Below are 51036 nucleotides of genomic sequence, written 5' to 3'. Positions count from 1 at the left end.
GGATATCCATAAAAGTTTAAGGGGGTCAATAAGGGAATTTATAAGGGAATAATCACAGCAGTAGCTGATTAAAGTACTCTTTGACGATTCCGATAAAAATGATGCAATGATAACCAGTTACGAACAGGATATACACAGCTTTATGAATAAGATCAGAGACACTGACAGCGCTATGCGTTGTGATGCCATCAGGATGATCACTGGGATGAAGGATGCAAGGGTACTTTACCCGCTCATAAAATCACTTCAGGATGATGACCGTGGTGTGCAACAGGCAGCTATGGACGCTCTTATCGGCTATGATGATGAGGCAGCAGTTTATAATCTTATCCCACTTCTGTATGACAGGAGGGTAGCAGTAAAAAACCTTGCACAGGAGATACTGGAAAAGACAGGCCGCAGCGGCCTCGGACTTTTGCATTCACACATACATGATATGGATGAGGACGTTCGAAAGATGATAGCGGACATCATTGGCCGGTTGGAAATTCCAGAAGCCGTTCCTGTTTTAATCGAGATGTTAAAAGATCAAAATGACAATGTGCGAAGTTCAGCAATAGAAGGGCTTGGAAGGATTACAGACCAGTCAATAGTAGATCACCTGATTAATCTTCTTGAACAAGAGGACTGGATTATTTTGTTTGCAGTTGAATCACTTGGCAGGCTCGGCGACGCCAGGGCGGTTAAACCTATCGTAAAACTCCTCATGTCTTCACAAAACATTGATATTCAGTGTATGGCAATAGATGCCTTATCTCAGATCGGAGGAAAAGAGTCTATAGATGGACTGCTTGAGATCATTGATGCCGTTAAACCGGAGATCATGGATATTGCTGTTATGGGTATAGTTACTTTGACTCAGGGAGACATCAGCTCCATAGTTGACATGTTTGGCAGGGATAAATTTGTTATGCACCTGGTTCGGTTCGCAGAAAATACAGATAATACAGAAGAAGGTAATATTAAGAACATTCTTCAGGCCTTTATGACGATTGGCGGTAGTGGGTGTGCGAAAGAAGTACTTAGGCTTATTGAGAAAATTGACGGTGATAATCCTGATCTGGTAAACAAGGCAGTAGAAGTGGTGAAGGTGGTTAGTAATGAAGAAACACTCATAGCCTCACTGAAATACAAGAATCAGAATATAAGGTTGATCTCGATACGGGCGCTAGGACTCACAGGATCTGAAAAGGCCATATCAACTCTTTCCTTATTATTTGACGAAGTTGAAAGAGACCTCAAATATGAGATTCTTAATGCCATAGGAAACATCGGCGGAGAAAAAGCTCTGAGTTTCATATCAGCCCGACTGTCAGATGACGAAGGACATATCAGGGGGGCAGCAGCTGATGCTCTTGGATCATTTGAATCAATTGAAATAATAAAGCCCCTGTTAAACCGGCTTCAAACTGAGGAGTATCACAATGTAATAGGCAAGGTCGTGGGTGCATTAATTGAAACAGGACAGAGATACATGAACGAGGAGCTGGCTGAAGGTCTTTTGTCCAGTTTAAACAGTAAGAACCCTTCTGTAAGAGAAATGGTCGTCAGGGGGTTGGGAAAATTAAAATGGATTGATTCCGCAGAACTTATTTCAGGGTTGTTAAACGATGAAAACTGGAGAGTAAGAAGGGCGAGCCTGGAGGCTCTCAACTCCGGCATGAATAAGAATTTGATTGAAAATCTGATAATTGCAGCTCATGATGAAATAGATGAAGTTAGGATGATAGTCGCCCAATTGTTGAGTGATTATACTGAAGACATGGCAAAAGATGAACTTATTGAACTGCTTGAAGACAATAATTACCGGATACAATTACAGGCCATTGAAGGCCTCGTGAAACAGAATGCAGTTCATGCTGTTCCAATTATCATGAAACTTGCCGGCAGTAATAATAATGCAATGCGAAAAACTGCATTATGGGCCCTGGGGGAGCTTGGAGCTCAAGAGTCTGAAGACATCCTCCGCGGAGCTGTTTCAGATGAAGACCTGGAAATCCAGGAGATGGCTAAATCGGCATATCATAAGCTGGTGTCACTAAAATATGCTGACAAATAAAATTAATAAAATGAGTGAAAATGCATTTCATTTGCTGAGTGAAATGATATATGCCAGAAGTGGAATGCATTTTCCTGATAATAAAAAATATATACTGGAAAACAGGCTTTCAAGACGCATTGAGGATGCCGGATTTGATAATTATGAGAAATATATAGAGTTTCTTAAGTATGATGCCGGGAAAGAAAGAGAATTCGCTAATCTGTTTAATATTATAACCACTAACGAAACTTTCTTCTTCAGGGATAACAATCAGTTGCAGGCTTTTGAAACCAATATCTTGCCCGAGGTCGTTAAGAATCTTAAGTCTAGGGGCAGCAAAAAGCTGAGGATATGGAGCGCCGCCTGTTCAACGGGTGAGGAGCCCTATACCCTGGCAATGATAGTTTCTGATGCACTCTCAGCTTCCGAGTACAGCGATTGGGATATAGAGATACATGGAAGTGATATAAGCGAGGCGGTTTTAAGCTCTGCAAGGAGGGGAGAGTACAATGATTACTCAGTCCGAAATGTTATGCCGCAACAGCTCAGTAAATATTTTACAAAAAATGGCAGCGGTAAATATATTATTAAACAAGAAATAAAACAAATGGTACGATTCAGCAATATCAATCTTTCAGATGAATCCGCCCTGCGGATGTACCGGGGAATGGATATTATATTCTGCAGGAATGTATTGATATATTTTAATGAAGCTTCCAAAAAAAAAGTAATTTCCGGCTTGTACAATAGCCTGATATCAAGCGGGTATATGTTTATAGGTCATTCAGAATCGCTGTTTAATATAACGAGGGCATTTAAAATAGTAAGTGTTAATGGCATTCTGATCTATCAGAAATAGGATGAATACGTAATGAACTTAAATATCAGGGTAAGGACTTAACATGGTGAAATACATCTTGGTAGTAGATGACTGCATGACAACGAGAAAGATAGTATCTCTATACCTGAGCAACGCCGGATACAAAACAATTACTGCATGCAATGGGGTTGAGGCGATTGAGAAGCTTGTTTCATCAGCGGTGGATATGATTGTCTCCGACCTTAATATGCCACAGATGGATGGTGCCGCTCTGATAGAATGGGTACGCAGCAATTCATCGTACAGAAATCTGCCGCTCGTGATATTAACCACTGAGAATGATATTTTACGGAAGACTGAACTTATTCAGAAGGGTGCCAATGCATTCCTTCCAAAACCAATATCTAAAGATAAACTCGTCGGGGAAATAACAAGAATATTAGAGGAGTGCAATTATGTTAGATCTTAAAATAAAAGTTTTGGTAGTAGATGACTTTTCTACAATGCGCAGGATCTTAAAGAATATTCTGAAACAGATTGGCTATTCAGAGATTGAAGAGGCAGAGGATGGCAACAGTGCGCTTATGAGATTAAAGCAGGGTGGGTATGGTCTTGTTGTATCTGACTGGAATATGCCGAATATGACTGGTCTTGACCTCCTTAAGGCTATAAGGGCAGATAATGCATTAAGCAATATGCCGGTGCTTATGGTAACTGCCGAGGCTAAAAAAGAGAATGTACTTGATGCTATCAAGGCGGGAGTGAACAATTATGTGGTCAAGCCATTTACAGCTGATGTACTCAAGGAGAAGATTGAAAAGATCTTTGACAGTAAATAAGCCGGAGCGAAACAGATCTCAGTTATTTATATGATTAAGGAGCCATATAATGCAGGCACAAAGACAATCTGAGCATGTATTGCAATTAGTAGGATTTTCAGTGGGTGGAGAGAAGTATGCAGTTGACATCTCTGATATACATGAGATCAACAGGTATGAGCATATCAGCCGGATGCCGGAATTACCTGGTAATGTCCTTGGGGTGATTGACCTGCGTGGCGTTGTGATACCGGTAATTGATCTTGGAGGAAAACTGGGTTTTGCCGGAGGAGAAATAACAAAAGACACAAGAATCATTATAGTAGGATTTAATGATGATAAAATAGGTATCCTGGTGGATGCTGTGTCAGAGGTGCTCAGAGTTCCTGATGACTGTCTTGAACCCCCGCCTGCTATTACTAAAAGTTTAAGTTCAGAGTATATCAGAGGGATCATCAGAAATAACGGATATATTACGGTTGTACTTGACCTGGCCAGGTTATTTAAAGATTATTGTCGGGACAGTTTTATTGCTGACACTGTAAATGAAACCTATGAGTCCATTAGTAATAATTATTCACAGGATAATTCTTTCAATAATATTGATGAGATAGTAGATGCAGCCAGGGCAATGTCTCAGGGTGACTTCAAACACGAAATTAAAGAAGAATTATATGGACAGCTCGGAGATATTGCCAGATACATTAATACCACAATTAAAAGAATGCAGTCTGTTGAACCTAACATTGCTCAAGCCTCTGATAAGATACCGCAGGCATCTGTTCAGTTGTCGGAAATATCCAGGGCAACAGAGGCGGCCACACATGATGTTATGAGTCAGGTGGAAAAAGTGCTTGACAATCATGACTTGCTTCTTTATCACGCTGATTCTGCCGAACGGGGGAATGATCTGCCTGATTCATTGAATGAAATGAAAAATGTAGTGTCTGAGAACAGGGAAATACTCCTGGATATAATTACCGGCCTGTCGTTTCAGGATTTGACGGGGCAGAAGATTAAAGTAATTGTCGGTCTTATAGAAGATGTTGAAAAACGCCTTTTGCAGTTGATTGTAACTTTCGGGCTTAAGTCTAAAAATGCAATGGATGATGACAACTCATTAAAGGAGTTTTCCGATAATCCTACTCTTAAGCAGGATGTTGTGGATAATATATTAAAAGAATTTGGCTTCGATTAGTTAGTTGTCGCTGAAAAACGTCCATCCGCGGCGTCAGGAATTAAGATCTGGACATTTTTGAGCGACAACTCAGGGAGGATGAGATGGCGGATGAGATGCTGGATGAGATGCAGGAGCTGATCCGGGATTTTGTTTTAGAAACAGATGAGGTATTGGAAGGACTCGATCAATGTTTTGTAAAACTTGAAGAGGACCCTGGTGATTTAGGTCTAATTAATGAAATATTCAGGGCTGTTCACAGTATAAAGGGGTCAGCTGGCTTTCTTGGTCTTACAAGACTGGTAGATGTGGCTCATCAGTCTGAAAATGTATTGAACAAGCTTCGTCAGCAGGAGATGCAGGCATCATCTGAGACTATTGATATAATTCTCGAATCAGTTGATGTGCTTAAAGTCCTGATGACGGAAGTCAAGGATAAGACAGGTGAGCTGGCAGATATTAATAGCATCAATAGAAAACTAACATTATTGATGGAGTATTCTTCACAAATTGAATCGTCTTATGGAGAAACTGCAGCTTCAGGTGAAGACAACACGAGAAATGATCTCAAAAAAAGTAAAGATAATGCGCTATGTCACACTGAACTTGATCGAGAGACTGGAATTGCTCCTGATCAGGTGATCATGAAGCAAAGTCTGCCTGACAGGACGGATCCTCTTTTAAGTGAAATGACAGAGAACTCAGGCAGTGATAATACCAGAATATCCCGGGATAAGGAGTCATGTAAGCAGGCTGCAGCTGCTGGTGACGATAAGGAGCAGACCCTGAGGATTGAGACGGACCGGCTTGATAATGTTATGGACCTGGTAGGAGAATTAGTGCTCAGCAGGAACCGTTTAAGCAAGATACTTTCTGATATTGATGGGTCATACGATGGGGATGAGAAGATAAAGACACTGCTGGAGACGTCATCAAATCTAAGTCTTATCACAACGGAGCTGCAGCTATCGGTCATGAAGATGAGAATGGTGCCTATTAGAAAGGTATTCAATAAATTCCCGAGAATGGTGCGAGATATATCCAGAAAGGCAAACAAAAAGATTAATCTTGAGATGCTTGGTGAGGCCACAGAGATAGATAAATCTGTTATAGAGGAACTCAATGACCCACTTGTTCATATTATCAGAAATTCGATTGATCATGGCATTGAAACACCTGAGGAGAGGCTTAAAAAAGGGAAGCCTGAGGCAGGGACAATAAAACTCAGTGCCTATCAGGAGGGTAACTCTATAGTTATTCGCATTGAAGATGACGGTAAGGGTATTGATCCTGTTGTTATCGAAAGGAAGGCGCGGGAACGGGGCATGATAAAGAGCGATAACATCAAGCTTTCTCAAAAAGAACTTCTGAATTATATTTTTGAGCCTGGCTTCAGCACTGCTGAAAAGATTACTGATATATCGGGCAGAGGTGTTGGCATGGATGTCGTTAAGACTAACATAGGGCGCATTAATGGAATTATTGATATTAATTCCATTAATGGTAAGGGAACGCAGGTATTTCTGAAAATACCGCTAACCCTCGCAATTATCCAGGTACTTATGGTCAAGGTCAACGGTGAGATGTATGCACTTCCTTTGGCTTCCATATTGGAAACGTTCAGAGTTACCAAGAGCAGCTTGAAATATATAGATGGTCAGCAGGTACTTAATGTCAGAAACAGTCTGATACCACTTATAAAGCTTAGTGATGCCCTGGAGTTAAGTTGTGCAGATCTGGCCAAGGACTGGGTTTATGTTGTTCTTATGGCAATTGCAGAGAAAAAGGTCGGGGTCATAGTTGACGAGTTATGTCATCAGGAAGAGGTCGTGATTAAACCTGTCGGGACATACTTCTCGGATATTAAAGAAGTATCAGGTGCAACGATTACCGGTGACGGTAAAGTTGGACTTATACTGGATCCGGGATCATTGATTTACAGATAGAGTAATTTAAATGCGGCTTAGAGGATAAATAATGCTCGGTCCTGTAAAGGTACTGGTAGTAGATGATTCTGCCTTCATGAGAAAGGCTATTTCCGGGATGCTGAATTCTGATCCTGATATAAGAGTCATTGGTGAGGCTGTGGACGGGGAGGACGCAGTACTTAAAGTGAAGTCCCTCGTCCCGGATGTAGTTACAATGGATATTGAGATGCCTAAGCTCAATGGGCTTGATGCATTAAGGCATTTAATGAAAAATATGCCAGTGCCTGTGATAATGGTAAGTTCCCTGACAGAACAGGGGGCTAAACAGACTATGATGGCCCTTGAGATTGGGGCGGTTGATTATGTTCCTAAACACTTGTCTGGAAACATAATTAATATTAACAACATTAAGGCTGATATTTGCAGCAAGGTGAAACTGGTAGGGAGATCTGGATATAAAATGAAAAAACTTGCAGATACCTGGCCAGCCACAGTCCTGACACCTGATTGTGGTCTGCGAAAACATGTGAACAGGTTTAAAGTTGTCATTATTGGTTCGTCAACAGGAGGCCCTAAGTCATTACATGATGTGATACCAAGACTGCCGAAAAACTTTCCCGCAGGAGTCCTGATTGTTCAGCACATGTTGCCGCTATTTACTGCACAATTTGCCGAGAGGATGGGTGAGTTAAGTCAAATGGAGGTTAAGGAGGCTCAAGATAATGATATCATAAGGCCTGGTCTGGCACTCATTGCCAAGGGCGGAGCTCATCTTATAGTCGAGAGAGGCAGGACCGGAGAAGTCCATGTTAAATTAAAAAATGAACCTAAAACAGTTCATATGCCATCAGTAGATATTGCTATGGAATCAGTAGCGCGTACATTTGCCGAACATGCACTGGGTGTTATTATGACCGGAATGGGGCAGGATGGTTGTGAGGGTCTGAAGATGATAAAACAAATGAAAGGTATGGCAATGGCTCAGGATGAGGAGACATCCGTTATATTTGGTATGCCCAAGGCGGCAATAGATAGTGGTGTTGTTGATAAAATAGTCCCTCTTGAAAGTATTGCGGATGAGATTATTAAAATGATGTGATTCCAACAGAGGCAGGTGAATACAGATGAAATCCATTGACATTGAAGAACAGGCATTACAGATTGTAACCTTTATGGTAGGTAATGAGCAATTTGGAATACACATTATGAAAGTGCAGGAGATCATAAGGGTCATTGGAGCGGTAAGGGTCCCTAAGTCACCGGCTTATGTTGGAGGTGTAATAAATTTAAGAGGTAAAATTGTCCCTGTAATAGATCTCAGGAACAGAATGGGAAAAAATATAACAGAATATACTGATACGTCAAGGATAATAGTAGTTGATTCAGGGAGCAGGTTGGCAGGGTTAGTTGTTGATGCAGTTATAGATGTTATTAATCTCAGCTCTGATGAAATTGAGCCATGTCCGGCAATTGATGACAAATGCAGCTCAAAGTATATTAAAGGCATTGGAAAAAAAGATGAGAGATTAATTACATTGTTAAATTTAGAAGACCTCCTGATAGTAAGTCAGTAGTGAGTTTAGAAAACAGATGTATGGAGGGTATAGCTGTTGTTGCCAATGAGGCAGCGGGAAGAGTGAAAGATAAAAGCTATTCGTCTGCCGAACTTGCCAAGATTGCCTCTGAATTTCAGGCTATGACCTCACAGTTTAAGTTATAATGAAAAATGTCCAGTATATCCAACATACAGCAGATAATATCGAATATTGCAGGCATTGACAGGGTTCAGCATACTCAACAGCAGCATGTGCATTCTGAACAGGCCAGATACGCATCTGAAGGACAAAAGAGCGCAGAAGTCAAAGGTAAAAAGATTGAAGAAAACGAGCCGGCTGACAGTGTTGAAATAAGTGTAAGAGATGACCAAAAGGGAAGTAGGGAAGATTCAGGTAATGATAACAGTGAGTCTGATAAGGAAGATAATCCGGAAGAGTCTTCAGAGGACAGGAAACATGTTGATCTTATAGTTTAAATTTTATTTTAACCAGGTACCTCTTGATTCGATTAATGATGCTGAATTATTCGATTTTAAGGTTAGCAAACGGGTTGGGGAATTGTTCTTCTGCTGTTGTTTGCTTATCATTTAAGACAAGAATGTCTACTCTACGGTTCTTGCTTCGCCCTTCTGCTGTGTCATTATCAGCAATGGGGCGGTACTCACCGTACCCTATAGCTGTTAATCTTGATGGTTCCAGACCCATATTTACAAATCTCCGAACTATACTTGTTGCCCTTGCAGAGGAGAGTTCCCAGTTAGACGGATACTTTGGACTGTTTATGGGAATATTGTCTGTGTGGCCTTCTATCTGAATATCCTTCCTGATAGAAGTTAGAACGCCTGCGAGGTTGTCAATTGTCTCAACAGCCTCATTTTTAATCTCAGAATTACCTGAATCGAAGAGGGCGGTATCTGTGATTCTGATAACGATACCCTTGCTGTTTTGAAAGATTACCAGTTTCCTGCTTTGTTCAAATTCCTTCATTACGCTCTTTATTGTGGCTATGTATTCAACTTTACCTTTATTTATGTTTCCAGATGACATTTTTGGTCCGACCTCAATATGTTTTGCAGTCAGGCTGGAAGGGTTGAAGGCAGCCTGTGCAGATTCGCTTACAGCCCTGTATTTACCTTCCTGTATAGATGAGGTGGAGTACATTACGACGAAAAATGCGAAAAGTAGCGTAATAAAATCAGCATATGATACGAGCCACCGTTCATGATTTTCATGTTCTTCATGTTTCTTCTTAGGCATAAGGCACCACAATTAACTATTTATTAGGTTGTTTATTATTTGTTTTTTCGATGAAACCTTCTAATTTTTCCCTTAGCAGCCTCGGGTTCTCTCCTGTTGCTATACCAACCAGTCCTTCTATTGTAAGTTCTTTAATGAGTGTCTTGCTTTTTATCTTTATCTTTATATTTCCGGCCAGAGGTAAGAAGAGCAGGTTAGCTGAGCCAACGCCATAGACTGTTGCGACGAATGCTGTTGCTATGCCTGATCCCAGTTTGCTAGGGTCAGCAAGATTCTCCATAACATGTATTAATCCAAGCACAGCCCCGAGGATGCCTACCGTAGGTGCAAAGCCGCCGGCTGTTTCAAAAACCTTTGCTGATAAAAGTTCCCGTTCTTCCTGATATGACATTTCAATCTCTAAAATCTTTTTAAGGGTTTCCGGCTCAGTACCATCAATGACATATTGGAGACCCTTGCTCAGGAAAGGGTCTTTTAAATCTTTTATTCTTGATTCGAGTGCAAGGATCCCTTCTTTTCTGGCGACATGCGCAAAGTTCTCAAGCTGAGAGATGAAGCCTTCATAATCTATTTTCCCAGGAAATACAGCCTCGATTGCGAGCTTGAATGCCATTAGAAATGGTTTCATCGGATAATTGACCATAACGGCCCCTATGGTACCTCCCATCACTATCAGAAAGGCAGTGAACTGCATGATGGATCCTGCATGTCCGCCTTCCAATGCCTGGCCAATAAGGATGGCAGCTAAACTTAAAACAATACCCAAAGGGATAAGAATGTCCATTAGCTACTTTAAATACTCCGATTCTATAAAGATTGACGGCATCAGGCATGGATTATTTCTTGCCGAGTCATATACTCTGCATGTGTGGCATTTCCTGTTATTAGCTACACAGCATAACGGCAGTTTTTCCAATGACCAGCAGGCAGATTTCATCCCCAGATAAACCTCGCAAATATTTCTCTCATCCGGATGACATCGAAGTACTTTCCAGCACGGAGTCGTCAAAAGAAGTCTCCTGATTCCTTCGTAATTAAGTCCTTCTTTGTGTATAAGGTGCCAGACACGAGTGATCCATTTTATGTCCATCTGCGTAAAGAGACGATGATTGTTTTTAGAGTCTCTATGGGTTTTCAGAAGACCTTGACGTTCATATTCGCGTATGGTTCCTGATGAAACACCTGTAAGTGATGATGCAACCCGGATAGTGTATACAGGATCTATGTCAATATTGAATGACATCATGGCGCTACCATTATCGGATTTGTCAAGAGAGACTTTAGATGAGTGTGGGAAGGTATTCTGCAAATATTGTTGACAGATAACTTGTGATGATTGCCACAGGTGCTTAGATGACGCAGACAGGATTATTTCAGGATCTTATACGATGCATGCTTGGTGATTCTGAGACACGTTCGGAATGACAGGGAGAGTGAACCAGCCAGGCAAATATGATCATGCCGCCCGGCAATATCTTCCGCTAATTCAGTATTCGGGGCCATGGAGCTGAGATACTATTAATGTGTAACCATTTGATATTACAGGAATATAGTAAGTAATAAATCTTAATTTACGATTGGTACACGGATTGCTAACTATCACATCAGAACTGCGGGTCATTGCAATGGAGGATTCATGAACAAGGGAATATATCCTGCACTTTCAGGCGGAGTTGCTTACGAAAAGCTACTTACTATGATTGCAAACAACGTTGCCAATATTAACACGACTGGTTATAAAGCGGACAGACCTGTCTTTAAGGTAGATGTTCCTGACACATTTAACGGAACTGATTTACCATCTCCTGTAAATGATAAGTTTTTTACAGAGATAGACAGAGTCTTTACTGATTTTAATACAGGTGTCATCAGGCAGACAGGAAATGTTTTAGACATGGCGATAGAGGGAGATGGTTTTTTTGTCATTGATACACCGGATGGTCCCCGTTATACAAGGAGCGGCAATTTCATTCTTAATGCATCCAATGCGCTGACTACGGTTGATGGGAATATGGTCATGGGTGAAGGAGGCCCAATTATTCTGGAAGAAGGAAAGATCGCTGTGGATTCTGACGGCAGGGTGTCGGTAAATGGTAGTGAGATAACCAAGTTCAAAATTGTGGATTTCGAAAAGCCTTACTTGCTGCAAAAGGACCAAAACAATTTGTTTTCAGGTTCCGGGGAGCATGCAGCTGAGGGGTATAAGGTCCTGCAGGGTGCCGTTGAACTCTCAAATGTCAATTCAGTTAAAGAGATGGCGGCAATGATAAGTGTATTACGTGGCTATGAATCGTATCAGAAGGTGATGACCACCCTGGATGAGACATCGGCCAAGGCTAATGAGATGGGAAGAGTATGAGTCAGGCGGTGAGCATGGTTACTGTTTTATTGTTCAAGGGAGGGAATAGATTATGATGCGAGCTTTATATATCTCAGCAACCGGGATGGAGGCACAACAGCTTAATATTGATGTAATCTCCAACAACCTTGCAAATGTTAATACTGCAGGTTTTAAAAAAAGCAGGGGAGATTTTCAGGATCTATTGTATCAGACCGTGAGGATGGCAGGCGCTCCGTCAGGCTCGGGGACTCAGGTGCCGGCAGGCATTCAGGTTGGATCCGGCGTTCGTCCTGCAACTGTTCAAAAGATATTTTCTCAGGGTGATTTTCAGAATACTTCGAATGCACTTGATCTTGCCATTGAAGGGGAAGGTTTTTTTCAGGTTCTAATGCCTGATGGTGCGATAGGATATACAAGGGGTGGTTCATTCAAGAAAGACAGCAGCGGAAGGATGGTGACTTCAGACGGGTATACCGCGGAGCCGTCCATTACTATACCTTCAGATGCCATAAATATCTCTGTCAGTGCGAATGGGACAATATCCGTACTGCAGGCAGGAAATCCAACACCGGTTGAGGTGGGAACTATACAGCTTGCCAGGTTTTCAAATCCCTCAGGGCTTAATTCTCTTGGAAGGAATTTATTCATCCCGACTGCCGCATCTGGTGAGGCACAAACGGGTGGGCCTGGAGATGCTGGATTTGGCACAATTGCTCAGGGTTTTCTTGAAGCGTCAAATGTGAACATTGCTGAAGAGCTCGTTAATATGATAATTGGACAGCGTGCATATGAGATAAACTCTAAAGCGATCCAGACAGCAGATGAGATGATGCGCACGGCGAATGACGTGAAGAGATAAACAGGAATTAGCTTGTAACCGGCTTTTGAAAAAAACAGCCACGGTCACCATGAACTTGATTCAGTGTCTCAAAAGAGGAGATTCCGAAACAGGTTCGGGATGACTGGCAGGATGTCAGAGGGGATGATCGGGGGAATGACAGGGATGCTGAATTCTAAAATTACGCAAAAATGCCTCTCAATTTTAACAGTATTATTATTGGTAATTATAGTGACTGGTTATGATAATACTTATGGGGCAGATGCAGTTAAAATTATGTCATCTGATGACGTTGAGAATATTATTAAAGAGTATGTAATTCAGAATTCTCCATGGACTGAGGATCAGATAAATGTAAAAAATGTCAATATTTCAAATAAATTAGCTCTACCGGCAGGCTGGAGTTATAACATTAAAGTAGCCCCGTCATCTTCGATGATAGGAAGGTCATCATTCCTGCTGGACATAGCTGGTTCAGACAATTCATTTCAGTCATCATGGGTAACTGCAGAGATTGAGGTATTGGTAGAAGTTGTCCTTGCATCCAAACCTCTGAAGGAAAGACAGATGGTTGGAGCTGATGATATTTATATTGGGAGAAAGGACCTGTCAAGATTACCGGCAGGTTACATTAGTGATATCAACCAGATTCCTGGAAAGCGGGTTAAACGATTTGTCGGGACCAATTCAATACTGACTGAAAATATATTAGAGGAGCCGCCATTATTTAAAAAAGGAGAAAAGGTATTTATTGTTGCCGAGTCAGCGTCGCTTAAGGTTATTGCTGTTGGCGTGGCAGATGAAGACGGGTACAGGGGCCGGCCTGTAAGGATTACCAACACGCAATCCCGAAAAGAGGTGATTGGCGAGGTTGATGGTGATGGTTCAGTGAGTGTTAAATGGTGATAAGGGGGTAGTATGAAATATTTGATAATGGTGATTGGACTTGTACTTACTTTATCTCCGGTATTTACAACGGCAGAAGATAAAAAACAGATTCTCTCAGAAGGCTCGGCTGAACGGGTTACAAAGGCTGGTAGTGACGGTTCACTCTGGTCTGAAGACAGGCAGGATGGCTTTCTATTTGGAGATCTGAAAGCGCATAATGTCGGTGATGTAGTTACTGTGCGGATAGTTGAAAGCTCGAGGGGGAACAAGAACGCTTCAACTAAAACGGAAAAAGACTCAAGCCTGTCAACGTCAATATCGGCATTTTTCGGAATGTCGCCTGATAAATTATCTCAGGGTGGGGTAGGCGCGGAGACCAGTGAAAAACATGATGGTTCAGGCTCGACATCAAGGAGCAGTGACCTTACTGCCATGCTCACAGCAAAGGTCATTGACAGACTTCCTAATGGTAACCTGGTTATAGACGGCAGGCGGGAGGTAATAGTAAACAATGAGACGCAGCATATCTCTCTCAGTGGAATTATCAGGCCTGAGGATATAGGCCCGAGTAATATGGTATTGTCTACTTATATATCAGACGCAAAGATAATTTATACAGGAGAAGGCGTTATAGGAGATAAACAGAAGGTTGGGTGGTTTATACGGATAATGGATGCGGTATGGCCGTTCTAGTAAAACCCTGTAATGAAGTTGGGGATATGGGAATGAATATATCAAATAAGAAAATAACTGCAATTATAACAATATTAACATTATTTCTGGTTGCAGCTCCTCTTCATGCAGCCCGTATAAAAGATATCGCCAATATCGGAGGGGTCCGGGACAATCAATTAATTGGATATGGATTGATAATTGGTCTTAATGGAACAGGTGATAAGAAGGGGACGGAGTTTACAATTCGAAGTGTTACGTCTATGTTGACAAAGTTGGGTATTACAATTGATCCGGCAGATGTAAGTGTTAAGAATGTAGCAGCAGTTATGGTTACTGCAAAACTACCACCCTTTGCAAAAAAAGGGAGCAGGATAGATGTGATAGTTTCATCCATTGGTGATTCAACCAGTCTTCAGGGTGGAACCTTGCTGTTTACACCTCTTAAAGGGGCAAACCAGTTGGTATATGCAATTGCCCAGGGACCAGTCTCTCTCGGCGGATATATCGGAGGCAGCGGAGGTGATAGTGTCCAGAAAAACCATTCAACAGTCGGGAGAATTGCAGATGGCGCTATCATAGAACGGGAAGTAGAGATGGATCTTAACAGCAGGAAGGATCTTACTATTACCCTGCGAAACCATGACTTCAGTACTGCTGTGAGACTTGCTGATATAGTCAATCAGAATCTTGGACAGGGGGTTGCTCGTCCTCAGGATGCAAGTACAGTTCTCATTTCAATTCCTCCGGAATATGAGAACAAGGCGGTTGAGCTAATTGCTGACATTGAAAATCTTGATGTCAGAGTAGATTCCCGTGCCAGGATTATCCTGAATGAACGTACAGGTACAGTTGTCATGGGTGAGAACGTGCGTATTTCAACAGTGGCAATTTCTCATGGAAGCCTTACAATCCAGGTTAAAACACAGTTGGACGTATCACAACCAGGGGCTTTTTCAAAGGGGCAGACTGTTGTTGTACCGCAGAAAGATGTTTCTGTGGATGAACAGGAGGCCAGACTGATGGTATTGCAGTCCGGTGTTACTGTTGATGAGGTAGTAAGGGCATTAAATTCTGTAGGGGTTACACCCAGAGATCTAATAGCTATTTTGCAGGCTATCAAGGCTGGAGGAGCGCTGCAGGCAGATCTCGAGATTATTTAGCTGATGTTGATTAATAGGTGCATTTTTGAACACAACTGATTGGAGTCGAAGAAGCAAGGGTGGGATTATATAATGAAAATAGATCAGTTACAGCTCAACCAGAACCAGTTAACGGATTTAAAAGGAAAGAAAGATGTGAAGGGGTTTGAGAAGGCTGCAAAGGAATTTGAGGCATATTTTGTTGCATACCTTCTCAAGAAGATGAGGGATACAGTACCTAAAGGTGGTCTCCTTGACCCCGGCACTGGCGGAGATGTTTATACATCTCTGATGGATGATAACGTTGCTCAGGGAATTGCAGGTAGCGGAGGTCTGGGGCTCTCACAACTCCTCATCAGACAATGGACATCAGGCGCAAATGAAAAGGACGGGAAACTATAATAAACATTGCATGCACGCTCGCCGATACAATGTTTAAGAACATTTATCATGAGAGGTCCTTATATGAAGATTACTGAAAAGATAACAGAAAACAATATCCTTAATGGTATAGAGGCAGGAAGATCATCTGTAATAAGAGAAACGCTGTCCAGGACGAAAAAAAGTGAAGGGATAAATAAGTCATTAACAAGTAATGATGTAAATATCTCGGACCGGGCTTTAATCTTCAGCAAGATAAGGGATGTCATCAATCGCTTGCCTGAAGTCAGAGATGATAAAATTAAGTCTATCGGAAATGACTTGCAACTGGGCAAATATAAAGTAAATCCGGAGAATGTGGCATCAAAATTATTAGGTGAACTTATGTATAAAGGGATGACAGAGGAATAATCAATGGACGATAAATATTCAGATCTTCTGGAAATTCTGGAAAAGGAAGTGGGGATTTTCAGGGACTTCCTTACTATTCTCCAGAAAGAAAGACAATATATGATTGATCTATCCCTGGAAAAACTGCATGAATGTCACAATCAGAAGGAGACTATAATATTCAATCTAAAAGTGCTGGAAGATGCAAGGGTTGAACTTATCGCTGAGATACAGGGCCATAATGAGACGGACATTACAACGACGTTATCAATCATAATAAATAAAGCGCCTATGAGATACAAAAAAGTGATGGAATCATGTCAGTCTAATCTTAAATCACTGATTGACAGCATACGAGAGATTAATCAGATAAACGGGATACTTGCAGACAGGGCGATCAATTATACAAGAAACTCTTTATCCTTTCTTAATCGTCTCGTCAATCAATTGCCAGTGTATCATCAGTCAGGCAGGATAGCTCATCAGGAAAGCATGGTCGGTACAATGGTCTGCAAGAAAGGGTAGATATGAGCAGTATTTATGACATTTTTAATATAGGTAAACACGGGATGATGGCACAGCAGAAGGCCATCCAGGTGACTGCACATAATCTTGCCAATGTAAACACAAAGGGATTTTCAAGGCAGGAAGTAATATTAGAAGAGGGTATGCCTCTTAATAGTCAGCCGGGGCAGTCAGGGACTGGGGTAAATGCGGTTAATATACAAAGAAAATACGATAGCTTCTTAGAAGGACAACTTACAGACAACCGTGAGACCCTTGGAAATCTGGATGTTCAAAAAAACGCTATTTCTAAGATTGAGGACCTGTTTTACGACTCTTCGGGAACCGGTATTAATGAAATGTTGACCCAGTTTTTTAATTCCATGCATGATTTATCAGCAAATCCTGCAGGCACGGCAGAAAGGAGCTCAGTCTTATCCAGTGCTGATGCACTTTCAGATACAATAAATAGCGTCTACACAAGTCTGGAACAGTTGCAGAAGGATACGAATTCGCAGGTCAGACAGGCTGTCAACGATATTAACAATATTTCAAAGCAGATATCGTCACTTAATGTTGAAATAAACAGGGCTGAGGTCAGCGGTCAGAATGCAAATGATTTCAGGGACATGCGCGGAAGACTACTTAATGATCTTGCTGAGAAAATAGATGTTCAATATTTTGAGGATAACTCAGGACAGATCACCGTTATTGGCGGAGGGATGGCCACTCTGGTTGAAAAGGGAAATTCATGGGCACTGGATATTAAAAGTAATCCTGACAACAATGGCTACTATGATGTTGTATTTTCTCCGGATAACAACAATATACTTAATCTGACAGACAGCATTTCCAATGGCAGGCTTAAGGGATTTCTTACTATAAGAGACACAGAGACAAAGAATGCCATGGATGAACTGGACAGAGTTGCTTCCTCAATTGCAACCCAGATAAATCAGGTCCACAGGGAAGGGTACGGACTTGATGGTTCCACAGGGACGAATTTATTTTCTCCCGCATTTGAAGCGGGAGATGTGCTGTCTCAGGATGTTGGGTCCATAAAGGCATTGAGCACAAATACTGGTACAGGGAATTTGAATATCACGATAGATGATCCAGCCGCCTTGAAATTTAATAATTATGGACTCACATTTTCAGGCGGAAACTATACACTAATTAATAAAAGTACTAATACCTCAATCACCGCAGCTTATTCTGATCCTGCAAGCTTTACTTTTGAAGGGCTTGCTGTGACGTTATCAGGAAGTTTTTCCGCTGGGGACAAATTTGATATAAGCGCACACAAAAATACGGCAAAGGATATTAAAGTAGCTTTAGGTATGAATGATACTGCTAAAATAGCAGCAGCTACTTCTGCAAACGACAACAGGGGTGATAACAGGAATTCACTTGCGCTCGTAAATCTTCAGGATGCCTTGACGATAGACGGGAACTCCAGCTTCAGCAGTTATTACAGTTCGATAGTGAGTACTATTGGCGTCAAATCTCAATCTATTAACAATCAGTATGCGGCACAGGAGTTCTCTTCAGAGCAGTTGACTAATATGAGGGAGTCTGTCTCAGGGGTATCAATTGATGAAGAGATGACAAACCTAATGAAGTATCAGCATGCGTATGAGGCATCTGCAAGACTTCTGAGAATAGGTGATGAGTTGATGCAGACCCTGCTGGATATAGTGAGATAGGGTTAATTAAGGGAAATAGAGATGCGCGTTTCAAATAATTTAATGTTTAATACTGTTATGGGGAACATGCAGCGGAATTTAGATAAGCTGATGGAGCTCCAAAACAGCGCCTCGTCCGGTAAAAAGATAACCAGACCCTCCGATGACCCTGCAGGAGCAGCCAGGATAATCAATTATAATTCGGCAATATCGAAAGCAGATCAATACCAGCGGAACATTAATAATGGTACTGCCTTTTTGAATGCAACGGAAACTGCTGCGTCATCTACACTGGATGTCCTTCAACGGGCAAGAGAACTTGCAGTATCAGCCCTCAACGGGACTAATAGTGCGTCTGACAAGATGACTATGGCTAAGGAGGTTGAGCAGTTATATGAACAGGTAAAGCAGATTGCAAATTCGAAGTATGATAACAGATACATCTTTGCTGGTTTCAGGACGGATGTTGCGCCTTATGATAATACCGGCAGTTATACAGGTACAGCTTCTCCTGATGGATATATGGATGTGGAGATAGATGCCGGGAACACCATGTCAATGAATATGCCCGGTTATGCTGTATTTGGTTCCTCTGCAGATGGTACAGACATACTTGCATCGCTGGCCGATCTGAAGTCAGCCATGGAAAGTAACGATAGTGCAGCGATTCAGGGAGCAATGACTAAAATAGATGCAGGTATGGATCAGGTGAATGATGCACGATCATATATTGGCGCAAGATTAAACAGGCTTGATATTGCAAAAAGTCATTTTGACAAATTACTGAATGATCTGGCAAAATACAAAAGTGATACTGAAGATGCAGATATTACTAATATTATATCTCAACTTGCCTTACAGCAATCCATGCTTGAAGTATCCAGGGCAACAGCAGCCAAGGTGCTTCAGCAATCTATTTTAGATTTTATGAGGTAATATGATATGATACCGATGCTTTTATGTCATTGCCGAACTGATTAATCGGGGAGATGGATACAGCATAAACCTAATGCCACGGAGGGCTGCGATGTTAATTCTGACAAGGAAGTCAGATGAAGGGATAAGAATTGGAGAAGATATAAGGGTTGTAATCCTGGAGATTCATGGGAATCAGGTCAGGATTGGGATTGAGGCCCCAAAGGATACACAGGTTCATCGCGACGAGGTTTATGAAAAGATTAAAGCAGAAAACATAAAGGCAGCATCTTTAACTGCTGAGAATCTGCAAAGACTCTTCAAACTTTGGACAGAGGATAAAAAAGGACATGAATAACTTCTCACTTCTAACCCTTTCACCTGAGAGTGAGGGTGTATGGTGAGAGAGGGGGCCAATGAAACTCTATACATCCAGATTTGGCGAAATTGAGATAGACGAAGACAAGGTTATCATATTTCACAGTGGTCTGCTTGGCTTTGCTGATGTAAAACACTACGTTTTATTAGACAATATGAATAACCCTGATATACCATTCAAATGGCTTCAGGCTGTTAATGAACCTGATCTGGTATTTGTGGTAATAGATCCGTTGCTCTTATGTCCTGATTATAATAGTGAAATAGATGAGCACGTCTTGCGGGAACTTAATATGAACGGCCTCGCCGACTGCTGCATATTTGTAATTGTAACTATACCCCATGAGATGCCAGAGATGATGACAGCAAATCTCCAGGGACCGCTTATTGTAAATCTGAAGACGGGAGAGGCAAAACAGTTTGTCCTCTTAGATGATAAATATCCACTTCGCTATCCATTATTACAAGATATTCCTGTCTCCAATCCATAGAAGAAAGTGCTTATTATACTCTCATAATATCACGTCGTTGATTAAGGAGTTTACAGGTGATTATTTTGTCTATCTATGTCTCTTTGGATCCCTGTAAGGCCTATTTTGATAGTGAGTATGGGATAAAAGATGGTTTCTTAAGTTTACTGAGAAGATTCCGAAAATGAATCCAATGGATAATTTAACAAATATAAATAATAAGAGAAAAAGGAGGTGAAAAAAAGAGTGACTAACATGGGCAAGGATGCCCAATACCGGCATGGCTGCCGGTATCAATAAATAACAAGGAGGATTATAACATGTCATTAGTAATCAACACCAACTTCGCATCTCTGACGGCTCAAAAAACACTTTCTAAGAACAACGAAGCTTTGACCCAATCCATACAGAGACTGTCTTCAGGATTGAGGATTAATACAGCAAAGGATGATGCCGCAGGTCTGGCAATATCTGAGAAGTTAAGGGCCCACGTCCGCAGCATCGGCCAGGCCATTAGAAACTCTCAGGATGGGATGAGTCTTACTCAGGTGGCAGAAGGCGCTATGGGAGAGGTAAGCAACATCCTGATAAGGATGAGGGAGCTCGCACAACAGTCTGCCAATGGAAGCCTTGGCGATACTGAAAGGGCAAAACTGGATCAGGAATATCAGTCCCTGACTGCTGAGATAAACAGGATCGCCGATGTTACCGAATTTAACGGCACGAAACTGCTGGATGGTTCACTCAGCGGAACAGGCATATCATTGCAGGTTGGATTCCAGAATGGATCCGGCAATACAGTCAATGTTCTTTCGGGACTCAGCGGGGCGGCATCACTGCACGCCCAGAGCGCCCTTGGACTTACAGGCGCTGCTACGACTATCTCTGTCGTCGCAAGTGCAGCAGCTGCGCTGTCCATGATTGACAGTGCAATCTCAAACGTTGCTGGTAAGAGAGGTGATATTGGTGCTTCTCAGAATAGACTTGAGATAACCATCTCCAATTTGAGTGTAGCTTCTGAGAATTTCACGGCTGCAGAGTCACGTATCAGAGATGCTGATTTTGCCTACGAGACAGCTGTATTTACCAAGAATCAGATATTGATGCAGGCCTCAACGGCAGTCTTAGCCCAGGCTAATACGCTTCCACAGATTGCGCTTCAGCTCTTGAAGTAGGGTGTTAATCTGAAATTAATAAGGATATGGGGGCGGCCTGCCAACAGTGCCGTCCCCATATTTACATGGAGTCAGCTATGATGAGCGATAATAGCAGCATGAATGTAGCAGTGGTGGGAATACATGACACTACTGTCCCGTTAAGAACAGAAAACAATCGTGGAGATGCGGTTAAACAGAACTCAGGGAAGCCTCCGTCGAAAGATGTAGAAGTCAAAAAGAACAGAAAGGAACAGCTGTCAGATGCCATTACCAATCTTGAAAACTCTTTCAACAAGGAAATTAGATTTGAGATTGATAATGAGTTGGATGCCGTGATAGTCAAGGTTGTAGATAAAGAGAGCGGGGACGTCATCAGACAGATACCTTCGGAGGAGCTTATTGAGCTTTCCAAGAAGATCAAGGGACATAAATGGCATATGTTAGATGTATTTGCCTAGATTGTTTTTCAGGATGAAGGGGTGTAATGGATGTCTACTTTTTCTGTTTCCGGTCTTAGTTCCGGCATTAACGCAAATGATATAATAACCAAGCTGATGGAGTTGGAGCGTCGTCCGGTGACCCTGCTTCAAAGCAAACAGACGGCCTACAACGATAAAATAACGGCTTATAGTGACTTTCAATCAAAGATCTTGTCATTAAAGACTGCTGCTGATGAATTGAGGACAACATCCAACTTTTTTGCAAAAAAGGCATCAGTCAGTGATAGCACTATCCTTGATGCATCGGCTACGAACTCTGCACCTGCCGGGAGCTATACGATAGCATCTCATTCCACCGCAGGTAAGATACAGCTCGCCCAGTCAGAGCAGAAATCGCATACTGCTGGGACTGCTGCCATCAATACAAGCGTTAACAGCAGCGGCTCTGATAAAATATTTCAATATACCTATGCAGGCTCCCAGAGTTCCATCACCGTCGCAGACGGAACTACTCTTGAGGGACTTAGGGACCTTATCAATAGCGACTCTGGTAATCCCGGGGTTAATGCTACAATAATATATGATGGTTCTGTTTACAAGCTGGCGCTAACCGGTAATGATAGCGGCAGCACAAAGACTATCAGTATCGATTCCGGAACAACCCTGGATGGCACAGGCAGTACAGTAGATTTAACCGGCAGCGCCTTTACCACTAATCAGACCGCCCAGGATGCCAAACTCAGGATTAACGGCATTGACATTACAAGCAGTTCAAATAACGTATCAGGTGTAATATCAGGTTTAACCCTTACCCTTAAAAAGGAATCTACAAGCTCTGCTACTGTTGCGGTTACAAATGATACAGACTCGATAAAGAAAAAGATCGAGGACTTTGTAACGGCATATAACAATGCTATAAATTATGCCGCTTCGAAGTCTTCATGGGACAGCACTACCAAGACTGGAGGTCCCTTACTCGGTGATGCGACGGCAAGGGATGTGGTTAGAAGCATGAAGGCAATGGTAATAGGCACGGTTTCAGCTGCTTCATCTGATGTAGATTCACTCGCAGGGATAGGCATAACTACTAACTCAAAGGATGGGACACTAACGATTAACAGCACGACATTGAGCGACAAGCTTTCAGCTAGGATTGACGATGTGTCCAAACTATTTGCAACTGCCACTACCGGCATAGCCAATCAGATATGGAGTTACGCTGACACTATCACAAAATCAACCGACGGAGCTCTGACCATAAGGAAAAGCGGTCTTCAATCTGTTGTCAATAATATTGCAAGTAATATAACTTCTCTTGAAACAAGATTGGTGAAAGTAGAAGATGATCTGCGGAGACGATTTTCGGCATTGGAATCACTGCTAAATGGACTGACTTCTCAGGGGACATTTCTGAATAATCAGATTACAAAATGGAATTCACAGTAAAATAATCGGGAGGTATATAACATGCAACAAGTGTCAGATTACAGGAAGGCAGAAGTGAATACTTCCGATAGTGTAAAAGTCATTTCCCTGATGTATGATGGGGCCATCAATTTTATCAAGGTTGCAAGGAAGAGAATAGAGCTTGGTGACATCGCAGGTAAGGGGCTTTATATAGGAAAGGCTTCCTCAGTGGTTGGGGAGCTATTAAGCTCGATCAACATGGAGGCAGGCGGGGAGATCGCTAAAAATCTGAGCAGGCTCTATGATTTTGTCTTAGACAGATTAATAACAGCCAATATGAAGAACGACGAAAAAGCGCTTGACGATGCTGTTAAGGTCCTCGAGGTATTACGATCTGCATGGAAAGATATTGGCAAGAATAACATTGTTAATATTCCAAAAGAGGCAGTTTCTGCAGGGATGGAGTTGAGGGTATGAGTAGTGAAAGAGTCTTAAGTCTGTACAAAAAACTGCTTGGACTGGCAGAGGATCAGTTAAATGCACTTCGGGATGAAAGGTTTGATGAGGCGTTAGAAATACTCGAAAAACGTCAGAGAATTATTGATGACATCCAAAATATTGACAGAGAAGTAATGAATACACAGTTACTCCCATTGAATGAGGAGGCCCATAATCACCGTAATAATGGTTCAAGGGAGATGGTTATAAACATCGAGAAAATTCTGACCCGTAACAATGAGATGAAGAATACACTTCAGTTAGAAATGGCTTCTTTATTGGACCAGATAAGTGTTCTTGAGAACTTTAAATTATTTTCCCGTCATAATAAATGTAATCAGAATGGCTCCACTATAAGCATAAGCATCTGATTTATTTCCAGACTTATCCTTTTAATTCTACTTATATTACCTCTTATAATACATGGCAAGGTATTTGCTTTATTACCATGTCAGTCACTCCTCTGCGTCTAAACTGCGGCGGGAGTCAAGAAGATACCATTTGGAGTCGTTTACTCATGTTAGACAACAGTCATAGGGCAGGTCTTAATATCAATTCAGAGGATTTTACCTTGATGGAACAAGCCATGGGGAAATATGGATCAGGATTATTTGATGAGGCAGAAAGGATATTTGGGTATTTGACAGAGAGGTATCCGGATAATCCGGAGATAAGAAATAATTACGGGGCGTGTTTATTTATTAAAGGAAAGTCTATAGATGCAATATTTCAGTTCACAAAGGCGCTGGATTTGGCCCCTGCATATTCGGAGGCTACAATTAATCTCCGTGAAATATGCAAGAAAATTTACAAGGATTTTGAAATTGAGGAGAATGTTCACAGACATCTTGATTTGCCGGAATTGCTCCAACCTCTTCAGGGTATCAAGCGCTTTGAAGGATGGGCGATATCCATTACAGGCATTGGATCTATCGAAGTATATGTTGATGGCAGGCACTTGTTGCGGGCAGAATATGGGTTGCAGAGGGATGATGTCGCATTGATCTATCCCGACATAAATAACTCAAGCTGCAGCGGATTTAGGTTTTACATAAATACGCTGGTTCTGATAGATGGTATCCATGAAGTAAGCATTGCATATAAGACGAAAGATGACAGGCAAGTTGAAGACAGATATTTTATCAAAACTGATAATTCAAAGATCAGACTAACTCAGGACGAGGCAGATACTTTCAATAAGTGTACTAATTCGGAGGATTGTGCGGATATTCTGGATAAATCTATTTTGCTGCCCACATATTTTTCTCTCGAAACAGCTATTGGATGTCCCTCGAGTTGTTTGATGTGTCCCAGGAAAATGGTTTTAAAAAAACGAAAAAACAAATTGATGCCAGAGAGGCTGGTTGATAAAATCTTTGATGAAGTTGACTGGAAGTGTAAAATAAACTGGGAGTGGATTAATGATCCATTGTATGACGACAGGATATACAGGTTTATGAAGAGAGCAAAAAAACTTGGATTTGAAAACTGGATAGCGACGCCTGGATATTTATTGGATACGTATAAGGCAAATCAGTTATTGGATGGAAATGTTGATATTGTCGTATTTTCTATAGATACATTGAATAAAGATTTATACAAAAGGATAAGACGGGGTCTGGATCTTGATGTAGTTTTAACTAATATTAAAAACTTCCTCTCCATAAGAGAACGACTTAACTCAAAAACTGATGTATGGGTGACAAAGATTCAACTCCCTCTAACCATGTCTGAAAGTAGAAAGGAATTTACAGATTATTTTGAAAAATTGGGCATTAATAAGGTTCAGTTCCCGGCATACAGGATAAGAGGAGGGGAAATGGATGCTGAAGTCTCACAAGAGGTGCCAAATTTCAATCTGTGCTATTTCATAGAAAATGAGATGGCGATAACAACGGATGGTGACGTGGTGCTTTGCCCATGCGAAGCCGGTGCCTGGGATAAGCCAGAAGCAAATATAACAGAGATGTCTGTCAGGGATGCATGGCTGACACCTAAAAGAATAGAGACAATAAAACTCATCAGGGGAAGCGGATTAAGGTCATTTAAAGAGTGCAGGGAGCATTCCGGTCAATTGGAATGAAAATATTCAATTACTTCTTTAATGGAGGCTTCAAATGGCAAAGGTCTTACTGGTTAATCCATCAATAGCATATAGCACATGGAATGCGGACATAAGCAAACCATCACCAGATACAACATTCATTCGCCTTGGTCTTGCATATCTGGCAGGGTCGTTAAAGGCAAGGGGGCACGATGTTCATCTTGCTGACTTAAGGACATTGTCAGGTTGGAGTGAATATGAACAGGTTGTAAAGGCTATCTCTCCGGAGTTCATAGGAATATCCATACATTCTGTAGAATATTCTATAGCTCTGGAAGCTGCCAAAAGAGCCAAAGAGGTCTTACCAGGGGTAATTGTGGTCGCTGGCGGAGTTCACCCAACCATGTTCCCGCAGGAGTGCATTGATAGCGGCAATTTCGATTATGTTATCCAGGGTGAAGGAGAAATCAGCTTCGTGGAATTGGTAGAAGATCCGTCTATGTTCCCTAAATGCTTTTGGGGTGAAACTCCGGATCTTGATACGATCCCATTCCCGGAAAGGGAAATTTGGCCGGACTTTAAAAGGAGAATGTTTTCCGAACCATTTGGATTAACTGGTTTCAGGTTTCCCTTACCTATGGCTGAGATGATCAACGTAAGGGGATGTCCTTATACATGCAAGTTCTGTTGTGGGCCTGGAGAGCATCAGCTCTATACGAAATTAAGAGAAAACGGGACTCGAAAAACTTATATTCGGGGGAGAAGCGTGTCAAATGTCATAGCTGAACTGAAGATGCTGATAGACAGGTATGGCATTAAATCCGTTATGTTCCATGATGATCAGTTCATAGTATCTCCAAAATGGGTTGAAGAGTTCATAACTGCCCTTCATTCCAGCGGAATCGTGAAATATGGTCTTAAATGGGTCACATCAAGCAGGGCTGATAACATATGTAAAAATGATAAACTCATAGGGGATATGGCAGCTGCAGGTCTTCTCTTATTGATAGTAGGATTTGAGTCATTCAGCCCGAGGGTATTGAAGTGGTTCAATAAAGGGGTTACGGTAGATCAAAACTTCAAGGCAGCGGAGATTTGTCATAAACATGGTGTAAAGGTCTGGGCAAACTATATCCTTGGTATACCAACAGATACCGGATGGCACAAAGAAGATGATCTGATGACTGTTGAAGGTGTTTTACGGGTCAAACCTGTCCATTTTTCCCCTGCCTTTTATACCCCGGTCCCTGGAAGCGCATTATATGACTTTTATAAAACCAATAACCTCATTGTTGGAGATGACAATACAGAGTCTTTGAGTGATAGAGGTGCGATGGCTCCAAAGGTTAGAAATGTGGATTATGACTTTTTAGAATCCATAATGATCAATGATACCTTTCTGGCGTAAGGGGAGAAATAATGCAAAATGATATGGTGATAAAAGACAAAGTGCGGGAGATGGAATGGGCCCTGGAATGTGCCAGTCGCATATTCAAGGAAAAACATGAAGCAGCCACAAGATATCTAAAGAAAGTAATGGCTGCAGAACGTACGATATCCGATTTGAGCAATAAACTGGTCGAAAAAGATGATTCCCTGCGGAATGCATTGAGTCTGCTCTTTGAGATAACGCCAATTGATGTAAGAACAAGGCCGTCTGCCATAGCGGATAAAGTCTCAGTTATTATACCGGTCAATAATGGCGGAGAGAAATTAAAGGGTTTACTCGGTATGATAAGGTCTCAGAGAAAGGTAAATGATATAGAAATTATTGTGATCGATTCTGGATCTTCAGACAATTCAAAAGAGATAGCTGCCGGGTTCGGAGCGGTAATTATAGATATCCCTCAGAAGGAATTCAATCATGGTATGACCCGAAATACAGGGGCTGCAAAAGCGACAGGTGATTACCTCGTCTTTACAGTGCAAGACGCTCTTCCTATCAATAATTATTGGCTTTACAACATGGTATGCCCATTAATCGAATACCCGCGATTAGCTGCCCTTTCGTCAAAGCAGTTTGTTAAACCTGAAGCTGACCTCTTCAGTTTATGGAAGAATGAATTGCTGGGTACAATACTGGGGTTTGAGCAGGACTCCATGTACACCCTCTTGATGGACATTGGGGGAATAGGCCTGAGGGCATTTGATGGGGCTACGAAAAGGAGGCTGACATTCTTTGACAACGTTTCATCATGTGTGAGAAGGGATATATTTGGAGAGGTCAAATTCACCCCCATGATGAATGCAGAGGATATTGACTTTGGTGTAAAACTCCTGCACAAACGTAAGGTTATCGGCTACTTAAATTCAACGGGCGTTTATCATTGGCATGAAAGGGGTGCGGTTGACGTATTAAAACGGCATAGTATAGGTTCAAAGGCCAATGTTCATACTTTGCAAAACGAACTGCCCTATTTATTTTCAAGATATAACATTACCTGGGACCAGTTAGTAGCTGTGATTATTGGTACCTATAACCTTATTAACCTCTCAATTTCTGAGTCTAACCCCGTGAACAGCAATCCCATGACAGCATTAAAATCACTACTAAGTGCTATTCAGAAGAATATAAATAAGCATCCTGACGGGATAGAAAAAGGTTTGAAAAGAATGAGAATACAGGGAGACGAGGGCCTGAATATTTTGTATTCTATGTTGTTTGAAAATGCCGTTCGCTCCCCCCAAAATATGTATAATTTTAAACAGAATATATTGATCCCGAATATCATGAACTACCTTAATCAGTTTTCCGAATATCTTTTGGCCAGACATAATACGTTATCCGGCCGGGAGGAAGACTTTGTAGCATGTATTTATAAAATATATGCTATGACTGTGGGTGATGCTATAGGAGCGTATTACCTGGAGGCGGAATCCCTCAACAGAGTTACTTCGGAATTAAATAAAATAGATGAGATTTTAGCAAAGGGTGTCTGTTATCAATAATCATTCCTTAGTAGAAACGAAAAATGGCAGTTATTCAATAAGGGTTACGTATGAAGACGGCTCTTTAAAAACACTTCACAGCCTCTATGACCCCGAGGCAGAAGCCAGGGCAATTGCAGATGCCTTTTATTTTGATGGGAAAGGGCTATTAGTGGTATTAGGATTGGGGCTTGGTTATCATCTGATGGAGCTTGTCCGCAGGTTTCCGGAGGCCAGGATTATTGTGGTTGAATCAAGTCATGAGATGTATGGACTGGCAAAGGAATATGGTAGGATGGGAGAGATCGAAGATAGGGTTAGATTCATAATCGGAGTCACTTCTGATGCGGCTATAAGAGAGATTACCAGGTATCAGTTAACGTCTGGAATGCCTTCTGTTGCCTCCTTTCCCCTGGCTCCGGTCGTTTCAGCCATGCCAGACTACTATAATCCTATCCTTATCTCCTTAAAAAACACAACATCAGTCAGGCTCTGGGAAAGGCTCAGATACCCAAGGTTTAAGGAGGAAAAGACTAAGATCGCCTTTATAGATTATGGCTATTTCCTGACCTCCGAGGTGGCAGACGCTATTAAACGCCTTGGTCAAGAGGTCGTAAAAGTTCCTTTAAAGAAGGGAGAAGATGGGGAGGCCATTGTATCGCGCATGTTGAGTACCATCCTTGAATTCAAACCGGATTTCCTCCTCACCATTAACCATCTTGGCTTTGATGAAGACGGGGTCTTGACATCTTTTTTAAAATCAATTGAGATGCCTGTGGCATCGTGGTATGTTGACAGCCCGAATCTTATAGTCAAGGCCTTTGAAAAAAATGTATCTCCATATGTCTCACTTTATTTATGGGATAAGGGATATATAAACGATATGAAGGCTATGGGTTTTGAGTTAGTTGAATACCTGCCACTTGCAGCGGACACTGATGTCTTTAAACCTTTAAATTTAAGTCAGAAGGATAAAAACAGATTCAATACAGTCATAGGTTTTGTAGGCAACTCTATGGTCGAACCGGCAGCAGAAAAGCTGAAAAAGGTACCAGTGAAATTGCGCTCTATTACTGAAAGGTTATCGCAGCGCCTTGGTTCCTCTCATCTGTCTTTCGATGAATTATTGAGAATGTTGAATAATGATGAGCAAGAAAAAGTAAGAGCCCTTCCTGTTCAGGAGAGGCTTGATCTTGAGGCCGCTGTTCTCTGGAGATCAACACTTATATACAGACTCTCTTGCATAGAAAGACTTAAAGAATACAGTCCGAGGGTTTACGGGGATAAAGGCTGGCATGAACTCTTAAGCAGAGATTTCAATATCAGGCCTCCGTTAAACTATTACAGTGAACTTCCCCGCTTTTACAATGCCTGCAAGATAAATTTCAACGCTACTAATCTGCAGATGGGTAGCGCCGTTAATCAGCGGGTCTTTGATGTCCCGGCATGTGGTGCATTTCTATTGACTGATGATCAGGATGCGTTAGGTGATCTCTTTGATATAGGGAAAGAGGTTATAACCTATAAAAACAGGGAGGAGATACCGGGACTTTTAAAGTTTTATCTGAACAATTCTCAGGAAAGAAAGCGAATATCGGAATGTGGAAGAGAAAGGATCTCGAGGGAACATACGTATGTCCACCGGATAAAGATGCTGATTGACAGCATGAAGAAGCGCTATTCCTGAACAGCTGGTTTTGGAGGAAGTTATGAAGATTTCCGTTTCGATGATTACAATGAATGAGGAAAAGAATATTGCAAGGGCGTTGAGCTCATGTACATTTGCCGACGAGATCGTAGTTGTTGATGGTGGCAGTACTGATGGCACGCTGGAAATACTCAGGTCTTACCGGAATGTTACGTTGATTCAACATATATGGGAAGGCCATTTTGGGAAGCAGCGGCAGATCTCTCTTGACAATTGCACAGGTGACTGGGTGGTGCGCCTTGATGCAGATGAGGCATTTTCGCAGTACTTCGAAGAAAATATAAGAACCCTGCTTGAATCAACTCCGGGAGACACTACCGGTTATTTCATCCGTCAGTGTAATCTCATTGGAAATGAAAAGTATTATTCCAGGGGAGCTGATGATTATGAAAATATTCCGAGGATTTGGCGTAACCGCAAGGAGGTCAAATGGGAGGGGCAGTTACATGAACTATTGACGAAACCTTACGATGGATTAGACAAACACTGGGATGCATACGTTGTACATTATGGTTTCCTGGATAAGGAAAAGTATTGGAAAAAAAGTGAGCAATATTCACAAATGGAAGAAAGTGGTTTCAATAATCCGGAAGAACTTTTTTACAGGGAATATGATGTCCAGGTCAGGCCGCTTAGGACTATGGTTAGCCGTTGGGTTCCACCATATACTTCTGAAAAGATGTCTGAACGTCCCAGGGTTGCGATATTAAGGGGGCCTAATCTTAATCACTGGGAGATGCAGAATTATGAACCTCTGTACAAAACATTTGACATAACTTCTTATACGACAACTCAATCAAGTTTTGATCTATCCCATATTACTCTTCCTGTTGTTAAACTTCCTCCCCATCCTCAAAACCCTGCCTATATGATAGGCCTTGAGGCAGAACTCCTCGATAAGGATATTATTTATACAGCTGATATTACCTGGATATTTACATATCAGGCAGCAGTTATGAAACAAAAATTTGGAAAGAGGATCATTGCTCTCGAATGGGAAAATATCCCCTTCGCCTACGAGGAAGATGAGCAGATGAGAGAGATGAAGCGGTTTAACCGGCAGATGGTGGATCACTTTGTTGCCGTGACCGAAAGAGCAAAAGATGCCCTGATCATAGAAGGGGTACCGGAAGACAAGATAACTGTCATTCCAATGGGAATTGATGTAAACAGGTTCAGGCCGGATAACGAGGCAAGATGGAGGTTAAGAAAAGAATTTGGTATCGGCAAAGAGGAGCGAGTTGTGTTGTTTACAGGAAGAATAGTCTGGGAAAAGGGTATCTATGACCTGCTATACGCTGCAAAATTGGTTACCCAGGAGGATAGTGTTAAGGATGTTCACTTCAGGTTTGTAGTCATTGGAAAAGGATCTGAATCAGCTGGGATTAAAAGCAGGGTTGAGGAGCTTGGAGTCGGCTCAATGTTTACATTTATAGAGGGCTACCCTTACCACAGAATGCATGAAATGTTTAACATGGCCGATATATTTGTTCTTCCAAGTATTTCTACAAGAACATGGAAGGAACAGTTCGGAATGGTTTTGACAGAGGCTATGGCCTGCGGTCTTCCAGTTATCTCAACTTATTCCGGCTCTATTCCGGAGGTGGTGGGTGATGCAGGAATACTTGTTCAATCCAATGATCCGAGAGGACTTTCTTCTGCGATTATAAATCTTCTGAAAGATGACACATTAAAAAAAGAGTTGTGTATAAAAGGAAGGGAGCGGGCTATTAATGAATTTGACTCACAAAAGATAGCCCAGAAGTTCAGTCTTCTTTTTGAAGAACTGGTACAGTCCTCTTTTAGAGGAGCGGTCCAGGAATTGGCACGTTATACCGGCGTAGATGTTGATGAGGTTATAAGTCGTATAAGGTGTGTTTATGACCAACAGATTAAAGATTGGGGTGACATCTCTAAATGCATTCTGACCCAGGAAAAGGTCAACGAGTTTTACATCAATACGGATTCATATCTCTATGATCTGGTCCAATACAATTATGAGAATCCCATGTATATGCAGGGGATTGATGAGATAACCAGATTTTGTCGGCAAGTCTCCTCTGAACGTGGAAAGCTTGACATTCTTGATTTTGGCGGCGGGATAGGGAGTCAGATCATCAATCTGTCCAGGATAAGTGACATACGACTTAATTATGCAGATATCCCCGGCAAGACCTTCAATTATGCAAAATGGCGGTTTGGAAGGAGATGCCTTGATGTGAACATGATTGATGCATACAAGGATGATTTCCTCGGTTCAAATAGATATGATGTTGTGATCATGCTGGATGTGGTTGAACATTTGGTAGAACCGGAGAAAACCGTCAAATACCTGATTGAACACTTAAACCCTAATGGTTATTTAATTATGTTTGCTTCATTTTATAATAACAATGGTGAGGCCGGATGGCATCTGAATGTGGAACGTTATACCAACGAAGGGTTTTATAACATTGTAAAAGAAATGGGTCTGGAAATGTTGAATAGCGCGCCACTCAGGTTTTTCAGAAAGGCATTTGAAGAGCCAGCGGATCTGATAGCTGAGATTGATGCCACCATTGCAGAAGGAAGGCATGCAGACGCCAGGGGACTAATAGAATCATATTTAGAGTTACATCCACTTGATTTGTCAATTATCATTAAATATTCGGAGGTTTGTTCTAAGCTTCATGACTATGACACCGCGCTGGACAATCTGGAAAAGGTTTTATTGTTCAATAAAGAAATGACAGGGGCGGTGGAACTTAAAAGACAGATAGAAGGCTATGTATCCATGTAGCGCAGGAGATAAAGTGATTAACGATACGAGGAGTCAGACGCAAAATGGATTAGATAAGACTGTTGACAGGGAATACTTTCGCCAGGGAAGAAAAGAAGTCGAGACTCTTGTGCCCGAGGAAGCCATGAGGATTCTTGATGTGGGTTGCGGAGAGGGTATACTCGGGAAAAGGCTGCTGGAAAAAGGGGCTGAAGAAGTTGTTGGTATTGAAGTTGATCCAATTGCGAGTAAGAGGGCAAATGAGAATCTGTCACGGGTTATAAAGGGAGATGTGACGTGTCTGGAACTTCAATATGAAGATGGTTATTTTGACTGTATTATATTTGCCGACATACTGGAACACCTGAAGGAACCATTGTCAACACTCAGGAGATTCAAACACTATCTTGCTGATTCTGGTTCTATTGTCGCAAGCATTCCGAATGTACGGTATTACGGGGTTCTAAACATGCTGGTGGAAGGGCATTGGAAGTATCAGGACTCGGGTATCCTCGATAGAACCCATCTGAGATTCTTTACGATGAAAGATATGGAATCCCTGTTTACAGAGGCTGGATATGAGATAACAGGGATAACTGCCAATATTGATCCTGCTTATAGTTCCTTGCATGATCCTCTTTCAGGAGAGATATCCTTTGGCAGGGTTAATCTGAAAGGTCTGTCACATGAAGAACTTAAAGATCTCTTTATAATTCAATACCTGATAAAGGCAGAAAAGTCTGGAAATAAAAAGATGTGTAATACCCTGATGTCAGCAATCGATTCCCAGGATTTCAATAAGGCTATTGATATCCTGGAGGAGTATTTGGTACATCATCCGGCTGATACTGATTTTCTTTATCGGCATGCAGATGTGAGCTTCAAGCTCGGGCAACTTGATAAGGCACTTGATAGCATAGATAAACTTCTCCTGTTTGAGCCCGAAAGAAGTGATGCCATTGGGCTTAAAGGCATAATAAACAGGGCTTCGTCAAAAGCAATAGTTTAGACTTAATGAGAAAAGGAAGAAGATAATTCAGGAAATTATGTCTGCCAATAACCTCATATTCGATAGAAATTTAGAGGTCATGAAGAAATATGACCCTGCACTTGCAACTTCAGTTATTGAGGCATGTGTCAGTGATGATTTGAAGCTGCATACATCTAAGTCAGGGAAACTTTCTTTGAAGGTAGGGGATATCACCCTGCATAGCCTGTATGATCCTGAGAAGGAGGCTGGCAAGTGGGTTGAATATCAGCGGGAAAAGGTTGAAATGGGATCTGCTGTTGTCGTCCTCGGTTTTGGACTTGGGTACCATGTTGCCGGGCTTTGCGAGCTCGATATTTGCAATATTTCAGGTATGGAGATAATTGTCTATGAGCCAAGGCTCGATATCCTGAAAACAGCTCTGGAACATTTTGATTTAACTCATGTCCTCACAAGGGTGAAACTGTTAACAGGGGATAAAATACCGTTGTTGCCAAAATGCTTTACAATAGTAGAGCATAGTCCATCTGTCATGGTAAGTGAATCATGTTTAAAGAACCTCCATAAGAAACTAAGATTACGTCAGACTGTGAAGAGTGGTTTGAAGATCATGGTCGTAGGGCCGATCTACGGCGGCTCTCTCCCTGTTGCAGGATACTGCGTCTCTGCCTTGAAAAAACTGGGTCATCAGGTTGATTATGTAGACAACAGTAAGTATAACGAAGTCTTTCAGTCAATCCCCGGGATAACAGGTGAAAAGGCCCATCAGAATCAACTGCGCTCCATGTTTATCTCCTTTCTGTCAGAGGCAGCCATAGCACGGTGCGCAGAGTTTAAGCCAGACCTCGTTTTTGCCCTTGCACAGGCCCCTTTAACCGAAGGAAGTCTGCAGAAGCTTAAAGAGAACAGGATACCCACCGCCTTCTGGTTTGTTGAGGACTTCAGGTTTATGAACTACTGGGAGAGGATAGCGCCCCTTTATGATTATTTCTTCACCATCCAGAGGGACCAGTTTTTTGACAAATTAGATGCGAGTGGCGTTAGAAACTACTCATATCTTCCTATGGCTGCATCTCAGGAAGTTCACCGGAGGCTTTACCTGACAAAAGAAGAAATAGACACTTACGGAAGTGATATATCGTTTGTTGGGGCCGGATACCATAACAGGAGGTTTTTCTTCAGCGGATTGCTTGATTTTGATCTTAAGATATGGGGGAGCGAGTGGGATGTCGGCCTGCCATTGCTGAGGCATATTCAAAGAGGCGGTGAATGGATAGATACAGAAGAGACAGTAAAGATATTTAATGCTTCGAAGATAAATATTAACATCCATTCTTCCACATATCACGAAGGGGTTAACCCTCACGGTGATTTTGTCAATCCAAGGACATTTGAAATAGCAGCATGCGGGTCTTTTCAATTGGTTGATTGCCGGTCTAATTTGTTAGAACTGTTCAATATGGATGAAGAGATTATATGCTTTAAAGATCTCACTGATGCGAGGAGAAAGATCAACTATTATCTGGAAAATCATGAAGAAATGGCTGCGATAGCGCAAAGAGGAATGGAAAGGGTGATAAAAGAACATACTTATGAGCACAGGATGGAAAAGATGTTTGAGTTTATCCTTGAAAGGGGATATGAGCGTCCTTCATGGGATTCAAGAAAAGAGGATGTGGAGGGGCTTATCGCAGAGGCTGACAGGCATACTGAACTTGGCAGGTATCTGGAACGGTTCAGAAATAAAGGAGCTATTACTATCTCTGATATCGTTGATGATATGGCGTCCGGTGTGGGTGAACTTTCGAGAGTGGATAAGATATTTGTATTGATAAATGAGATCGGTAAGCAGTTTGCTGCGAAGAAGGATTGATCAATGAAAAATGTCCTGATAATCAATCTTACACGTATGGGAGACCTTGTTCAAACTACCCCTGTGATGGCAGGTCTAAAAGACGCCTACACTGATGTCAGGATTACGTTGCTGATAAACTCCGCCTTTGCCGAAATATGTAACTACATCCCATTTGTAGACAGGCTCATAAGCTTCAATATGGATGGATTCATAGCGGGCGGGCGTGGTGAGTTCCCCGGTCTTGTCAGCAAATACAGGTATATGGAAGAGATGTTGGAGGATATAAACAGGGTCGGGTATGACTGTGTGATAAACTTCACTCATACAACAGTGAGTGCAGCCATAATGTCTCTCGTCAGCTCTAAAGAGTTCAGGGGATACATTGCTGATAATAAAGGACATTCCCTTATAAAACATCCATGGTTAAGATATTTCTTCAATATAGTCCCTGGAAGGATTTACAATCCTTTTCATCTATGTGACATATATATTAAGGCCGGTGGGGCCATGCCGAAAGAAAAAGGACTTTTTCTGGAAGTCCCGGAAGAAGTCTTTGATACCGCTAAATCGCAATTACGGAAATCGGGGGTCAGCGGTGGTGATTTTGTAATAGGATTTCAGCCGGGCGCTAGTGACAGACATAAGATGTGGGCCACAGGACGATATGTTGAACTTGCAAAGAAATTAACGAGCAGGCTTGGAGCAAAGGTTATAGTCTTCGGTTCAGGCGGCGAAAGGGCGCTGGGTGAAGAAATAAAGATGGGGGTTGGAAGCGATGTAATAGATATGGTCGGCAAGACATCGCTGAAGGAGCTTGCTGCCTATCTGAAGTGCTGTAATCTTCTTGTTTCTAACGATTCAGGTACAATGCATATTGCGACGGCCGTAGGGACAAGGGTTATAGGAATCTCCCTCGGTGCGGCCTATTTCCGTGAGACCGGCCCATATGGGAAAGGACATATAGTAATAGAGTCGAATCTCCCTTGTCACCCTTGCAGCTTTCATGTAAAGTGTCAGGACATGATCTGTAATGACACTGTCAGTGTGGATGGTGTCTACAGGGTTATTGAGATGCTTTATAACGATGGTCGTTTAAAGGAGGTTGATGACTCCCCTTTATGGGATGGTATGCAGGTTAATGAGGCCGTCTTTTCTGATGATGGATTATTAGAGTACATACCAAGGATCAAAAGGCCCATTACCAGGGAAGACTTTTTCCGTCACTTGTACAGACTGGTGTGGCTGCAGACCCTTGATCACAATGCTGCTTCCATTGTGCCGGAGAATTCCCCGCTACGCCATCATCCCGATAAATCCCTTTTTTCAAAAGTGGTGACAGAAGGGATTAACGGTTGGGAAATTAGTAATGAGATTGATGCACTCAGGAGCCTTAAGGAATTAGCCGGGAGGGCACTTGAAAAAGTCAGCCTGATAGCGGAAGAGGCTAAGAGGGAAAATCCTGATATCGCAAAGATTAAAGATATCTGGGCAGATGTACCACTAATTGATCAGGATATAGATATAATTGGTTTTACTAATATTGCACTGCGTCCCATTGTGATTTACTTTAAATTCGGGAGAGAAAGTCTTGAAGGCGAAGACGTAGCGGTCTTAGCCAGTGCAGCATGCACCTTATACAAGAATCTTATAATCCAGACCTCTGCAATGATTCAGCTTATTGAACCGTTTAACAACAATAGCACTTTAACATTAGAAGGGAGAGGCGTATGGCAAACATAGATGTTAAGAAAAGGGAGGAATTATTGACAGCTATAACTGATGGCATTATAAGCACCTGTGAGAGTATTGGGCAGATCAGCGCCAGATTAATGGATTGTGCCAATTCCCTCAGGATTGAACAAACTGAGAGGGTCTTTAATGAAATATCAGGCTTGATGGACAATCTCAGCGACCTTATGGATTTTATCAGGGAATTGAGGAATGGTCTGGAACAGTCCGAAATCTCATCAGAATCCCTTTCATCGTGGAATAAATCCATTGATATCTTTAAAGAGATGCTCTCTGCCTTTGAAGGAAAGGATTGGATAACCCTCGCGGACCTTATAGAGTATGAATTGAATCCAATTCTTTTAGAAGGTAAAAATGGTTTATCTGAACTTAATGAAAAATTGGTGGGACAATAGATAGAGACGGGTCCGTTCTCTAAAATTATCGGCCCCGTTAAGCCAAGGCCAAAAAATATCATCTTACCTGATTAAGAAATGCTGCGCGATGTGGTAATCGCCCATTCTGCAATGCCAACAAGTCTGCATGTCATTCAAAACATCTAATGTAACTCTTGAATATATTGAATTACCCGTAAAACGCATTGAACTCGTTTTGCTTGTGAGATAGATCAATTTAAGTTAAAATCAGCGTGATAAACAGGTTAAATAAGGAGTGAGTTTGGATATTAATTCAGAACTACAACAGTTTTACAGCGACGTCATGCAAAGTCTATCAGCCTTCCAGCGTATTGTCGCGATGCTGAATAAGAAGTCCGACGTGAAGTCTATATGTGATGAGGTTGTGAAAATACTGTCTGATGAGCTTGGCCTTGAACATTGTTCAATTATGCTTCTCGATGATAGTGGTAATTACGTAGTAAATCAGGCAGGCGTTTCACCTCCGGAGGCAGATAGGAATGAGGAGGTTCATGACAGGGCATTCAGAGTAGGCGAAGGGGTCGCAGGTATGGTTGCAAAAAACAATGCCCCTATACTCATATCAGATGTAGATAACGATGTCAGATTTGTGAAACTAAAATCAGCCGTTGACATAGGGTCTTTACTCTGTCTGCCGGTTTCTGCCGGCGGGCGGTGTTTGGGTGTGTTAAACCTTTCTCACAGTAAACATAAGTTTTTCAGTAAGCACCATGAGAAGGTCTTCTCTATTCTTTCTACAACTATTGGCCATCTTATAAATCTTGTCCGTCTTCAGAAAGACCTTGAGCTGTTAAACAAACACCTGCAATTGACGGTTATTGAGAGGACTAAAGAAATAGAGGAGTCTCACGAATATCTGAAAAATATCTTTGAGAACGCCAGTGATATAATATTTACCATAGACAATGAAGGCAGATTCATCTTCCTTAATAAAAGAGTGGAGGACCTTGGATATACTAAGGATGAACTTGTCGGTCAGGTGTTTGATACCCTGTTAATGAGTGAGGAGGCTATACGTGCCTTTGTTCAGGTGCTCAAACAGGGTGGGAAGAAGACCCTTGAGATGGATCTTAAAGGCAAGGACGAAACCGTATGGCAGACATTGTGCAGTTTTACCCCCCTTAGGAGCAGCGGTCAGGGGATAATTGGTTTACTCGGGGTGGCAAAGGATATTACTGAGCGTAAGATGCTTGAGAAAAGGCTCTTGCAGACTGAAAAACTCGCTTCACTTGTTACTTTTGTCTCGGGCATTGCGCATGAACTCAATAACAGGCTCCTCCCTATATTAGTCTATTCTGAACTTCTCCAGCAGTCATCGCTTGAGGAGAATGAATTAAAGCTGATAAAGACCGTAAATCGTTCGGCAATTGGCGCAAAACGTATTGTTGAATCATTGTTGCGCTTTTCAAGACAGGATAAACCTCACAAAAGTTCTGTTAATATTAATAGTATACTGCAAAGTGTAATATCACTGCTTCATTACAGGCTGTCATCAACTGCCATAACCCTTAAGTCAGATCTTGATGATACTATGCCGTTGACATTTGCTGATGAAAGACAGATTGAACAGGTCTTTGTAAATATTATCAACAATGCCTGTGATGCCATTGAAGAAAAAGGGGGTGCCGGTGGAATTCTGGAAATTAAATCGAGTGTAAAGGATGATGAAATCAATATTGAATTTATTAACAATGGACCGGAAATACCTAAGGAGGCTATAAGCAAAATCTTTGATCCATTCTATACAAGCAAAGAAGTTGGCAGGGGCACCGGACTTGGACTCAGTCTGTGTTACGGTATAATACGTGAGCATGGCGGCGACATAACTGCCAGCAGTGAAAACGGCAGGACGCAATTTACTATTCGAATGCCCATACCTTCTGCAGAAGATGCAGTGTATCACTCTCTTCTGACCTCTATTGAAGAAGTTGTTAATGTTCCTGATGTGAAGCTGAAGAAAATTCTGATAGTTGATGATGAAGAAGACCAGCTTGACGTAATGATACACATAGTAGGGAACAAATATATTGTTGAAGGGGCAAATTCAGGTAATGAGGCAATCAGCAAATTGAATAATGAAGATTTCGACATGATCATATGTGATTTTAAGATGCCGGGGATAGATGGAGCAGGGGTATTCGAATGGGTAAGCAAAAATAAGCCGTATATGGAGAACAAGATGCTTTTTTCTACGGGTGATGTGCTTGGGGGGAGGGCTGATGCATTAATCAGGAAGATCGGGGGAAATTATATTATTAAACCTTACAACATGGAAGAACTCCTGAAGAAGATTGAAGGTATAATAAATAGTGATTAAAGGAGGCAAGGCAATTCGTTTCAATTAAATCAATATTTGACGTTCTAATGTAATTAAGATTTATATCGGATTGTGAATTATGGTCATTCTGTCATACTGAATTGTGGTTTTTTTAACTCTTCGCTAAAAAAATAACCGCAGAGGAAATCTACATCACGTAAATCTTTATGGTCAATAGGAAATGCCTCGCACTGTTTTGGCCTTCCAGTATTATAAATTGCACACTTAGTGTTTCCGTCAGTACCCTCAAGGAAAGGACATTTCAATATCAGGCTGCAGCACTTTCCGCACTGGAAGCAATCTCCAAATCTTGCCTTCTGTTTCTCCTCGATATATTTTTGATTAAAGGTGCATAACACAAATCTTCTTAGTTTGTTGTTTATTTGTTTTAGAGTTTTTTTTGCATGTCTGTCAATGTAATACTGTATTGTCCGTGTCAATTATTCCCTCCTGCAAATATTAGCAATCTGTATTGATAACATATTAGCCATGTAAATTTCAAGAAGTTTTATTGGTTATGCCAACGCATGTATAGGTGTAAACGATATTTATTGATTTGTTTTTAATGGTTTCCGTTATCCACTGCCTGTGACTGAGTCTATAGCATGGACAATTATGGAGGCCATTTTTTTTAAAGCTGCTGATGATATACTAAGAGGCGGCATTAATACAATAACATTTCCGATAGGCCTTAATATAAGCCCCATATCTCTTGCTCTTGTGCATACCCGGTAGCCGGTTTTATCTTCCAGTGGGTATGGTGTCTTTGCTGATTTATCTTGTACAAGCTCTATGCCTGCCATCAGCCCCTTTTGCCTGATATCTCCGATATGGGGGTGATCCTTCAATGGGGCAAGCAGCTTCTCAAGCAGGCGGCCTTTCATCCTGACCTTCTCAAGGACTTTATCATGTTCAAAAATATCAATGTTTGCTATGGCAGCAGCACATCCAAGGGGATTACCTGTGTAGCTGTGACCATGGAAAAAAGTCTTAAACTCCCTATACTCTCCAAGGAATGCATTGTATATATCGTCAGTGACTAATGTGGCTGCTAGCGGAAGATACCCGCCGGTAATCCCTTTGGCAATTGCCATCATATCAGGATGGATCCCTTCATGTTCACATGCAAACATTTTCCCGGTACGTCCAAACCCAGTTGCAACCTCATCCGCGATGAATAAGATATCATATTGCTTACATATTGAACTAATCAGACTGAGATACCCTGGTGGAGATATGATTATTCCCGCAGCAGCCTGTACTATCGGCTCAATAATGATAGCTGCTATCTCCTTATGATGTCGTCTGAATATCCTTTCTGTCTCTCTCGCACATGTCAGGTCGCAATCAGGATAAGCGCTGCCAGCCTTACACCTGTAGCAGTCAGGTGAGGGGATTCTTATGGTTTCAAACAGCAGGGGTTTATATAATTTGTGAAACAGGTCTATACCTCCGAGGCTCACAGAGCCGATCGTATCTCCATGATATGCATTTTCCAATGCAAGAAATTTAGTCTTCTTCTTATATCTGCCTCCTTTAAGCTGCCAGTAGCTGAATGCCATCTTTAGTCCTACTTCAACTGCAGTTGAGCCATTATCTGAGTAAAAAACCTTTGACATGGAATGAAGTCCGGAGTTATGTGCCAGTCCGATTAGTTTTTCAGCCAACAGTATTGAGGCTGTATTTGAAAGGCCGAGTAGAGTGCTGTGGGCTATTTTTTTGAGTTGTCCCTGAATTGCCGTGTCAATCTCTTTTTTTCTGTGCCCATGAATGTTAACCCATATGGAAGATGACCCGTCTATATATTTCCTCCCTTTTGTGTCGAAAATGTACGAGCCGGCCCCCTTATCAATTACAAGAGGGGTTTCAGCCAGCCACTCCTTCATCTGTGTAAAGGGATGCCATATGTATCTCTTGTCTTTTTCTTCCAGGCTGACAGGCTTATGGTTCATGATTGCAAACTATCCTAAAAACAACTGCAATGTCAATACTCAAGTCTTCTTTACAATTTAATCTGAATAATAATATAATGTGAATTAATATCTTAACTCTTGAGGAGGGGATTTATAATGGGTTTTTTAAAGAGACTTGAAAAGAAAAATGTCGTAATTGCAATTATACTTATTTCTATTGGTGTAACGGCCGGCGTTATTATTTCTTCTAATCTTGGCTGGATTCCCCTTGGTCAGGCCAAGGTTGAACCCATTCCACCCAGGATCACTCAGCAATTGGCTGAAACTGAAAAGGCCTTTGTTGAAATTTCCAAGCGTGTAACTCCGGCTGTAGTAAACATCTCAACTACCAAGACGATGAGAGGGATGGAAAAAGGACAGTTGTCCCCCTTCTTTAATGACCCTTTTTTCAGGCGTTTTTTTGGCGATGACCTTTTCAGAGAGCATGAGATGCCTCGAAAACATAAAGAGCAGAGTCTCGGTTCCGGAGTAATTGTCACTGATGATGGCTATATTGTGACAAATAACCATGTAGTTGAGGGTGCTGATGAAATAAAGGTTGTGCTGTCTGACAGAAAGGAATATGTCGGTAAGGTGGTTGGTGCAGACCCAAAGACTGATCTCGCAATAGTAAAAATTAAGGCCAGCGATCTGCCGGCTATAGTGTGGGGAGATTCTGATAATATTGAGGTTGGAGAGTTTGTCCTTGCAATAGGCAGTCCGTTCGGTCTCAATCAGACGGTTACGAGTGGTATCATAAGCGCTAAAGGAAGGGCAAATGTAGGTATTGCTGATTATGAGGATTTTATTCAGACAGATGCTGCAATTAATCCCGGTAATTCCGGCGGCGCCCTCGTAAATATAAGGGGTGAGTTGATAGGAATAAATACCGCCATATTTACGAGAAGCGGCGGCTATATGGGGATAGGTTTTGCTGTGCCGAGTAACATGGCTAAATCTGTCATGGACAGTCTGGTCAAAGAGGGAAGGGTTACCCGGGGATGGCTTGGGGTTTATATACAGGACATTACCCCGGAGCTGGCAAAACAGTTTAAGCTCAGCAGCAACAGGGGGGCGCTTGTCAGTGATGTTATGGAAGGCAGTCCGGCGGATAAGGCGGGGCTTCAGAGGGGTGATGTAATATTACAGTACAATGGTAAAGAGGTTGAGAATAATTCACATCTCAGAAATATCGTTGCTCAGACACAAGTTGGAAAGACTATTGACGTTAAGGTAATTAGGGATGGAAGGACAGAGCTGATCAAAGTTGTTATTGGAGAACTTCCTGCAGAAATGGCTAAGGGAGAAAACGGAGAAGGAAGTGCGGGCGGCTTTTTTCAGGGATTAACAATACAGAGCCTTACTCCTGAATTAAGGCAGCGATATGATATCCCAGAAAAAATCAAAGGGATAATAGTTGCAGGAGTGAATGCAGATACTCCTGCTGAAGACTACGGACTTAAGGCAGGTGATGTAATTTTGCAAATAAACCGGAAGGATATTAAGTCGGTCAAAGATTTTAATAAGATTGCAGAAGAAATAAAATCAGGGGATAGTGTTTTAATCCTCATTTATCGTGACGGAATGACGATTTACGTTACACTGTCTCCATAAAGGTACATGAAAATAATCCCCCTTAATCCCCCTTAATCCCCCTTTTTCAAAGGGGGGAATTAGTTACCCCACTTTAGAAAAGGGGGGCAGGGGGGATTTGAAAGGCTATTTCGAGTGAAGGTAACTGCAATAATACCGGCGGGAGGTAAAGGGACGCGGATGCTTCATTCCACACCCAAACACTTTATCCACCTCGGAGACAAACCGGTACTTGCGTATACTCTTGATGCGGTTGAAAGATGTCCTGATGTCAATCAGATACTTGTCGTTACAAGGTCAGGAGAGGAGAATTATTGTCTAAAAGAAGTTGTTGAGAGGTATGGGTTTAAGAAGGTCTTAAAGATTGTCATAGGAGGAGAAAGGCGTCAGGATTCAGTTTACAGGGGGATTAAAGAGCTTGATGAAGATACGGAAATCGTCGTAGTACATGACGGGGTTAGACCATTTGTGTCTCAGAAGACAATAAGTGAGGCAATAAAGCTGGCTATGTTTACTGACGGGGTCGTTACTGCAGTCCCTGTTAAGGACACGATTAAGAATGTTGGTGTTGATGGTATAATAATATCTACCCCGGACCGTTCTGTTATGTGGTATGCGCAGACTCCGCAGGTATTTAAGAGGCGTATATTGGAGGAGGCGTATGTCAGGGCATATAATGACAAATTTACAGGTACAGATGAGTCATCATTGGTGGAGAGACTCGGTTATAAGGTTAAAATAGTGGAAGGAACCCCGGACAATATAAAGATTACTACAAAAGAGGACCTGCTGGTTGCTGACATGATATTAATGATGCGTGGGAAAAAGAGCATGAAATGAGGACTGGCATCGGTTTTGATATCCACAGGTTTGGAGAGGGTGATGCAGTGATACTTGGTAATGTGCGTATCCCCTTTGACAAGAAACTTATAGGACACTCGGATGCAGATGTATTACTCCATGCCCTTTGTGATGCTATGCTTGGCGCTGCTGGCGAGGGAGATATAGGAATACATTTCCCTAACACAGACCTATCTTTAAAGGGTATCTCAAGTATTGAATTATTGAAGAGGACAAATAGCATTATAACGCAAAAAGGGTTCTGTGTTTCAAATTTGGATTCTGTAATAATTGCTGAGGCGCCCAGGGTTCTGCCATACAGAGATGCAATGATGGGCAACATTGCCAAAGCCCTGGAAATTAATGTGAGTCAGGTAAATGTCAAGGCTACGACCAGTGAAGGTATTGGAGCAATTGGAAAGGGTGAAGGTATATCTGCATACGCAGTTTGTGTTCTAACATATGTTTGATAATTTATCGAAGGATTTAAATGCAGTTTTCGAAAGGGATCCGGCTGCTTCCGGAAAAGTTGAGGTTTTTCTTACATGTCCGGGTTTTCACGCAGTTATGTTTCACAGGATGGCACACGGGTTATGGAGAAGGGGTATCCCTCTTTTACCAAGGATTATATCGCATTTAAGCAGATTTCTGACAGGGATAGAAATACATCCTGGTGCAAGGATTGGTTCATCCTTTTTTATAGATCATGGCATGGGCGTTGTAATTGGAGAGACGACAGTGGTTGGCAGCAATGTTACCATCTTTCAGGGTGTTACATTAGGCGGGACCGGTAAGGAGAGAGGAAAGCGTCACCCGACATTAGGGAATAATATAGTTGTCGGCGTGGGCGCGAAGATCCTTGGAAATATTGTAATTGGAGACAATGTAAAGATTGGAGCTAATTCAGTTGTGCTGGAGTCTGTTCCACCTGACTCTACTGTTGTTGGTGTTCCAGGTCGTATTGTTAAACAGGGCGGGAGGAGGCTTACAGAAACCATGTTGGATCATGTTCATCTCCCTGACCCGGTATCTGACAGGATTGACAGGATTGAGAGGGAGTTGGAAGAGATCAAGGAGCAAATAAGGAGCAGAAATCATGGGACTTAACTCTATAGAAGAGGCAATAGAAGATATTCGGCAGGGGAAGATGGTTATTTTAGTTGATGATGAGGACCGAGAGAATGAAGGTGACCTCGTTATGGCTGCTGAAAAGGTTACCCCTGAGGCTATTAATTTTATGGCCCGCTTTGGCAGAGGGCTAATATGTCTGACACTCACGCCAGAACGTGTAGAGGAACTATCTCTTCAGCCCATGACGAACGACAATACAGCCCCTTTTGGGACCGCATTTACTGTTTCCATAGACGCCAGGCATGGGATTACAACAGGCATATCAGCGCAAGACAGGGCAGTAACAATACTGAAGACTATAGACCCTGAAACCAGACCTCTTGATTTGGCGAGGCCGGGGCATATCTTTCCTATCAAAGCGCAAAAGGGTGGTGTCCTGAAAAGGGCCGGCCAGACGGAAGGGTCAGTGGACCTGTCAAGGCTTGCAGGGTTACATCCATCCGGTGTCATTTGCGAAATAATGAATGAAGACGGCAGCATGTCCAGACTGCCGGAGCTGATTAAGTTTGCCGAGGATTATGCTCTTAAGGTTGTTACTGTAAAGGATCTGATTGAGTACCGGCTGCAGAAAGAATCCTTTGTAAGGAGGGTAGCTGATTCGAAGCTGCCCACGGATTTCGGTGATTTTAAGGTAATTGTTTATGAAGATGAACTTGACCATAATATACATCTTGCCCTTATAAAAGGAGATATTAGCAATTTGAAGAGCGTTCTCGTGCGTGTACATTCCGCCTGTATCACGGGGGACATCTTCAGATCCAGGAGGTGTGACTGCGGCGAACAGCTTCAAAAGGCTATGGAGATAATAGAGAATGAAGGTGTTGGTATAATCCTCTATATTAATCATGACCTGAAAGAAACAATGATCGGAAAGATAACATTATACAAGTTGCAGGATGAAGAGATAGAGGGTGCAAAGGACAATGTGATGGGTGGGGACAAGCCTGTATTGCGGGAATATGGCGTCGGGGCGCAGATACTGGTTGATCTTAATGTGAAACATTTACGGTTGATGACCAACAATCCAAGAAAGATTGTTGGTCTGGAGGGGTTTGGCTTGGATGTGATTGAGCGTGTCCCTATTGAAGTTACTCCACATAAGGAAAATATTGATTATCTTACAGCCAAGAAGAGAAAATTAGGGCACATGTTAAGTAAAATATGAATTAAAATAATATATTGGAGGGATTTATGCCTGAACCGATAGAGGGTGCTATAGCTGGAAAGGGTTTAAAGTTTGGAATTGTCGTAAGCAGGTTTAATGATTTCATTACGAGCAGGCTCCTGACGGGCGCTTTGGATGCACTTAAACAATGTGATGTAGATGATAGTAATATTACCGTTGTGAGGGTGCCTGGCTCATTTGAAATTCCAATGGTTGCCAAGAAGATGGCTGTGTCTGATAAGTATGACTCAATTATCTGCCTTGGCGCGGTTATCCGGGGAGCTACACCACACTTCGAATATATATCTTCAGAAGTTACGAAGGGTATAGCGAATATTGCGCTTGAGTCCGGCGTTCCTGTTATATATGGTGTCCTGACCACAGATAGTGTGGATCAGGCAATTGAGAGGGCAGGCACCAAGAGCAGAAACAGAGGATGGGATGCCGCTCTTCAGGCAATTGAGATGGCCAACCTCTATAAATTGCTCACATAATGGGATATCGCAGAAAATCAAGAGAGTTCGCGTTGCAGATGTTGTATCAATATGATGTCAGTCATCAGTCTGCCGGTCTTGCCGACGGTTTTTGGGAAGATCATGAGGCGCCGGAGAATATAGTAGAATTCGCCAATAACCTTGTTGATGGAGTAATTAAGAATCTTGATGAGATAGATGATAAGATCAGACTGTCTGCAAGTAACTGGAGCATTGACAGGATGGCCGTTGTAGATCGTAATATATTGAGGATGTCTGTATTTGAATTGCTCTATATCCAGGATATCCCTGTTAAGGTGACCATAAATGAGGCAATTGAGATTGCCAAGAGATTTGGTGAAGAAGAGTCGGGCTCATTTGTAAACGGTATACTTGACAGGATAGTTAAAGATCATCAGGAGATACTGGATTGGAAATTATAATTAGCCCGGGGCTGACAGCGCTGCGTAAGTTATAGGAAGGATGAGGGAAGAATATTATGATAGATCGTTATGCACTGCCTGAGATGAAGCATGTATGGGAACCGGAAAATAAATATAGTAAGTGGCTTGCCATTGAAGTTCTGGTTTGTGAGGCATTGGCCCAAAAGGGTGAGATACCTGAGGGTGCAGTCAAAGTAATTAAAGAAAAGGGTAGAATAAATACGGAACGGATCAATGAGATTGAACTTGATGTTAAACATGATGTTATAGCCTTTCTCACTGCAGTTTCCGAGTGTATCGGTGATGAAGCAAAATACCTCCATCTGGGACTGACATCATCTGATATCCTTGATACAGGGCTTGCCCTGCAATTAATGGATGCGTCAGACATTATCCTTGATGATCTGTACAGGCTTCTGGATGTGTTAAAGGAAAAGGCAAATGTCTACAAGAATACCGTCATGATGGGACGTTCTCACGGCATTCATGCAGAGCCGGTGACGTTTGGGCTTAAAATGGCCTTATGGTACGAAGAGACAAAGAGGAATATAGATCGCCTTGTCAGGGCAAGGGATACGATTGCCTGTGGCAAGATATCAGGTGCGGTTGGAACCTTTGCCAACATACCACCATTTGTTGAAGAATATGTGTGTCAAAAGCTGGGCTTAAAACCAGCGCCCGTATCTACCCAGATTTTGCAGCGAGACCGGCACGCCGAATTCATGTGTACGCTCGGCATTATATCAGGTACACTTGATAAAATTGCTACTGAGATCCGGCATCTCCAAAGAACAGAGGTGCTGGAGGTTGAGGAACCTTTTACCGAAGGACAGAAGGGTTCTTCTGCAATGCCGCACAAGAGGAATCCGGTAGGATCTGAAAATATCTGCGGCCTGGCGAGGATTGTCCGGTCCAATTGTGTTGCGGCGCTGGAGAACATCCCGCTGTGGCATGAGCGTGATATCAGCCACTCTTCAGCGGAACGCATTATTATGCCTGATAGTACGATTCTTATAGACTATATGCTCAACAGGTTGATAAGTATCATGAGGGATATGGTCGTCTACCCTGAAAATATGATGAAGAATCTAAACTTGACCCGTGGACTTATTAATTCACAAAGGGTATTGCTCGAGCTTGTAAGAAAAGGAATGGACAGGGATAAGGCATACAGGCTGGTACAGAAAAATGCCATGAGTGCATGGAACAAAGGCGAGGAATTTCAGAATCTGCTTCTTCATGATTCAGATGTAATGTCGCAGTTGAGTGAGGCTGATGTAAGGTCATGCTTTGATATGGATTATCATTTGAAGCATGTAGATTATATTTTTAACAGGATATTCTGATGAAAGGTTGGTAGGTGTAATCTATCGGCCGGAGGGAGGTTGATTGTTGAAGGCACGAGTATATGTTACGTTAAAAAATGGTATCTTGGATCCGCAGGGTAAGGCGGTTAAACATTCATTAAAGACTCTGGGGTATGCATCTGTTGCTGATGTCAGGATAGGAAAGTATATAGAGTTAAGTTTCGATGATACATCCGGGGAGAATTTGGATTCTCAGATTAAGGAGATGTGTAATAAGCTCCTCGCTAATACTATTGTAGAGGATTTCCGATATGAAATTGAAAAATAGACCTTATTGTTTTCATAGAACCCTTATTAATTATGAGCCTCGAAGGACACTTATCAGATCTTAGCCTTCCGGATATACTTCAGATAGTCCATTTGAGCAAGAAAAGCGGAATCTTGAAATTAGAAAGCCCTGCCGGAAGTGGGAGAGTTGTATTTCACGACGGGAAGATGCTGTATGCCTCAATGCATGGCAAAGAAAAACTTGGAGAAAGGCTGATCAGGGAAGGTGTCTTGATGGAAGGCGACCTCGAAGCAGCCTTGAGGATTCAACGGGACAGGAAGATTTATGAACCCTTGGGCGCCATACTGACAGAGAACAAGTTGATTGAAAAAGATGCACTTGAATCCTTTATCCAGTCGCAGATAAAAGAAATCATATATGAAATGTTGTCTTGGGAAGAAGGGGTGTTTCGCTTTGAACCGGAACAGCCAATGCCTAAAATTCCTCAAAATATAAGTGTGAGTACTGAGTATATCCTGCTCGAAGGAACCAGACTGAGGGACGAGGGCAAAAAGATGGTTCAAGTACCTATAGAAAACATGCCCTCAGGATCTTCAGCCGTAGAGTATGGAGCTTATCCCAACACCCTGATTTCATTGATTGAAGAGCTGTCAGTTCCTGCAGCGAGTACTGAGATGTTAGTCATGCTTCTGAGGTTTGCAGGAGAAATGATGAGCAGAGCGGTTATATTCAAGCTTGACGGAGAGAAGGCAGTTGGGTTTGGACAAGTTGGAATATCGTTGGATTCAGCTGAAATAAGGATAGAGGGGCTTTGTATTCCCCTTGATAAGCCTTCTGTAATTAAAGATGTTATAACTAATAGAATGAGTTACAAAGGGCAGTTGCCTGAATCTGATTGGAATTCATACCTTTTTAAACATCTTGGCGCAGGATTACCTGAAGAGGTCTTCGTAGCTCCTTTAATAGAAGATAAAACGGTTACAGCGATACTATATGGAGACAATCTGCCTGGAAGGGGGCAAATAGGTGATACTTCAACCCTTGAGGCTTTTATCAAGGTAGCAGGTATTGTATTAATGGCATCAAAGTAACAAAGTTGGAAAGATGAATAAACAATATAATAATCACAAGGACTTCCTGGCTGAGGCAGAGGATATTGTCAGTAATTTCAACAAAAACCTCTATATACTGAAATCAACATGCAATACAGCAACGGTACAATATCCGGATGTAGTTAATGCTGTGTTTCGTGAAATCCATACCTTGAAAGGAATTTCTGAGATATCCGGGTTTCCAAGGATAAGCTCATTAAGTCACAACCTCGAAGATTTGTTGGATTGTCTCAGGTTCGGCAGGATTCAGCTAAATTATAAAGTT

At 42.0% G+C, this 51036-nt stretch carries 53 protein-coding genes (1 of these 53 cut by a window edge); 48 read left to right on the top strand and 5 right to left on the bottom strand.

Annotated features, from left to right (window positions below):
* Nucleotides 1-142 precede the first annotated feature (142 nt).
* The 10 genes from IT392_06230 (at nt 143) to IT392_06185 (ending at nt 8816) form a co-directional block, all read left to right on the top strand.
* The gene (locus IT392_06230; GenBank protein ID MCC6544089.1) at nt 143-2059 is read left to right on the top strand and encodes a HEAT repeat domain-containing protein; all 1917 of its coding nucleotides are present in this window, start codon (nt 143-145) and stop codon (nt 2057-2059) included.
* Nucleotides 2046-2900 (top strand): protein-glutamate O-methyltransferase CheR, encoded by an 855-nt coding sequence (locus tag IT392_06225; GenBank protein ID MCC6544088.1) that lies wholly within the window; start codon nt 2046-2048, stop codon nt 2898-2900. The genes IT392_06230 and IT392_06225 overlap by 14 nt, the downstream gene beginning before the upstream one ends.
* A gap of 43 nt (nt 2901-2943) precedes the next feature.
* Complete coding sequence (locus tag IT392_06220; protein ID MCC6544087.1) at nt 2944-3330, top strand: response regulator; 387 nt, start codon at nt 2944-2946, stop codon at nt 3328-3330.
* Nucleotides 3317-3700: a chemotaxis response regulator CheY gene (gene cheY, locus IT392_06215; GenBank protein ID MCC6544086.1), complete on the top strand. Its 384-nt coding sequence runs from the start codon at nt 3317-3319 to the stop codon at nt 3698-3700. The genes IT392_06220 and cheY overlap by 14 nt, the downstream gene beginning before the upstream one ends.
* A 49-nt stretch (nt 3701-3749) precedes the next feature.
* The gene (locus tag IT392_06210) at nt 3750-4877 is read left to right on the top strand and encodes a protein phosphatase CheZ (GenBank protein MCC6544085.1); all 1128 of its coding nucleotides are present in this window, start codon (nt 3750-3752) and stop codon (nt 4875-4877) included.
* Nucleotides 4878-4960: 83 nt separating this feature from the next.
* On the top strand, nt 4961-6802 hold the full coding sequence (locus IT392_06205; GenBank protein ID MCC6544084.1) for a chemotaxis protein CheA: 1842 nt from the start codon (nt 4961-4963) through the stop codon (nt 6800-6802).
* 31 nt (nt 6803-6833) lie between these two features.
* On the top strand, nt 6834-7883 hold the full coding sequence (locus IT392_06200) for a chemotaxis response regulator protein-glutamate methylesterase (GenBank protein MCC6544083.1): 1050 nt from the start codon (nt 6834-6836) through the stop codon (nt 7881-7883).
* Nucleotides 7884-7923: 40 nt separating this feature from the next.
* Nucleotides 7924-8358: a purine-binding chemotaxis protein CheW gene (locus IT392_06195; GenBank protein MCC6544082.1), complete on the top strand. Its 435-nt coding sequence runs from the start codon at nt 7924-7926 to the stop codon at nt 8356-8358.
* The gene (locus tag IT392_06190) at nt 8358-8504 is read left to right on the top strand and encodes a hypothetical protein (protein ID MCC6544081.1); all 147 of its coding nucleotides are present in this window, start codon (nt 8358-8360) and stop codon (nt 8502-8504) included. Before IT392_06195 ends, IT392_06190 begins: the two co-directional genes overlap by 1 nt.
* 6 nt (nt 8505-8510) lie before the next feature.
* Nucleotides 8511-8816, top strand: coding sequence for a hypothetical protein (locus tag IT392_06185; protein MCC6544080.1), 306 nt, complete (start codon nt 8511-8513; stop codon nt 8814-8816).
* 46 nt (nt 8817-8862) lie between these two features.
* Here IT392_06185 and IT392_06180 read toward each other — a convergent pair whose 3' ends face one another.
* The 3 genes from IT392_06180 to IT392_06170 are packed head-to-tail and all read right to left on the bottom strand — an operon-like array spanning nt 8863 to nt 10843.
* Nucleotides 8863-9597, bottom strand: coding sequence for an OmpA family protein (locus tag IT392_06180; GenBank protein MCC6544079.1), 735 nt, complete (start codon nt 9595-9597; stop codon nt 8863-8865).
* Between the two features lie 16 nt (nt 9598-9613).
* A complete protein-coding gene (locus IT392_06175) occupies nt 9614-10381 on the bottom strand; it encodes a flagellar motor protein (protein MCC6544078.1) in 768 nt (255 codons plus the stop codon).
* A 3-nt stretch (nt 10382-10384) separates the two neighbouring features.
* On the bottom strand, nt 10385-10843 hold the full coding sequence (locus tag IT392_06170; GenBank protein ID MCC6544077.1) for a MerR family transcriptional regulator: 459 nt from the start codon (nt 10841-10843) through the stop codon (nt 10385-10387).
* A gap of 390 nt (nt 10844-11233) precedes the next feature.
* Here IT392_06170 and flgF point away from each other — a divergent pair, with 390 nt between their 5' ends.
* The 27 genes from flgF to IT392_06035 all read left to right on the top strand — a co-directional run bounded on the left by flgF (nt 11234) and on the right by IT392_06035 (nt 40466).
* Entirely contained in the window at nt 11234-11956 is a 723-nt protein-coding gene (gene flgF, locus IT392_06165) for a flagellar basal-body rod protein FlgF (GenBank protein ID MCC6544076.1), read from the top strand.
* A gap of 52 nt (nt 11957-12008) precedes the next feature.
* Complete coding sequence (gene flgG / locus IT392_06160) at nt 12009-12797, top strand: flagellar basal-body rod protein FlgG (GenBank protein ID MCC6544075.1); 789 nt, start codon at nt 12009-12011, stop codon at nt 12795-12797.
* 144 nt (nt 12798-12941) lie between these two features.
* Complete coding sequence (flgA, locus tag IT392_06155) at nt 12942-13682, top strand: flagellar basal body P-ring formation protein FlgA (protein ID MCC6544074.1); 741 nt, start codon at nt 12942-12944, stop codon at nt 13680-13682.
* A 12-nt stretch (nt 13683-13694) separates the two neighbouring features.
* Entirely contained in the window at nt 13695-14357 is a 663-nt protein-coding gene (locus IT392_06150; GenBank protein MCC6544073.1) for a flagellar basal body L-ring protein FlgH, read from the top strand.
* A gap of 32 nt (nt 14358-14389) precedes the next feature.
* The gene (locus tag IT392_06145) at nt 14390-15499 is read left to right on the top strand and encodes a flagellar basal body P-ring protein FlgI (protein MCC6544072.1); all 1110 of its coding nucleotides are present in this window, start codon (nt 14390-14392) and stop codon (nt 15497-15499) included.
* Nucleotides 15500-15571: 72 nt separating this feature from the next.
* Nucleotides 15572-15880, top strand: coding sequence for a rod-binding protein (locus IT392_06140; protein ID MCC6544071.1), 309 nt, complete (start codon nt 15572-15574; stop codon nt 15878-15880).
* A 63-nt stretch (nt 15881-15943) separates the two neighbouring features.
* A complete protein-coding gene (locus IT392_06135) occupies nt 15944-16270 on the top strand; it encodes a flagellar biosynthesis anti-sigma factor FlgM (protein ID MCC6544070.1) in 327 nt (108 codons plus the stop codon).
* A gap of 3 nt (nt 16271-16273) precedes the next feature.
* On the top strand, nt 16274-16774 hold the full coding sequence (locus tag IT392_06130) for a flagellar protein FlgN (protein MCC6544069.1): 501 nt from the start codon (nt 16274-16276) through the stop codon (nt 16772-16774).
* Between the two features lie 2 nt (nt 16775-16776).
* On the top strand, nt 16777-18459 hold the full coding sequence (gene flgK / locus IT392_06125) for a flagellar hook-associated protein FlgK (GenBank protein MCC6544068.1): 1683 nt from the start codon (nt 16777-16779) through the stop codon (nt 18457-18459).
* Nucleotides 18460-18480: 21 nt separating this feature from the next.
* Nucleotides 18481-19374, top strand: coding sequence for a flagellar hook-associated protein FlgL (flgL, locus tag IT392_06120; GenBank protein ID MCC6544067.1), 894 nt, complete (start codon nt 18481-18483; stop codon nt 19372-19374).
* A gap of 91 nt (nt 19375-19465) precedes the next feature.
* Nucleotides 19466-19711, top strand: a complete 246-nt coding sequence (gene csrA, locus IT392_06115) for a carbon storage regulator CsrA (GenBank protein MCC6544066.1) — start codon at nt 19466-19468, stop codon at nt 19709-19711.
* Between the two features lie 58 nt (nt 19712-19769).
* Entirely contained in the window at nt 19770-20222 is a 453-nt protein-coding gene (locus tag IT392_06110; GenBank protein ID MCC6544065.1) for a flagellar assembly protein FliW, read from the top strand.
* A gap of 299 nt (nt 20223-20521) precedes the next feature.
* Entirely contained in the window at nt 20522-21376 is an 855-nt protein-coding gene (locus IT392_06105) for a flagellin FliC (GenBank protein ID MCC6544064.1), read from the top strand.
* A gap of 77 nt (nt 21377-21453) precedes the next feature.
* Entirely contained in the window at nt 21454-21816 is a 363-nt protein-coding gene (locus IT392_06100; protein MCC6544063.1) for a flagellar protein FlaG, read from the top strand.
* Nucleotides 21817-21846: 30 nt separating this feature from the next.
* The gene (gene fliD / locus IT392_06095; GenBank protein MCC6544062.1) at nt 21847-23244 is read left to right on the top strand and encodes a flagellar filament capping protein FliD; all 1398 of its coding nucleotides are present in this window, start codon (nt 21847-21849) and stop codon (nt 23242-23244) included.
* Nucleotides 23245-23265: 21 nt separating this feature from the next.
* Entirely contained in the window at nt 23266-23682 is a 417-nt protein-coding gene (fliS, locus tag IT392_06090; GenBank protein MCC6544061.1) for a flagellar export chaperone FliS, read from the top strand.
* On the top strand, nt 23679-24074 hold the full coding sequence (locus IT392_06085; protein MCC6544060.1) for a hypothetical protein: 396 nt from the start codon (nt 23679-23681) through the stop codon (nt 24072-24074). Before fliS ends, IT392_06085 begins: the two co-directional genes overlap by 4 nt.
* Before the next feature lie 146 nt (nt 24075-24220).
* Nucleotides 24221-25786, top strand: coding sequence for a radical SAM protein (locus tag IT392_06080; protein ID MCC6544059.1), 1566 nt, complete (start codon nt 24221-24223; stop codon nt 25784-25786).
* A 34-nt stretch (nt 25787-25820) separates the two neighbouring features.
* Nucleotides 25821-27155 carry a B12-binding domain-containing radical SAM protein gene (locus IT392_06075; GenBank protein ID MCC6544058.1) on the top strand — a complete coding sequence of 445 codons (1335 nt, stop codon included), beginning with the start codon at nt 25821-25823 and terminating at the stop codon, nt 27153-27155.
* Between the two features lie 11 nt (nt 27156-27166).
* Nucleotides 27167-28696 carry a glycosyltransferase family 2 protein gene (locus tag IT392_06070; GenBank protein MCC6544057.1) on the top strand — a complete coding sequence of 510 codons (1530 nt, stop codon included), beginning with the start codon at nt 27167-27169 and terminating at the stop codon, nt 28694-28696.
* Nucleotides 28680-30362 carry a glycosyltransferase gene (locus IT392_06065; GenBank protein MCC6544056.1) on the top strand — a complete coding sequence of 561 codons (1683 nt, stop codon included), beginning with the start codon at nt 28680-28682 and terminating at the stop codon, nt 30360-30362. Before IT392_06070 ends, IT392_06065 begins: the two co-directional genes overlap by 17 nt.
* Before the next feature lie 22 nt (nt 30363-30384).
* Complete coding sequence (locus IT392_06060; protein ID MCC6544055.1) at nt 30385-33162, top strand: glycosyltransferase; 2778 nt, start codon at nt 30385-30387, stop codon at nt 33160-33162.
* A gap of 13 nt (nt 33163-33175) precedes the next feature.
* The gene (locus tag IT392_06055) at nt 33176-34150 is read left to right on the top strand and encodes a methyltransferase domain-containing protein (GenBank protein MCC6544054.1); all 975 of its coding nucleotides are present in this window, start codon (nt 33176-33178) and stop codon (nt 34148-34150) included.
* 37 nt (nt 34151-34187) lie between these two features.
* Complete coding sequence (locus tag IT392_06050) at nt 34188-36002, top strand: glycosyltransferase (protein MCC6544053.1); 1815 nt, start codon at nt 34188-34190, stop codon at nt 36000-36002.
* Nucleotides 36003-36005: 3 nt separating this feature from the next.
* Nucleotides 36006-37724: a glycosyltransferase family 9 protein gene (locus IT392_06045; GenBank protein MCC6544052.1), complete on the top strand. Its 1719-nt coding sequence runs from the start codon at nt 36006-36008 to the stop codon at nt 37722-37724.
* The gene (locus IT392_06040) at nt 37712-38128 is read left to right on the top strand and encodes a hypothetical protein (protein ID MCC6544051.1); all 417 of its coding nucleotides are present in this window, start codon (nt 37712-37714) and stop codon (nt 38126-38128) included. Before IT392_06045 ends, IT392_06040 begins: the two co-directional genes overlap by 13 nt.
* A 262-nt stretch (nt 38129-38390) precedes the next feature.
* Nucleotides 38391-40466 carry a GAF domain-containing protein gene (locus IT392_06035; GenBank protein MCC6544050.1) on the top strand — a complete coding sequence of 692 codons (2076 nt, stop codon included), beginning with the start codon at nt 38391-38393 and terminating at the stop codon, nt 40464-40466.
* 83 nt (nt 40467-40549) lie between these two features.
* Here the strand turns inward: IT392_06035 and IT392_06030 are convergent, their stop codons facing one another.
* On the bottom strand, nt 40550-40906 hold the full coding sequence (locus IT392_06030) for a hypothetical protein (GenBank protein ID MCC6544049.1): 357 nt from the start codon (nt 40904-40906) through the stop codon (nt 40550-40552).
* Between the two features lie 135 nt (nt 40907-41041).
* Nucleotides 41042-42418, bottom strand: coding sequence for an adenosylmethionine--8-amino-7-oxononanoate transaminase (gene bioA, locus IT392_06025; protein MCC6544048.1), 1377 nt, complete (start codon nt 42416-42418; stop codon nt 41042-41044).
* 117 nt (nt 42419-42535) lie between these two features.
* Between bioA and IT392_06020 the strand changes: the two genes are divergently transcribed.
* The 11 genes from IT392_06020 to IT392_05970 all read left to right on the top strand — a co-directional run.
* The gene (locus IT392_06020) at nt 42536-44032 is read left to right on the top strand and encodes a DegQ family serine endoprotease (protein ID MCC6544047.1); all 1497 of its coding nucleotides are present in this window, start codon (nt 42536-42538) and stop codon (nt 44030-44032) included.
* Nucleotides 44033-44146: 114 nt separating this feature from the next.
* A complete protein-coding gene (gene ispD / locus IT392_06015) occupies nt 44147-44851 on the top strand; it encodes a 2-C-methyl-D-erythritol 4-phosphate cytidylyltransferase (protein MCC6544046.1) in 705 nt (234 codons plus the stop codon).
* The gene (locus IT392_06010; GenBank protein MCC6544045.1) at nt 44848-45321 is read left to right on the top strand and encodes a 2-C-methyl-D-erythritol 2,4-cyclodiphosphate synthase; all 474 of its coding nucleotides are present in this window, start codon (nt 44848-44850) and stop codon (nt 45319-45321) included. The genes ispD and IT392_06010 overlap by 4 nt, the downstream gene beginning before the upstream one ends.
* Nucleotides 45314-45958 carry a serine O-acetyltransferase gene (gene cysE / locus IT392_06005; protein MCC6544044.1) on the top strand — a complete coding sequence of 215 codons (645 nt, stop codon included), beginning with the start codon at nt 45314-45316 and terminating at the stop codon, nt 45956-45958. The genes IT392_06010 and cysE overlap by 8 nt, the downstream gene beginning before the upstream one ends.
* The gene (gene ribB / locus IT392_06000) at nt 45948-47147 is read left to right on the top strand and encodes a 3,4-dihydroxy-2-butanone-4-phosphate synthase (protein MCC6544043.1); all 1200 of its coding nucleotides are present in this window, start codon (nt 45948-45950) and stop codon (nt 47145-47147) included. Before cysE ends, ribB begins: the two co-directional genes overlap by 11 nt.
* A gap of 26 nt (nt 47148-47173) precedes the next feature.
* Nucleotides 47174-47641, top strand: coding sequence for a 6,7-dimethyl-8-ribityllumazine synthase (locus IT392_05995; GenBank protein MCC6544042.1), 468 nt, complete (start codon nt 47174-47176; stop codon nt 47639-47641).
* A complete protein-coding gene (gene nusB / locus IT392_05990; protein ID MCC6544041.1) occupies nt 47641-48063 on the top strand; it encodes a transcription antitermination factor NusB in 423 nt (140 codons plus the stop codon). Before IT392_05995 ends, nusB begins: the two co-directional genes overlap by 1 nt.
* A 56-nt stretch (nt 48064-48119) precedes the next feature.
* Nucleotides 48120-49409, top strand: coding sequence for an adenylosuccinate lyase (locus IT392_05985; GenBank protein ID MCC6544040.1), 1290 nt, complete (start codon nt 48120-48122; stop codon nt 49407-49409).
* A 43-nt stretch (nt 49410-49452) separates the two neighbouring features.
* Nucleotides 49453-49698 carry a phosphoribosylformylglycinamidine synthase subunit PurS gene (gene purS / locus IT392_05980; protein ID MCC6544039.1) on the top strand — a complete coding sequence of 82 codons (246 nt, stop codon included), beginning with the start codon at nt 49453-49455 and terminating at the stop codon, nt 49696-49698.
* A gap of 32 nt (nt 49699-49730) precedes the next feature.
* The gene (locus IT392_05975; GenBank protein ID MCC6544038.1) at nt 49731-50750 is read left to right on the top strand and encodes a DUF4388 domain-containing protein; all 1020 of its coding nucleotides are present in this window, start codon (nt 49731-49733) and stop codon (nt 50748-50750) included.
* 13 nt (nt 50751-50763) lie between these two features.
* A protein-coding gene (locus IT392_05970; protein ID MCC6544037.1) for a chemotaxis protein CheA crosses the window boundary here: on the top strand, nt 50764-51036 show its beginning. It continues 1815 nt past the right edge of the window; 273 of the gene's 2088 nt are visible here — the first part of the coding sequence; its start codon is at nt 50764-50766; its stop codon lies beyond the right edge, outside the window.

The sequence above is a fragment of the Nitrospirota bacterium genome (genome assembly GCA_020846775.1).
In the GTDB taxonomy this organism is placed as follows: Bacteria; Nitrospirota; 9FT-COMBO-42-15; order HDB-SIOI813; family HDB-SIOI813; genus RBG-16-43-11.
The sequence above is the reverse complement of the archived record's forward strand: the minus strand, read 5'-3'. Positions and strand labels throughout refer to the sequence as shown.

What these genes read in the sequence shown, in the direction of transcription:
- flgG (MCC6544075.1), top strand. Translation starts at nt 12,009, where the DNA reads ATGATGCGAGCTTTATATATCTCAGCAACCGGGATGGAGGCACAACAG.
- flgA (MCC6544074.1), top strand. Translation starts at nt 12,942, where the DNA reads ATGCTGAATTCTAAAATTACGCAAAAATGCCTCTCAATTTTAACAGTA.
- IT392_06180 (MCC6544079.1), bottom strand. Translation starts at nt 9,597, where the DNA reads ATGCCTAAGAAGAAACATGAAGAACATGAAAATCATGAACGGTGGCTC.
- IT392_05995 (MCC6544042.1), top strand. Translation starts at nt 47,174, where the DNA reads ATGCCTGAACCGATAGAGGGTGCTATAGCTGGAAAGGGTTTAAAGTTT.
- IT392_06045 (MCC6544052.1), top strand. Translation starts at nt 36,006, where the DNA reads ATGAAAAATGTCCTGATAATCAATCTTACACGTATGGGAGACCTTGTT.
- flgL (MCC6544067.1), top strand. Translation starts at nt 18,481, where the DNA reads ATGCGCGTTTCAAATAATTTAATGTTTAATACTGTTATGGGGAACATG.
- IT392_06060 (MCC6544055.1), top strand. Translation starts at nt 30,385, where the DNA reads ATGAAGATTTCCGTTTCGATGATTACAATGAATGAGGAAAAGAATATT.
- ribB (MCC6544043.1), top strand. Translation starts at nt 45,948, where the DNA reads ATGGGACTTAACTCTATAGAAGAGGCAATAGAAGATATTCGGCAGGGG.
- flgK (MCC6544068.1), top strand. Translation starts at nt 16,777, where the DNA reads ATGAGCAGTATTTATGACATTTTTAATATAGGTAAACACGGGATGATG.
- IT392_06010 (MCC6544045.1), top strand. Translation starts at nt 44,848, where the DNA reads ATGAGGACTGGCATCGGTTTTGATATCCACAGGTTTGGAGAGGGTGAT.
- IT392_06170 (MCC6544077.1), bottom strand. Translation starts at nt 10,843, where the DNA reads ATGATGTCATTCAATATTGACATAGATCCTGTATACACTATCCGGGTT.
- IT392_06140 (MCC6544071.1), top strand. Translation starts at nt 15,572, where the DNA reads ATGAAAATAGATCAGTTACAGCTCAACCAGAACCAGTTAACGGATTTA.
- IT392_06135 (MCC6544070.1), top strand. Translation starts at nt 15,944, where the DNA reads ATGAAGATTACTGAAAAGATAACAGAAAACAATATCCTTAATGGTATA.
- IT392_06175 (MCC6544078.1), bottom strand. Translation starts at nt 10,381, where the DNA reads ATGGACATTCTTATCCCTTTGGGTATTGTTTTAAGTTTAGCTGCCATC.
- IT392_06200 (MCC6544083.1), top strand. Translation starts at nt 6,834, where the DNA reads ATGCTCGGTCCTGTAAAGGTACTGGTAGTAGATGATTCTGCCTTCATG.
- fliS (MCC6544061.1), top strand. Translation starts at nt 23,266, where the DNA reads ATGCAACAAGTGTCAGATTACAGGAAGGCAGAAGTGAATACTTCCGAT.
- IT392_06210 (MCC6544085.1), top strand. Translation starts at nt 3,750, where the DNA reads ATGCAGGCACAAAGACAATCTGAGCATGTATTGCAATTAGTAGGATTT.
- IT392_06230 (MCC6544089.1), top strand. Translation starts at nt 143, where the DNA reads ATGAATAAGATCAGAGACACTGACAGCGCTATGCGTTGTGATGCCATC.
- IT392_06040 (MCC6544051.1), top strand. Translation starts at nt 37,712, where the DNA reads ATGGCAAACATAGATGTTAAGAAAAGGGAGGAATTATTGACAGCTATA.
- IT392_06080 (MCC6544059.1), top strand. Translation starts at nt 24,221, where the DNA reads ATGTTAGACAACAGTCATAGGGCAGGTCTTAATATCAATTCAGAGGAT.
- IT392_06070 (MCC6544057.1), top strand. Translation starts at nt 27,167, where the DNA reads ATGCAAAATGATATGGTGATAAAAGACAAAGTGCGGGAGATGGAATGG.
- IT392_06100 (MCC6544063.1), top strand. Translation starts at nt 21,454, where the DNA reads ATGATGAGCGATAATAGCAGCATGAATGTAGCAGTGGTGGGAATACAT.
- IT392_06085 (MCC6544060.1), top strand. Translation starts at nt 23,679, where the DNA reads ATGAGTAGTGAAAGAGTCTTAAGTCTGTACAAAAAACTGCTTGGACTG.
- bioA (MCC6544048.1), bottom strand. Translation starts at nt 42,418, where the DNA reads ATGAACCATAAGCCTGTCAGCCTGGAAGAAAAAGACAAGAGATACATA.
- IT392_06220 (MCC6544087.1), top strand. Translation starts at nt 2,944, where the DNA reads ATGGTGAAATACATCTTGGTAGTAGATGACTGCATGACAACGAGAAAG.
- IT392_06145 (MCC6544072.1), top strand. Translation starts at nt 14,390, where the DNA reads ATGAATATATCAAATAAGAAAATAACTGCAATTATAACAATATTAACA.
- flgF (MCC6544076.1), top strand. Translation starts at nt 11,234, where the DNA reads ATGAACAAGGGAATATATCCTGCACTTTCAGGCGGAGTTGCTTACGAA.
- IT392_06050 (MCC6544053.1), top strand. Translation starts at nt 34,188, where the DNA reads ATGTCTGCCAATAACCTCATATTCGATAGAAATTTAGAGGTCATGAAG.
- IT392_05985 (MCC6544040.1), top strand. Translation starts at nt 48,120, where the DNA reads ATGATAGATCGTTATGCACTGCCTGAGATGAAGCATGTATGGGAACCG.
- IT392_06020 (MCC6544047.1), top strand. Translation starts at nt 42,536, where the DNA reads ATGGGTTTTTTAAAGAGACTTGAAAAGAAAAATGTCGTAATTGCAATT.
- IT392_06225 (MCC6544088.1), top strand. Translation starts at nt 2,046, where the DNA reads ATGCTGACAAATAAAATTAATAAAATGAGTGAAAATGCATTTCATTTG.
- cheY (MCC6544086.1), top strand. Translation starts at nt 3,317, where the DNA reads ATGTTAGATCTTAAAATAAAAGTTTTGGTAGTAGATGACTTTTCTACA.
- csrA (MCC6544066.1), top strand. Translation starts at nt 19,466, where the DNA reads ATGTTAATTCTGACAAGGAAGTCAGATGAAGGGATAAGAATTGGAGAA.
- IT392_06205 (MCC6544084.1), top strand. Translation starts at nt 4,961, where the DNA reads ATGGCGGATGAGATGCTGGATGAGATGCAGGAGCTGATCCGGGATTTT.
- IT392_06130 (MCC6544069.1), top strand. Translation starts at nt 16,274, where the DNA reads ATGGACGATAAATATTCAGATCTTCTGGAAATTCTGGAAAAGGAAGTG.
- IT392_06075 (MCC6544058.1), top strand. Translation starts at nt 25,821, where the DNA reads ATGGCAAAGGTCTTACTGGTTAATCCATCAATAGCATATAGCACATGG.
- IT392_06110 (MCC6544065.1), top strand. Translation starts at nt 19,770, where the DNA reads ATGAAACTCTATACATCCAGATTTGGCGAAATTGAGATAGACGAAGAC.
- nusB (MCC6544041.1), top strand. Translation starts at nt 47,641, where the DNA reads ATGGGATATCGCAGAAAATCAAGAGAGTTCGCGTTGCAGATGTTGTAT.
- IT392_06105 (MCC6544064.1), top strand. Translation starts at nt 20,522, where the DNA reads ATGTCATTAGTAATCAACACCAACTTCGCATCTCTGACGGCTCAAAAA.
- IT392_06185 (MCC6544080.1), top strand. Translation starts at nt 8,511, where the DNA reads ATGTCCAGTATATCCAACATACAGCAGATAATATCGAATATTGCAGGC.
- fliD (MCC6544062.1), top strand. Translation starts at nt 21,847, where the DNA reads ATGTCTACTTTTTCTGTTTCCGGTCTTAGTTCCGGCATTAACGCAAAT.
- IT392_05975 (MCC6544038.1), top strand. Translation starts at nt 49,731, where the DNA reads ATGAGCCTCGAAGGACACTTATCAGATCTTAGCCTTCCGGATATACTT.
- cysE (MCC6544044.1), top strand. Translation starts at nt 45,314, where the DNA reads ATGTTTGATAATTTATCGAAGGATTTAAATGCAGTTTTCGAAAGGGAT.
- IT392_06150 (MCC6544073.1), top strand. Translation starts at nt 13,695, where the DNA reads ATGAAATATTTGATAATGGTGATTGGACTTGTACTTACTTTATCTCCG.